Origin of the sequence: uncultured Dysosmobacter sp. (assembly GCF_947631635.1) — a bacterium.
Classification (GTDB): Bacteria; Bacillota; Clostridia; order Oscillospirales; family Oscillospiraceae; genus Oscillibacter.
Genome location: NZ_CANRMB010000003.1, coordinates 56,709 through 114,010, shown reverse-complemented (window position 1 = coordinate 114,010; position 57,302 = coordinate 56,709). Strand labels below are relative to the sequence as shown.

Here is a 57,302-nt window from a genome sequence, read left to right as displayed (position 1 = left end):
ATGATGGAGTAGCAGACGCCTTCGTTATAGGAGCCGAAGTAACGGATGAACACGGTGAACAGGCCGCAGCCGATGCCGAAGATCAGCTGGCCCTTCTTGGTGACGGGAGAGGTGGCGTAGTCCGTGGCCATGAAAAAGGCGCCCAGCATCAGGCCGCCGCCGAACAGGCTGTACAGCATCCACTCCACGCTGGAGCCGGCCTTGGGGAACAGGAAGGTCAGGACAGCCACGGTGCCGATGTAGGCCACGGGGGTCTGCCAGTTGATGACCTTGCGCCAGATCAGATACACGCCGCCGACGATCAGCAGCAGGGCGGAAACCTCGCCCAGGGAGCCGCCGGTCTTGCCCAGGAACATGTCGGCCACGCTGTAGAGGCCCTTCAGGCCCTCCATGTCGCCGGTCTTCATATAGGCCAGCGGGGTGGCGGCAGTGACGACATCCGCGGCGCCGCCCAGCAGGGGCGCCTTATTGACGGCGGGATCCACCCAGGTGGTCATGATGCCGGCATAGCTGCCCAGCAGGAACGCACGGCCGGCCAGGGCGGGGTTGACAAAGTTCTTGCCGATGCCGCCGAAGAGCTGCTTGACCACCACGATGGCGAAGAAGTCGCCGATGAGGATCGTCCAGTAGGGGGTGGTAACGGGGCTGACGAACGCCAGCAGCATACCGGTGACCACGGCGCTGAGGTCGCCCACGGACTGGGGCTTCTTCATGAGCTTGCGGTACAGCCACTCAAAGAACATGCAGCCCACCACAGACACCACGGTCAGGGTCAGGGCCTTCACGCCAAAGCAGAACACGGCCCACACCAGGGCGGGCACCATGGCGATGACTACGTCCAGCATGATGGAGCGGGTGGTCTCGCTGCTGCGGATATGAGGATTGGAAGTGGCAATGAGCTTCAAATTCTTGTAATCCGTCATTTGTTCACAGCCTCCTTCTTCTCTTCCGCGGCCTTCTTGGCCTCGGCCGCGGCCTTATCGGCAGCCATCTTGTTCTTCACCAGCTGCTTACCGTATTTGAACATATGGGTCAGATGCATCCGGGCGGGGCAGGCGTAAGCGCAGGCGCCGCACTCCATGCAGTCCATAATGTGGGCGTCGTTCAGCTCATCCACCATGCCCTTGGCGGCATACTGATACATAAACAGGGGCTCCAGGTGCACGGGGCAGGCGGCGACGCACTTGCCGCAGCGGATACACTGGGGATTCTCCACGGTCTGCTCCTCGTTCTCGCAGAAGGCCAGCATCGCGCCGGTGCCCTTGCCCACGGGAACATCTGCGGTGTACTGCGCCATGCCCATCATGGGGCCGCCGGCGATGATCTTGTATGTACCGTCCTTCAGGCCGCCGCAGGCGTCGAACAGAAGGGACACCGGGGTGCCGATGGGGCACTCAATGTTCTTCGGCTCAATGACGCCGGAGCCGGAGACCGTGACGATCTTGTTCACCACGGGCATGCCCTGGGTGATGGCGCGGTAGATGGCGCAGGTGGTGTTGATATTGAACACGGCGCAGCCGATGTTGCTGGGCAGTCCTCCGGGAGGCACCTGCTTGCCGGTGATGGCCTGGCAGAGCTGTTTCTCACCGCCCTGGGGGTAACGGCAGTGCAGGGGCTCCACCACCACGGGGGCCTTCTGCTCGGCAATGACCTTGTTCATGGCGTCGATGCCGTTCTGCTTGTTGTCCTCCACGCCGATGATGACCTTGTCCACGCCGAACATCTTGGCCAGATACTTGCAGCCGCCGATGATCTCCTCGGGGCGCTCCAGCATGGTGCGATGGTCGCCGGTGATGTAGGGCTCGCACTCCGCGCCGTTGATGATGACGGTATCGACCTTGCCGATGCCGCCGGAGATCTTGACGTGGGTGGGGAAGGTCGCGCCGCCCATGCCGACGATGCCGGCGTTCTTGACGGCCTCCACCATCTCGTCCACCGTCAGGGCGTCGGGATCGGCGGGTGCCTGGACCTCTTCAGACAGCTCGTCCTGGAAATCATTCTCGATGATCACGGACATCATGTTGCCGCCCATGGAATAGGGGCGGGGCTCCACAGCCTTGACCGTGCCGGAAACACTGGCGTGGATGGGCGCGCCCAGGCCGCGGAATTCGCCGATCTTCTGGCCCACTTTTACATGGTCCCCCGCTTTTACCAGGGGAGTGCAAGGTGCGCCAAAGTGCATCGACATGGGGATGACCACCTCTGCCGGCGGTGCCAGCTGTTCGATGGCCTTTTCATTGGTCGCGGCTTTCATGTCATTTGGATGAACGCCGCCAAAGAAAGCGTGTGCCATTGTCTTCACCTCATTTTTACTCCTGATAGCGTCAGGGCGCTGGCAGAGCCTGATCCATGGGCTGGGAGCAGGCAGATACGCCCTGGTGATACTACCACATACTGCGCTTCATTCTACACCTAAATTTTAAAAATGTCCAGACTGTGAACGACAATTTTTGCGGAAAATGTTCTTTTTTTCACAATTCCCTGGTAATTTTGGATATCTTTGCCCGCTGTGAAGGAAATACCGCCGGATTCCGGCAGCCTCGCTTGTCAATTCCGCCGAAACATGATAGACTGTTTTTATCCTATCTGCCGGAGCGCCGGCTATTCTGAACATATGGAGGACCCTTCCATGATGGCTGAGTTGATCGACCGAAAACAGCTGAAAGCTGATACCAAAGACCTGCTGGCGGACGCCCAGGTATCCCCCAAGGCCATGACGGCGCTGTATCTGGTGCTTTTGATGGTCATCGATCTGGTGGACGAGTGGGCGGGCAACGGCCAGGCCTTAATGGACCGAAATCTGCTGGGCATCTTCGTCTATGTACTGGCGGCGCTGCTGAACTCCATCCTCGGTGTCGGCTTCGTGCTGTACTGCATGGCCATCCGCCGGGGCGAGCGGGCCGAATACCTGACCCTGTTCGACGGCTTCTCCTTCGTCGGCAAGATCATCGGCCTGGAGATCATAACGGCTGTCTTCGTCTCCCTGTGGTCCATGCTCTTTGTGATCCCCGGCATCATCGCATCTTACCGCTACCGCTTCGCGCTGTACAACCTGTGTGAAAACCCGGGCATCGGCGTGATGGAGGCGCTGGACATGAGCAAGCGGCAGACCGCAGGCTACAAGGGCCAGCTCTTCACCCTGGACCTGAGCTATCTGGGCTGGGGCCTTCTGGAGAGCCTCCCCGTCATCATTCTGACAGTCCTGCTGTATCAGTTCATGTTCCAAGCCCTTTTATCCGGCGGTTATCCGGACCCCGCTGTCCTGATCCAGCAGTTTGAAAGCTCCATGCCTCTTCCCCTCTGGGCCTGGGGGCTGGTGGGGGGACTGTGGTCCCTGGCGGTATCCCTGTTCTACCGGCCCAACTACCAGTGCGTGGACTTGGGCTACTTTGAGACCGCCAAGCGCACCTCCGGCGTGGGAGAGGACGCCGCGCCCCAGCAGGACCGGGACGCCTGGAACAACGGCATGGGCCCCGACGGCTTGGGCGGCCTGTAAACAGCGTACAAAGCCCCCGCGGATTTTAGAACCCGCGGGGGCTTTGTTTTTGCATTTACAGGCTGGAAAATTCACGCCGGACATAGCTGTTCCTCCGCAGGGCCAGCGCCAGCAGCGTGGAGACCGCGATGCCAAAGGCCGCCTGCGCCAAATTGCTGGGGATCCCCGCGGCGCTGCCCGCCAGACTCCCCACAATGAACAGGCCGTCATACAGCCAGTAGCCCACGACCATGATCGCCTCCGCTGCCGCGCCGCACACCACCAGCGCCCAGGGCTTTTTCCCCAGTCCGCGGTACAGCACGGCCGCTGTCAGGCCCATAAGCGCCTTGATGACCAGCGTTCCGGGCACCCAGGCCGGATAGCCCGACAGCAGGTCCGCCAGCGCGGGGCCGGTGCCTCCGGCAATGGCGCCATAGACCGGGCCCAGCAGAAACGCGCCCAGCAGCACCACCGCGTCGCCCAGGTTCATATAGCCGCCGGTGGGGGAGGGGACCATCAGCACCCTGGTCGCCACATAGCCCAGCGCCGCAAACAGCGCCGTCATGACCCACAGCCTTGTCTGATTCGCCTTCATCTTTCACTCTCCTTCCGCTCTTGAAGCTGTTGCCATCATACGGCAATTGTGATATGATTCAAATAGTCAATTTTATTCTTTTTTATAAGATCAGAAAGGAGACGGCATATGCTGACCTATCCGCTGGAAGAACGGGGAGGACTCCCCCTGTATGAATACCTGTACCGCCGCATCCGGGCGGACATCCTGAACGGCACCCTGACAGCGGGGGAGCGCCTGCCCTCCAAGCGCGCCCTGGCGGAGCATCTGCACGTCTCCGTCATCACCGTGGAGGGCGCCTACCAGCAGCTGGAGGCGGAGGGCTATGTCTACACCCAGCCCAAGCGGGGGTTTTTCGTCTCCGCCCTGGACCGGGCGCCGGAGGCCGCCGCCCCGGTGTCCATCCCGCCGGAAGCGCCGCCCGCCGCCTGGAAGCTGGACCTGCGGAGCAACCGGGTGGACGGCTCCCGCTTTCCGGTGTCCACCTGGGCGCGGCTGACCCGGCAGGTCCTGTCCGAGGGCGGCGCGGCCCTTCTCGCCCCGGTGCCCCACCAGGGGCTTTTCGCCCTGCGGCAGGCCATTGCCGACGACCTGCGGGACCTCAAGGGCATGGCGGTGTCCCCGGAGCAGATCGTGGTGGGGGCGGGCGCGGAGTACCTGTACCTGCTGCTGGCTCAGCTCCTGGGCCGGGACGCGGTGTTTGCGGTGGAGGACCCGGGCTATCCCAAGATCCGGCAGATCTATCACAAATGCGGGTCCGCCTGTGTGCCGGTGCCCCTGGACCAGTGGGGCATGGATCTGGACGCCCTGAAGGCGTCCAAAGCCAATGTGGTCCACATCTCCCCCTCCCACCACTATCCCACCGGCATCGTCACACCCATCGGCCGCCGGCAGGCCCTGCTCCGGTGGGCGGAGGAGACCGGCGGCGTTATCATCGAGGACGACTATGACAGCGAGTTCCGCTTTGCCGGACGGCCCATCCCCACCCTGCAGAGCATCGACGGCGGCGGGCGGGTCATCTACATGAACACCTTCTCCCAGACCATCTCGCCCTCCATGCGCGTGGGCTTCATGGTCCTGCCGCCCAGCCTGCTGGAGCGCTACCGCTGGGAGCTGGACTTCTACGCCTGCACCGTCCCGGCGCTGGAGCAGCATGTTCTGGCCCGGTTCCTCAGCCGGGGCCACTATGAGCAGCACCTCTCCCGGATGCGGAAGGAATACCGGGACCGCCGCGCCGCCGTGCTGGAAGCCTTTCACGCCAGCGCCTTCTCCCGGCGCATCACCATCTCCGAGCAGGGAGCCGGTCTCCATTTCCTGCTGCATCTGGATACAGAGCAGGACGACGATTCCCTCCGGCGGCGGGCGGAGGCGCTGGGCATCCGGCTGGGCTTTTTGTCCGAGTACGCCGCCATTCCCCGCCCCGGATATGCCCATACGCTGGTGGTGAATTACGCCGGCCTGGGTCCCGGCCAGCTGCCGGAGGCCATGGCCCTGCTGTCACAGGTATTTGCATAACAGAGCGCCCCGCTTCTGCGGGGCGCTCTGTCAAAAATGCTTTACAGATTTTCGTCCAAAACGGAGGTGAATGCCTCGGCGGGCATCACGCCCACCTTCCGGTCAAACTCCCGGCCATCTTTCAGAAACACCACCGTGGGGATGCTCATCACGCCGAAGCGTGCCGCCAGCTCCGGCTCCTCGTCCACATTGACCTTGCCCACCAGGGCCTTGCCCGCATACTGTTCCGCGATGGCCTCCACCACCGGGGAGAGCATCTTGCAGGGGCCGCACCAGGAGGCCCAGAAGTCCACCATCGCCAGAGGCGCCGCGTCCACAGCCGCGTCGAATTCCGCAGTTTTCAAATGATTGATCGCCATAATCGTTTCTCCTTTGTTTTATTTCAAATTTGTTTTTCTTGATAATTCCGCCGCATATCCGGCGGCGCTCTGTCCCGCCACCAGGCCCTCTCCTGCGGCCTTGGACACCTGGAGGGGACCGCCGGTGCAGTCTCCCGCCGCGAACAGGCCCGGCAGGTTGGTAGCCATCCTCCGGTCCACCGTCACATAGCCGTTTTCCACAGCCAGCCCCGGAAAGAGGTCCGTGGGCGCCATGGTGGGCCGCAGCAGGAACACCCCCGCCGCCGGGACCGTCTCCCCGTCGCAGGTGACGGCCTCCACCTGGGTCCCTCCGGTGATGGCGCAGTGCTTCGGCCTGTCGAAGTAGGTAACGGAGCAGCCGATGCTTTGCAGGAACTCAGCCTCCCGGCGGGCGGCATCGCCGTATCCCAGCACCGCCACCGGCTTGCCCCGGTACAGCATCCCGTCGCAGGTGGCGCAGTAGCTGACGCCCCGCCCCAGGAATTCCGCCTCGCCGGGGAATTTCTTCCCCCGGGCCACGCCCGCCGCCAGGACGAGTGCCTTCGCGTTCTCCATGTCGCTCCCGATGCTCACGTACCAGGTGTCTCCCATGCGGACGGCGTTCAGCACCTTTCCGGCGCAAAACTCCGCTCCGGCCTCCTCCGCGTGGCGGCGCAGGGCGGTCAGCAGCTGGGGGCCCGACATGCCGGGCAGACCCAGGTAGTTGTCCACCTTCTCCGCCCGCCACAGGGGATTTTCCTCCAGCGGATTGGAGACCACCAGCACGCTGCGGCCTCTGGCCCGGACATTCAGCGCCGCAGACAGCCCCGCCGGGCCGCCGCCGATCACCAGCACATCATAGGACATAGGTCTCAGCCTCCTCTCCCATCAGCGCCGCCACCAGGGCGGCCACCTCGCTGGACGCGGCACGGTAGTAGACCTCGTTTCCAGCCCGCTCCGCCGCTACCACGCCCGCCGCCCGCAGCTTCTGCAAATGCTGGGAAATACAGGATTGGGACATGCCCGTCTCGACCTCCATGCAGCTGACGTTGCGGCATCCAGTGTTCAGCAGGCCATGGACGATCTGCAGCCGGACCGGATTGGAGAGCGCCTTCAGCAGCGCGGCCCGCTCCTCATAGTCTATGCGGTTTTCCATTGCTTTACCGCCTTTCCTCTGCCTTTTATAATATTAGAATATCTTAATATTCTAAATTGTGAAGTCGTTTTTGCAACAGAGCAAAAATTTAGGTCCTCGGTTGCTTTTACGGCGGGAGTTTGATAAACTGGTGCCAACGCAAAAGGGGGAGCCGGCGGCTGGTCCCACCGGCTCCCTATTCAAAAAAGCGGCGGCGCCAAACCCAGGGGCGGACGCTGCGCGGAGTTGTTGACTGGGGGCGTCCCGGCCGCTTGCACCATCCTATGCGGCGCCGTTTTTTCCCGCCACCGGGTCCATTGGGCCTGTCCCGGCTCCGCCGCCGCCAAACTGACAGAAAAGAGGGCTTTCACATGATCAAAATCGCACCTTCCATCCTCTCCGCTGATTTTGCAAATCTGGAGCGGGATATCCGCCGCATCTCCACCGCCGATTACGTCCACGTAGACGTGATGGACGGCGTGTTCGTGCCCAACATCTCCATCGGCATCCCGGTGGTGCAGTCCATCCGCAAGGTGACGGACATGTTTCTGGACGTCCACCTGATGATCGTGGAGCCGGTGCGGTACGTGGAGCAGTTCTGCGACGCCGGGGCCGACCTGGTGACGGTCCATGTGGAGGCGGACTCCGAGCATAAGATCATGGCGGCCATTGACAAGATCCACGCCAAGGGCAAGAAGGCGGGCATCGTCCTGAAGCCCAAGACGCCCGCGGAAGCAGCCCTGCCCTTCCTGGAGCATGTGGACCTGATTTTGGTAATGACCGTGGAGCCGGGCTTCGGCGGCCAGAAATTCATGGCGGACATGATGCCCAAGGTCTCCGCCCTGCGGAAGCTCATCGACGAAAAGAACCCCGCCTGCGAGCTGGAGGTGGACGGCGGCGTGGCCCCCGACACCTGCAAAACCTGCATCGAGGCGGGCGCCAACGTGCTGGTGGCCGGCAGTGCCGTGTATAAGGCACCGGATATCCCCGCCCGCATCGCTGAGCTGAGAGGCTGAACCCATGAGAAACATCAATGATCTTCCCAGGATCCCGCTGGGCCTGTTCCCCACGCCCTTCTACAAGCTGGAGGTCATCAGCGCCAGGTACGGCAAAAACATCTGGATCAAGCGGGACGACCTGTGCGGCGTGGCTCTGGGCGGCAACAAGGTCCGCAAGCTGGAATTTTTGCTGGCGGACGCCAAAAACCAGGGCTGCGACACGGTGTTCACCACCGGAGGCGCCCAGTCCAACCACGCCATGCTCACCGCCGCCTGCGCGGCGCGGGCCGGGATGAAATGCATCCTGCTGCTGAAAAAGCGGGGCGTCACCGAGCACCGGGGCAATCTGGTGCTGAACGACATCTACGGCGCGGACGTCCGGTTTGTGGACACCGACAGCTACGACGACATCTATGCCGAGATGCACCGCATCGGGGGCGAGCTGGCCGGCCGGGGGCATAAGGCCTATGAGATCCCGGTGGGCGGCTCCAATCCTCTGGGGGCCGTCGGCTATGTCAGCTGTGTCCGGGAGTTCACCATCCAGGCCCTGGCAGCGGGCATCCGCGTGGGCCACATCGTCTCCGCCACCGGCTCCGGCGGCACCAGCGCCGGGCTTCTGCTGGGGGCCAAGCTGTTCCAGCCCGGCGTCAAGGTCACGGGCATCGGCGTGGATGACGACCCCTTTGACCGGATCGTCCCCGATTTGGCCGCCGGAGCGGCGGAGATCCTGAACTGCGCCTTCACCCGGGAGGCGGATGACTTCCGGTCCGTCTGCCGCATGGGAGACGGCTATGCCATCCCCAACCCGGCGGACACCCCCTATATCCACGAACTGGCCCGGACCGAGGGCATCCTGCTGGACCCCGTCTACACCGGAAAGGCCTGGGCGGGTATGCTGGAGCTGCTGAAGGAGGGGTATTTTGACGGGGAGGACGATCTCGTCTTTGTTCACACCGGCGGCGCTCCGGCCCTGTTCGCCATCGATCTCCCATAAGGGAGCCGCCTCTTTCCCAAGTCCCCCGCCCCGGCAGGCGGCTGCCCTGCCAATCATGATCTCAATCCACCGGCCTGCCTCTGCCAGGCCGTTCAAAGGAGTCACGAACCATGGAATACTTCCCCGCTCCACTGGAAAAACTGGTGGAACAGTTTGCCCGCCTCCCCGGCATCGGCGGCAAGTCCGCCCAGCGCCTCGCCTTTCATGTCCTGGGCCTTCCGGAAGAGGAGGCGGCGGAATTCGCCAACGCCATCCTGGACGCCAAGCGCTCCGTCACCTGCTGCCCGGTGTGTCAGAATTTCACCGCCGGAGGGCTGTGCCCCATCTGCGCCTCGCCCAAGCGGGACAGTTCCACCATCTGCGTGGTGACGGACCCCCGGGATGTGGCCGCCATCGAGCGGAGCCGGGAGTATAGTGGGCACTACCATGTGCTCCACGGCGTCATCTCCCCCATGAACCATGTGGGGCCGGACGACCTGTCCATTAAGCCCCTGGTAGAGCGGGTGGCCAAGGGCGGCATTCAGGAGGTCATCATGGCCACCAACCCGGACACGGAGGGGGAGACCACCGCCATGTACATTGCCCGCCTGCTGAAGCCCTTTGACGTGCGCGTCACCCGGCTGGCCTACGGCATCCCCGTGGGCGGCCATCTGGAATTCGCGGACAACGCCACGCTGACGCGGGCCCTGGCGGGCCGTCAGGATATTTGACGCTATGATCGAACGCCGCCCGGTTCGGGCGGCGTTTTTCTTTCCTAATGGTTAAAAAATTTTGCCTGTTCGTTAACTCCGCCTCCATTGTGGAATCTCCCGGGACATGCTATCCTAAAAACAGACAGGGCGCCTTGGACTTCTTTTGAGGAGGTTCGCAATGGAACCGAATATTGGAAATGTGATCTGTGACCTGCGGAAAAAGCAGGGCATGACCCAGGAACAGCTGGCGGAGGCGGTGGGCGTTTCCACCCCTGCTGTCAGCAAGTGGGAGACCGGCTCCAGCTGTCCGGATGTGGCGCTTTTGGCTCCCATCGCCCGGGCGCTGGATACGGACGTCAACACCCTGCTGTCCTTTACGTCCACGCTCCTCCAGGAGGAACTGCTGGGCGTGGTCAAAGAGGTACAGCAGCTGGCGGAGCAGGACGGCGCCGCCGCCATGGGCCGCATCCTGGCCTTCACCCGCCGCTACCCCACTGACACCCAGCTGCGCTTTCAGCTCGCCAGTATGGCCATGGGCTTTCCCCATTTCTACTGCTGGCCGGAGAAAACCACACAGGCCGCCTGGGATTTTGCGGAGCAGGGATTCGAGTATGTCCGCCAAAACGGGGAGAAGAAGCTGTGGCCCACTGTCACCTGCATGCTGGCGGGCCTGCTGCTGAACCGGGACAAACTGGACCGGGCGGAGTCCCTGTTGGACAGTCTTCCCATTATGCCCATGGCCTCCCAGATGCTGTACGCCCTTCTCTACCAAAAGCGGGGCCAGCCGGAAAAGGCCTGGGAGCAGGCCCGGACGCAGATGCTGTCCGGCGGTCAGACGGTGCTGCAGTCTCTGGCGGTGCTGGCCGCCTCCGATGCTCCGGACGCCCCCAGGGCGCTGGAGGCCTATGGCGCGGTGGCCCAGGCCCTGGGCTATCCCCCCTGTCTCCTGAATATCCAGCTGGCGGCCCATGCCATAGAGGCCGGCGATCCGGAAGGCGCTTTGGAAAAGCTCCAAGCGGCAGTCCGGGAATTGAAGGATGAAGCCGCGCAGGCGCATCCCCTGTGGAGCACCGTCTCTCCGCCCACAGCCTCCTATTACCAGAGTTTGAGCCGGATGCTGGAAAACAGTCTGCGGGCAGACCCCCAATTCCAGGTTCTGCGGGATGACCCCCGGTTTTTGGAGGTCCTCCGGCTTCTGGCCCCGGATGACGCATGATCTAAAAAAAGCGTCCCGATGCAGTGCATCGGGACGCCTTTTTGATTCCTCTCACATGAGGTTATACAGGATCTTGGCCATCTGGCCCCGGGTGATGTTGTTGTTGGGCTTGAAGCTGCCGTCGGTATAGCCGCTGATGATGCCTTGGGCCGCCATGGTCTGGATATAGCCGGCGGCATAGGCGGGGATCTTCTTGGCGTCGCTGAAGGTCAGCTCCACGGCGGCGTAGCCCTTCTCCTGGGTCCGGCCGATCATGGTGGCGGCCTGGGCCCGTGTCAGGGGATTGTTGGGGTTGAAATACATCCTGCCGTCCTTGCCGGTGGAGCCGTTGATGATGCCCTCGGTATACAGCGCCTTGATGGCGGGCACCGCGTAATCCGCGATCTTCCCGCTGTCGGCAAAGGGCAGTTCCACATGGGCGTACTTGCTCTCATCCAGCCCCAGATAGCGGTACAGCATCACGGCGAACTGGGCCCGGGTGATGTTCTGGTCAGGGCGGAACGTGCCGTCCGCATACCCCGTGGTGATGCCGGAGGTGTACAGATGGTCCACATAGGCGGCCGCCCAGTACCCCTTTGTATCCGAGAAGACGGGCACCCAATCCGCGGCCGCGGGGATGTCGCAGGAGGCCCGGCCGATGTTGCCGGAGCCATCCTTCGCCGTGACCGTGACCCGGTGGGCGCTGCCGTCCGCGGCGGGCAGCGCGGCGGAGAGGGTTCCGGTGGAGCTGTTGTACTGGAAAGCCAGCGCCTTGCCGTCATAGGCTGCGCTGACAGCGGACTGGGGCAGTACGCCGTCTACCGCGTCGCTGACAGTGCCGGTCAGGGATGTGCCGTTCACCTGTAAGGTCACTTTGGGCACCGTGTTATCCACGGTCCCGGAAAAAGTGGCCACCATCTGGTCGATATAGACGTACCCGCTGTCCGGCGACACCAGGGTGACCACGGTCTCACCGGTCTCCTCATCAATGGTCTCTGTGGTCAAGCCCTCCACCGCAAAGCCGGTGATGGCGTTGGTACCCTCCGGCAGCGACACGCTGTACTGTTTCCAATCCGTCCCCTCCAGGGTGCAGATGAGGGTCCTGCCGGTGGTGAAACCGTCGCTGGTCAGCAGATACAGGCTGTTCTGAACACCGCTGCCCCGGACCCACAGGTTCACCCCGGTGTAGATCATGGGAACGTCGTAGCTGGCGCCGGCCTCCACAGGTCCGCCGCTCAGGCCGCTGTAATCCAGCCGCAGCGCGCCCCTGCCCATCCGGGCGAGGTCCACGCTGTTGGTCCACTGGGGCGTGATGCCCATCCCGGCGGTCACCGTGCCTGTGCCGCTCTCAAAGTCCTCCACGGTCCTCAGGGCCATCTGGGACACCGTGACCTGCACCGAGGCGGTCCGCCCGCCGGCGGTAGCGGTAATGGTGCCGGTGCCGGGGGTGGTGGCGGTGAAGTTGCCCTGCCGGTCAATGGTGCCGATGTCCCCGGTCACCTCCCAGTCAAACGCCTCGGCGTCCGCTTTCAGGGCGATGTGGTTGTACGCGGCAGAGCCGGTGAGGGCCGTGGTGGTGCCCGGTACGGCGCTCAGCGTGGTGAGGATGGCGCCGCTGCTGCTGCGGATAGCTACATCCGTGGGATCCGCGATGGCATAGACCGTAGCGGTGCCCCTCTTCCTGCCGCTCTCAGCGGTGATGGTGATCTCTCCGCCCCGGCTGGGCGTGGTCAGCACATTGCCGTCCAGGTCCCCGGCGGAGGCATCCAGGTCATAGTCCCGGTCCATGGGGATGTAGTTGGTGTCCACCGCGGAGGCGGAGATGTTCACCCTGCTGCCCGCCAGGACATAGTCGTAGTCCGCGCTGACATAGAAGTGGCTCAGCTTGCCGGAGGGCTCGTTGTCCGCCACCAGGAAGATCTGGTTGGAGACCGACCGCTCGCCGCCGTCAGAGGGGGTGTTGACCCGGGCGGCCTCCAGCTCATCCGGCGCGGTGACGGCAAGCGTGGTAGAGCCGCCGCCATCCAGGCACAGGGCCGTCGTGCAGCCCAGCTCCATCAGGCGCTGGGCCACCTGGGTCATGGTGGCTCCGATGGAATGGCCGGACTTCCGGCCGTCGATGGTGTAAAACAGCAGCGTCCCGTCGGGTCTCTGTCCCACAGCGGTGCGGGGCGCCGCGCCGGCCTGCAGGCCGGCGGCCACACTGCCGTGCTCCACCAGGGAGTACAGTGCGCCCACGGCGTATTCCACGTCGTTCCACTCGTCGCTGGCGGCGGTGACTGTCAGGGTGATCTCCGCTCCCACGGGGATATTCCGCAGAGCGTCCACATGATAGGCGTCGGATTGAAGATTCGCGGACAGGACCATCTGGTCCTCCCGGATCGCTGTGGCGCTGGCGGACTCCAGGACCCGCTCCACCGTCAGCGTCACGGTCTCACCGATGGCCAGCTCCCCGTCCTCGATGGTGCAGACCACGTCCACACCGGCCTCCGTGGTGCCGGTGGTGTGTTTGGCGTTAAAGTCATACGTATAGAGATAGATGCCGCCGGAGGACACCCGCGCTTTGTTCACCGCGGTGATCTGGCGGCTGGCCTCTCCGGCCATCCCGGAGCCGTCATCCTCCTGATAGCCCAAGTCCGCTGTGACCTTCACGCCCGGCTTGCCCAGCACGGCGGAGCCGTCCTCCCGAAAGCCGATGGCGTAATACCCCGCGTCGCTGCTGCGGAGCACGCCCTCCGTGATGACGATGCCGATGGGCAGTCCGGTGTTCACATTGTAGAAGTCGCCGTTGATGCCCGCCACCACCCGGTAGTCCTCCGCCTCCAGCCGTTTCGCCATGGCGGAGATGGTGCTGCGGTCGGTGAGCACATCGCCGTAGGTGACGATGGGCGTCACCCGGTCATTGGGCGTGTAGGTGATCAGGTTTTCCGTGCGGCGGTCCGAATAGGATGTGCTCCAGAACACGTTGGTGGAGAGCTGGGTCTCCTCATGCAGCAGCGTGTCCTTCGCCGTCAGATCGTCGCCCAGGGCCTCCGACGCCGCGGCGGGCAGACTCAGGGCCGCGGTCAGGGTCAGTGCCAAAAACAGAGATAAGGTCTTGCGAAAAAGATGCTTCATAGATTTCCTCCAAAACGTCCGGAAGGTGTGGTCTACATAATGTCTCCTTAGAATATCACAAAGGCGCGGGAAAGTAAATGTCGATTTGGAAACAAAAATCTGCCGGGACCCCCAAAAAGCACTAATATTTCTAAAAAAGACGGCGCCGCCGTCCAAAAAGTTCCATTCCAAGAGAAAAAGCTTGGAGAACCCGCAAAACTGTATTATAATCAAAATAACTTGAAAAGCAGTAAAACGACTTTTCAAATGCCGCAGCGCGTATGCGCTGTGACAGGCCGCGGTACGCGGCCTGTAGTTAGATTTCACAGTCAATAACCGTGTGCTTTGCACACGGCGGGCGCAGCCCACTTGAAAAATCGCAAGCGATTTTTCAAGTTAATTGACTATACAATGGAGACAGCTCATCAAGGAGGACCAGCCCATGACCATCACCATCGACACCACCCGCTGCATCGGCTGCGGCATGTGCGCCTATGCGGTCCCCGGCGTGTTCCGCATCGTCGGAGCATACTCCACCGTCGCCGCCCAGCCGGAAAAGTCCCAGTTCTCCCGCGTTCGGGACGCCGCCAACGGCTGCCCGGTCAACGCCATTGGCCTCCGCCGGGACTGAACCGTCCGCCGTTCCGGCGGCAGCAAAAAAGAGCGCCCCGGCAAAATGCCGGGGCGCTCTCCTGTTTTCATTGGATTGACGGTCCTGGGTCAAAAGCTCAGCACTTCTCCACCACGACAGCGGTACCCATGCCGCCGCCGATGCACAGGGTGGCCAGGCCCTTCTTGGCCTCGGGGCGCTTCAGCATCTCGTGCACCAGGGTGACGATGATACGGGCGCCGGAAGCGCCGACGGGGTGGCCCAGGGAGATGGCGCCGCCGTTGACGTTGACCTTGCTCATATCGAAGTGCAGCTCGCGGGCCACAGCGATGGACTGGGCGGCGAAGGCCTCGTTGGCCTCGACCAGGTCGATGTCCTCGATGGTGACGCCGGCCTTGGCCATAGCGGCGCGGGAGGCGACCACGGGGCCAACGCCCATGATCTTGGGATCAACACCGCCCTGGCCCCAGCCGATCAGCTTGACCATGGGCTTCAGGCCGTACTTCTCAACAGCCTCGCCGGAGGCCAGAACGATGGCGGCAGCGCCGTCGTTGATGCCGGAGGCGTTGGCGGCGGTAACGCGCTGCTGGCCCTTGTCCTCGGCGTCCTGGAAGCCGGTGGGCTCAAAGGTATGGACGACCTCGGGGTTGGGGGACTCGGGACCCACGGGGAAGGCGCCCTTCAGCTTGGAGATACCCTCGGCGGTGACGCCGGCGCGGGGGAACTCGTCGACCTTGAAGTCCACGACCTGCTTCTTGACCTTTACAGGCACGGGCACGATCTCGTCGTCGAATCTGCCGGCTTTCTGGGCGGCCTCGGTCTTCTGCTGGGAGGAGGCGGCAAACTCGTCCTGCTCCTTGCGGGTGATGCCCCAGATGTCGTTGATGTTCTCAGCGGTGGTGCCCATGTGATAGTTGTTGTAAGCGTCCCACAGGCCGTCCTTGATCATCTCGTCCACCAGCTTCTTGTCACCCATGCGGGCGCCCCAGCGGGCGTCGTTGGAGACGAAGGGAGCGGCGCTCATGTTCTCGGTGCCGCCGCAGACCACGATATCGGAATCGCCGGCCAGGATGGAGCGGGCGCCCTCGATGACGGACTTCATGCCGGAGCCGCAGACCATGCCGACGGTGTAGGCGGGAACAGCGTAGGGGATACCGGCCTTGATGGAGACCTGGCGGGCCACGTTCTGGCCCAGACCGGCGGTCAGGATGCAGCCGAACATCAGCTCGTCCACCTGCTCGGGCTTCACGCCGGCGCGGTTCAGGGCTTCCTTGACCACGATGGCGCCCAGCTCAGCGGCGGGCGTGTTCTTCAGGGAACCGCCAAAAGAGCCGATAGCGGTTCTGCAGCAATTCACAATATAGAGATCTTTCATGGTGTTCCTCCGTTTTTTTCATTAGATTTTTTTGATTGGCGGCGATCCATGCCGCCTCGGATCCATAAAAAGTGGAGAAGTCTGTTTGTCAAACTTCTAACAGGATTGCCAAATTTTTGACAAATGGGCATATCCCAACTCCTCACAATTTTGATTATAGAGGCTTTTTCCCTCCACGTCAATGTAAATCTATTGGGTTTTCGAAAATTTGTTAAATCTTTGACATAATCCCTGCTATTTTCGTCAAGGTGACGAAAATAGCAGGGACTTCTTGTCTCAAGGGTCCTTTTCCGCCGTCCGTGCGGTCTCCAGAGCCTTGTAAAATCCGGCAACATCCAGCGTTTCGTATTCCTCCCGGGTCTCCACCGCCGCGTTTTCCGCAGCGGTCTGGAGCTGCTGGTCAAAATAGTCAGCGGATACGGTATCCGGATCGGTGGGCAGCCGCAGCAAAATAGAAAATCCCTCGCCGGACTCCAGGATGCCGGAGCACTGTCCCTCGGCCAATGTCCCGGCGGCCTCCTCCAGCACCGGGTCCAGCACGCCGTCGCCGGGATGCAGCGTCCGGGGGCCTGCCGTGTCGTCTCCCGCTGCTGCCAGCTCTGCAAATTTCGCAGCCTGGTCCGGTGCGCTGTTGAGCTGGGAAAAAAGCTCCGCCGCCTTTTGGCGGGCGGCCTCCCGGTCCGTTCCGGCGCTGACCAGGATGCGGTCGACCGTCAAAACGTTCCTGGCGGCCGCAAACTCCCGCAGCGCCTCCTGGTCCGGCGCCAGACCGCTGCCTGCGGTGCTGCAGAGGGCATAGAGCTTGGCATACATGTGGCCCACCCCGGACAGCTCCTCCGCCCGGTCCCGGTCCAGCCCCAGATTTGCCAACGCGTCCAGGTATGCCTCCTCTCCGCCGCGGTCCGCCGCCGTCTCCGCCCACTCCTCATCCAGCGCGGCCCGGTCCTCGCTGGTCAGGAGGCAGTCATACCGCTCCGCCCAGTTCTCCACCGTGGCGTACAGCGCGGTATCCGCCAGCGCCTGGTCCCGGGCATAGTCCGCCAGTGTCCCGCCGCCAAGGGGCGTATCCCAATCCGGCTTCAATCCGTTTTCCTCATACCGCTCCCGGATGCGGTCGCAGGTATAGGCCAGCCAGTACAGATACCGCCAAGCCGGCACCTCCCGGCCATCCACCGTCAGCAGCACCGCATCCTCCTGCATTCCCGCCGCCTGGCCCAAACACGATGTCTGGCCCTGGCTGTCCTCCCGGCCGCCGCAAGCGGTCAGCGTCAAGCACAGCGCCAGGGCCAGAATGATCACCCGCTTTTTCATAACGCCCACTCCTCCCCCAAGGTTGTCCCTTCATGTATATGCGGGGGAGGGAATTTCTAGAAGCACGGCGTGGGAATTCCCAACGCCTCACTTCTAATTTCCCATTATGACTGGCCTCCGGCCAATTTCAAGTCCTCCACCAGCGTCAGAGCCGTCTCCAGCACGTCGGCGCCGGGCTTCAGCTTCAGGGTCAGGGCAGGGGTGTCGCCTGCCGCCAGGGTCAGGCGGTATTTGTACTTGGCCTGGCCGCACACCGCCACCAGGGCCTCCGGGCGGAACACGCCCAGGACGAATTTCAGCACGTCCTTCTTCTGGGAGATATCCGAGACTCCCGCTTTCGCCGCGGCGGCGCGGAGCAGGGCCACGTCCAGCAGGGCCAGAACAGACTTGGGGGCCTCGCCGTAGCGGTCCAGCATCTCGTCCAGCAGGTCGGAGGCGTCCTCGTTGGCGCGAATGGCGGCGATGCGGCGGTACAGGTCCATCCGCTGTTCCGGTGAGGGCACATAGTGGTCCGGGATATTGGCGTTGACGGTGAGGTCCGCGGAGCACTCCGCCTCGATCTGCTTCTCCTCGCCCCGCTCCTCCAAAACCGCCTCTTCCAGCAGCTTGAGATACAGGTCATAGCCCACGCTCATGAGATAGCCGGACTGCTCCGGCCCCAGCAGGTTGCCCGCGCCCCGGATCTCCAGGTCCCGCATGGCGATCTTGAAGCCGGAGCCGAACTCCACGTACTCCCGGATGGCGGACAGCCGCTTAGCGGCCGTCTCCTGTAATATCTTCCCCCGGCGGTAGGTGAGGTAGGCGTAGGCCCGCCGGGCGCTGCGGCCAATGCGGCCCCGGATCTGATGGAGCTGGGCCAGTCCCATCCGGTCCGCATCCTCAATGATGAGGGTGTTCACATTGGGGATGTCGATGCCGGTCTCGATGATGGTGGTGCAGACCAGGATATCCGCCTCGCCGTCCACCATGGCCTGCATCACGGAGGACAGCTCCTGCTCGCTCATCTTGCCGTGGCCCGTTACGATGCGGACGTCCGGCCCCAGCATCTTCTGGATGCGGGACGCGGTGAGGTCGATGCTCTCCACACGGTTGTGGAGGTAGTAGATCTGCCCGCCCCGGGCCAGCTCCTTCCGCATGGCGTCCTCCAGAATGGCCCAGTCGTGCTCCAGCACATAGGTCTGCACCGGCTGGCGGTCGGCGGGAGGCTCCTCAATGGTGGACATGTCCCGCAGGCCGGAGAGGGCCATATTCAGCGTCCGGGGGATGGGCGTGGCCGACAGGGTCAGCACATCCACCTGGCGGCTCATCTCCTTCAGCCGCTCCTTGTGGGTCACGCCGAAGCGCTGCTCCTCGTCGATGATGAGAAGCCCCAGGTCGTGGAACTCCACGCCCTTCTGCAGCAGCTTGTGGGTGCCGATCAGCAGGTCCAGGCCGCCGCTCCGGGCGGCTCCCAGAATGCGCTTGGACTCCTTGGCGGTGGTGAACCGGGACAGCACCTCGATCTTCACCGGGAAATCCCTGAACCGCCCGCTGGCGGTGGCGTAATGCTGCTGGGCCAGTACGGTGGTGGGCACCAGGATAGCCGCCTGCTTTCCGTCCAGGATGCACTTCATGACAGCCCGGAGGGCCACCTCCGTCTTGCCGTAGCCCACGTCGCCGCAGAGCAGGCGGTCCATGGGCCTGGGCTTTTCCATATCCGCCTTGATGTCCGCGATGGCCCGCAACTGGTCGTCGGTCTCGGCATAGGGGAAGGCCTCCTCAAACTCCTGCTGCCAGGGGGAGTCCGGCGAAAAGGCAAAGCCGGGGCGGCGCTGCCGCTCGGCGTACAGTGCCGTCAGTCCCTTGGCCAGGTCCTTGGCCGCCTTCTTCGCCCGGGTCTTCTGCTTGGCCCACTCAGTGCCGCCCAGCTTGTTCAGCTTGGTCCGCTCCTGGTCCTCTCCGCCGCCGATGTACTTGCTCACCTGGTCCAGCTGGGTGGCCGGGACATACAGGCAGTCGCCTCCGGCGTAATCGATCTTGATGTAATCCTTTTCCACGCCGTCCACCGGCATCCGCTGGATGCCCGCGAACCGGCCCACGCCGTGGTGGACATGGACCACCAGGTCGCCGGGCGTCAGGTCCGTGTAGGACTGGATCTTCTGGCGGTTGGATTCCTTTTTCAGTTTCGCCCGCTTCTGCCCGGCGGCGGTGAGCTGGCCCTCGGTCAGCACCGCCAGTTTCAGCGCGGGCCACTCGCAGCCCGCGGACAGGGCGCCGATGGTGATGCGCACCTCGCCCGCCTTGGGCATCGCGGTATTGTTCAGGTCCAGAACGGCGGGGATCCCACGCTCCTCCAGCAGGCGGTGGAGGTTTTTCGCCCGGCTCTCCCCGGCGCACAGCACCAGCACGGCGCTGCCGCTGTTCCGGTAGTGCTCCAGGTCCGTGACCGCCGTCTCCAAACTGCCGCCGTAGGAGCTGAGCTGTCTGGCATTCATGCTCAAGAGGCCCCGGGGCCGCATGGGGTGCCGGGAGGTGGGCAGGGAATCCGCCATGATGACGGGGAACTCCTCCAGCGCGGCGTACAGTTCCTCGGAGGAGAGCAGCAGCTTCGCGTACTCGCCCGCCATGATGCCCGCCTCCAGCAGCGCCTCCACATCCTGTTTGTTTTGCAGAAGCGTGCTCTTCACCCGCTCGTCCACCCGGCCGCTCTCACTGAAAAACACCACCGCGTCGGCCGGCAGGTAGTGGACGCCCGCCGTCACCTCCGGATAGACGGCGGCCAGGTAGCGGTCCATGCCGCCGGGTTCCGCGCCGTTTTTCAGCCGCTCGGCATCCTCCCGCAGGCGGGCGGCGGTCTGCTGGGTCTTTTCCTTTTTCACCAGCTTGTCGGCCAGGGCGGACAGCTTCCGGCCCAGGCCCTCCAGGCCGTCCTCCGCGCTGCGGGGCAGCACCTCGGCCGCGGGGAGCAGCAGGGCGGTATCCACATTGGCCGTCCGGCGCTGGGTGCCCGGATCAAAGGCGCCCATGGAGTCGATCTCATCGTCGAAGAACTCACACCGCACCGGCTGGTCCATCAGGGGGGAGAACACGTCCAGGATGCCGCCCCGCAGGGCGAACTGGCCCACGCCCTCCACCTGACCGCACCGGGTATATCCGGCTGCCAGCAGGCGGTCCGCCAGCCGGTTCAGGTCCAGCCGTTCCCCCACCTTCAGCCGGATGGAGAGGTCCTTTAAAAGCGCCGGCGGCAGCGTGCGGGCCATCAGCGCGTCGGCGGTGGCCACCACCGTCCGGGCCGTGCCCTGGGACAGGGCGTACAGCGCCGCCAGACGGCTCCGCTCCCACTCCCGGGAGGACACCGCCCCCGGCCGGAACTGCCACTCCCGGGAGAGCAGCCGCACCGGCTCCTGACCGGTGAGCGTTTTCAGATCACCGGCCAGCTGGCGGACCTCCCGGTCGTCGCCGCAGATGAACACCGCCGGGCGGTCCGCCGCCCAGGCCACCGCGGCGCCCACACAGGCCCGCTGTACCGGCTGAAGGCCGTTTACCGCCGCAGGGCATCCGCCCTCCTCCACCCGGTGGACCAGCTCCGCCACCTCGGGGATCGTATGCAGTTGTTGGAGAAACTGTTCCATGTCACATCTATCCTTGTAAAAATTTGGAAGCTTTAAGCAGGGAGAGGGCGCACTCCGCCCTTGGGACGGGGTGTGCCTCGGAGGTCTTTCATAGTTTATTCCCGAACCGCTCACGCCATGCTCAGCAGCCGCTGGATCTCGGTGCAGACGGCATCCATATCGCAGCCGGAGAGCTGATACCGGGCATAGCCCAGGCTCAAATCGCCGATATACAGCGGCGTATAGAGCATGCCGTCGGAGCACAGGTTGAACTGCGCGTCCAACACCCAGTGATTCCCCTCAATGTGGGTCAAGCAGAAGCGGTAAAGCACCTGGCCCTCCGACGGATCTGTCATGATCCACCGGCAGCATCCGTTCAGGCGCATAGACGCCTCTGCCAGCAGGTCCAGCAGCGGGTCGATCTCCTCCCGGTCAGGCCGCGCCTCCCGGAATTCGTGTCCCGCTCCCATATTGATGGGGTACACATCGAAATCCGTGGCCTGTTCCATGTTGAAAAAGTCCGCGAAGCTGCGGGGCCGGAATGCCCATGCCAACGTCAGGAGGACCAATGCCAAAACAAATCCGCCGAAAAGATACTGCGCCCGTTTCTTTTCCATAGCGTTTCTCCTTGGTGAATCGCGCTGTCCGTCCCGGCAGACACGTCTGATCTTTCCGTTCAGTTAAAGTCGTTCATGGCCTTTTGGCAGCCGTTTTCAATGATGCATGCCGCCGCCTGGATGGCCCGCTCAAAGGCCTCCACCAGGATCTTCCGCTCCGCCTGGGAGGGCACACCGATGACCCAGCCGATCATATCGCCCTCCTCGCCCGGAGCGCCGGTGCCGATCTTGATGCGGGGGAAATCCTGGGTCCCCAGGTGGGCGATGATATTTTTGATGCCGTTGTGCCCGCCGGCGGACCCGGTGGGCCGGACCCGCAGCTTGCCAACGGGCAGGGATACATCGTCATAGATCACCAGCACCCGGTCGGGTGGAATCTTGTAGAACTGCGCGGCCTCCCGGACCGCCTCACCGGAGAGGTTCATATAGGTCTGGGGCTTCATCACCAGACATTTACACCCGGCAAAGCTCATGATGTTATAGGCGGACTTGAACTTCACCTTGTTCAGCTTCACGCCCTTCTGCTCCGCCAGCAGGTCCACGGTGAGAAAGCCCATATTGTGGCGGGTGTGCTCATATTTTTGGCCGGGATTGCCCAGTCCCACGATCAGCCAATCCACGGCGGAGGATTTGTTTCCGAACAGCATAGGGAAGCTCCTTTGATCATATGAAAATAGTCAGGCGGACCGCCGGAGAACAGCCCGGAAAGGCGGGAAAGTTTCCTTTCCCGCCTTATCTTTCCATGTATATAAAAGAGGGCGCCTGTATCAGCGGAACAGCTTGGAAATGGAGATCTCCTGATAGATGCGCTCGATGGCCTCGCTGAACATAGGCGCCACAGGCAGATACTTGATCTTGCTGCTGAGGGCGGGGTCAATGGGGGGAATGGTGTCCAGCAGCGCCAGCTCCTGGATGGGGCTGCTGTTCAGCCGGTCAATGGCGGGGCCGGACAGCACGCCGTGAGAGGCGCAGGCATGGACGCTCTTGGCGCCGCCCACCTCGATCAGCGCCTTGGCGGCGTTGCACAGGGAGCCGGCGGTGTCCACCAGATCGTCGAACAGGATGCAGTCCTTGCCGGCCACCTCGCCGATGACGTTCATGACCTCGCACTGGTTGGCCTTCTGGCGGCGCTTGTCCACGATGGCCAGGTTCATGTGCAGCTTCTGGGCAAAGGCGCGGGCGCGGGACACGGAGCCCACGTCGGGGGAGACCACCACCATCTCCTCGCAGCGGTCGCCGAACTTCTTGGCATAGTAATCCACAAAGATGGGATTTCCGGCCAGGTTGTCCACCGGGATGTCAAAGAAGCCCTGGATCTGGGCCGCGTGGAGGTCCATGGACAGCACCCGGTCAGCGCCTGCGGCGGTGATCATGTTGGCCACCAGCTTGGCGGTGATGGGGTCCCGGGCCTTTGCCTTGCGGTCCTGCCGCGCATAGCCGAAATAGGGAACAACGGCTGTGATCCGGCCGGCAGAGGCGCGCTTCAGCGCGTCGATCATGATGAGCAGCTCCATCAGATTGTTGTTGACGGGGGTGCAGGTGGACTGGACCACGAACACGTCACTGCCGCGGACCGTTTCGTACAGGGAGGCGAAAATCTCCCCGTCGGAGAAAGTTCCGACCTCGGATTCACCCAGCTTGGTACCCATCAGCTTGCAGATCTCCTCGGCCAGCTTGGGATTGGCATTGCCGGAAAACACCTTGATATCCTTGCCATGAGAAATCATTCCAAACGCCCTCTTTCCTATGTTCTATATAAATTTAAAAATGATTCTAAATAAAGTTATTTACTTGTCCTGGCCGTGCATCTTCCTCCGGCGGGCCGCCCAGCCCTCCAGATTCTTCTGCCGGGAGCGGGCCACCGCCAGCGCGTCGGCGGGGACCTCCTCGGTGATGGTGCTGCCGGCCGCGATATAGGAGCCCTCGCCCACGGTGACCGGGGCGATCAGATTCGTGTTGCAGCCGATGAACGCCCTGTCGCCGATGGTGCAGCGGTATTTCTTAAATCCATCGTAATTGGTGGTGATGGTGCCGCAGCCGAAGTTGACGCCGGAACCCACGTCGGCGTCGCCCACATAGGTCAGGTGGGACATCTTGGTCCCCTCGCCCAGCACGCAGTTCTTCAGCTGGACGAACGCGCCGATGTGGCACTTGGCGCCCACCATGCAGTTGGGCCGGATGTGGGCGTAGGGTCCCACGTCACAGCCGTCGCCCAGGACGCTGTCGTTGACCTGGGAGGCGTTGATGACCACGCCGTCGCCCACTGTGCAGCCGCTCACCACGGCCTGGGGGCCGATGGTGCAGTATTCGCCGATCTTCGTCCCGCCCTGGAGGATGGTCCCGGGGAGGATGGTGGTCCCCCGGCCGATCTCCACCCGGGGATCGATATAGACGGCGGCGGGGTCCAGGATGCGGACGCCGTTTTGTATATGCTTTTTCACGATGCGGTCCCGGAGCATCAGCTCCAGCTCCGCGATGGTCTCCGGCCCGAAGATGGGCAGCCAGCCGGATACCAGCTCCGCCGCGGTGACGGCGTTGGTCATCCGCTCCTTCCAGCTCTCCTGCAGCTCATAGCCGGGCGCGGCATAGGCAAAGCCGGGGCCTGCCTCCGCCATAGGCAGCGCCGCGCGGGGCAGCACCAGCACGGGGTCCGGGCTGTTCAAAAAGGCCATCAGGTCGCTCTGCTGTTCGGACACGGTCACATCCGCGTCCGCCGGGAAGCACTTCCGCGCCTCCTCCGCGAAGCGGGGACCGCAGACAACAAAAAACCGCTGCACACCATCGGCCAACAGCTGATTGCTCACCCAGTTCAGGATCGGGCAAAATAGCACGGCTTCCAGCATCAGCGGTTTAGAATGCACCGGGACGGAGGAGTCCTCTTCCAAAAAGAAAACAGCGCTCTGCGGGCGAACCATGATACTCTCCTCCTTTATGATCAAGATACGGTCATGGATGTTCGCAGATTCATTATACCAAACTTTTGCGGGAAATCCAGTGTTTCCAATGAATTTGTTCAAAAAAAATCCTCCAAATCTTTTCCTTTTTCCCGCATTTTTTTGTCGGAGCCAACGGAAACGCCTTTCCGGGGCGCAAAACTTCCGCACTTTTTCGGCATTTTGCAGAATTTCTTCCGCATTCCTCGTAATTTTCTATAAAAATCCGAGTTTCTTCACACAATATGGTTGAATTTGCCAGGGCAAAGGATTACAATGGTGTACACTTATCCAAAATGAAGAGGATTCATGGTTTTATGCTCAATGTCGTATTGGTAGAACCGGAGATCCCGCAGAACTGCGGCAACATCGCCCGCACCTGCGCCGCCACCGGCAGCCGCCTCCATCTGGTCCGTCCCCTGGGGTTCGACATCTCGGACCGGGCGGTAAAGCGGGCCGGTCTGGACTACTGGCATCTGGTGAAGGTCTCCGACTACGAGAATCTGGAGGAGCTGTTCCGCCGCCATCCCGAGGCCGCGGCTGAGGCCTGGCTCACCACCACCAAGGCGCCCCGCTCCTATCAGGAGGCCCGTTTCACGCCGGACAGCTGGCTCTTCTTCGGCAAGGAGACCGCCGGACTGCCCATGGATTTCCGGGAAAAGTTCCGGGACCGCTGCATCCGCCTGCCCATGGTGTCTGAAGCGCGGAGCCTGAACCTCAGCAACACCGTGGCCGTCTGCGTCTACGAGGCCCTGCGCCAAACAGGTTTTCCCGGTCTCCAGGGGACCGGCGAGATGGCGCGGGGGTGAGCCGCGCCCAATAGCGCGTCCAAGCATTTTGCCTGCCTAGGCAAAATCTTGCCGCAGGCGGGCTCTGCCTGCCGAGGATCTGAAATTGCCCTGGGGGTCCCACGAAATGCCTGCATTTCGTGGGGGCGGCCCTGCGCCAAACGGGTTTTCCCGGTCTCCAGGGGACCGGCGAGATGGCAAGTGCCTGATTTGGTATATACTATTGTTGACCCCGGCGCTGACGCGCCGCAAACTCATCTCTATGGAGGAACCACATGAACTACAACAAAAAAACCGTCCGGGACGTGGACGTCGCGGGCAAAAAAGTCCTTCTCCGCTGTGACTTCAACGTGCCCCAGGACAAGGAGACCGGCGAGATCACCAGCGACAAGCGCATCGTGGCGGCTCTGCCCACCATCCAGTACCTGCTGGACAACAGCGCCGCCGTCATCGCCTGCTCCCACCTGGGCAAGCCCAAGAACGGCCCCGATCCCAAGCTGAGCCTGGCCCCTGTCGCCAAGCGCCTCAGCGAACTGCTGGGCAGGGAGGTCATCTTTGCCGCCGACGTGGTGGGCGAGGACGCCAAGGCCAAGGCCGCCGCGCTCCGGCCCGGTCAGATCATGCTGCTGGAAAACACCCGCTTTGAAAAGGGCGAGACCAAGAACGACCCGGAGCTGGCCAAGGCCATGGCCGGCATGGCGGACCTGTATGTGTCCGACGCCTTCGGCGCCGTGCACCGCGCCCACGCCTCCACCGCAGGCGTAGCGGACTACCTGCCCGCCGTCTCCGGCTTCCTGATCCAGAAGGAGCTGAACTTCCTGGGCGGCGCCATCGCCAACCCCAAGCGTCCCCTGGTGGCGATCCTGGGCGGCTCCAAGGTCTCCTCCAAGATCGGCGTCATCAACAACCTGCTGGAGATCGCCGACACCATCATCATCGGCGGCGGCATGGCCTATACCTTCGCGGCCGCCCAGGGCGGCAAGGTGGGCGACAGCCTGCTGGAAGCCGACTGGATGGCGTATTCCAAAGAGATGGTCGAAAAGGCCGCTGCCAAGGGCGTAAAGCTGCTGCTGCCCGTGGACACCGTCTGCGCCGACGCCTTTGCCCCCGACGCGAAGAGTCAGGTGGTCCGGTCCGGTGAGATCCCCGACGGCTGGCAGGGCCTGGACATCGGCCCTGAGACTGTGAAGCTGTACTGCGCCGCCGTGGCCGACGCCGGCACCGTGATCTGGAACGGCCCCATGGGCGTGTTTGAGTTCCCCGCTTTCGCCAAGGGCACTGAGGCCGTGGCCGAGGCGCTGAGCAAAACCAACGCCATCACCGTCATCGGCGGCGGCGACAGCGCGGCCGCTGTGGAACAGCTGGGCTACGCCGACAAGATGACCCATATCTCCACCGGAGGCGGCGCCTCCCTGGAATTCCTGGAGGGCAAAGAACTGCCCGGCGTTGCCTGCCTGCTGGACGCCTAAATACCGCTCTCGTATCTTTATTCCCTCTTTTTGACGCAAAATGCTTGACAAATCCACCTGTTTTCGTTATAAAGTATTAGGTTTATACGCAGTGGAGGCCTATGTCCGCGGTATATGCTCCCTGGACGGATATCCTCCGCTGTGTCATCCGACGGAAAATGCGACCGGCCGTGCCAGCGCACGAACCCGGATATAGACATAAAGGAGATTAGAAGAACATGAATCGCAGATATCGCAAGACCGTGATCGCCGGTAACTGGAAAATGAACATGACCGCCACCGAGACCAAGAAATTCGCCGAGGACCTCAAGAAGATCATGCCCCGCGCCAAGTGGTGCGAGACGCTGATCTGCGTCCCCGCCTGCAACATCTCCACCGCTGCCAAGGCCTTTAAGGACCTGCGCATCTCCGTGGGTGCCGAGAATGTGTATTTCGAGGAGAAGGGCGCCTACACCGGCGAGGTCTCCGCCGATATGCTGAAGGACCTGGGCGTGAAGTATGTCATCGTCGGTCACAGCGAGCGCCGCCAGTACTTCTGCGAGACTGACCAGACCGTGAACAAGAAGGTCCACGCCGTTCTGAACGCCGGTATGAACCCCATCATCTGCGTGGGCGAGAGCCTGGAGCAGCGGGAGACCGGCATCACCAACGAGTGGATTGCCCTGCAGGTGAAGAGCGCCCTGTACGGCGTGCCCGCCGACAAGCTGCGCCGCTGCATCATCGCCTATGAGCCCATCTGGGCCATCGGCACCGGCAAGACCGCCACCGCCGAGCAGGCGGGCGAGGTCTGCTCCAACATCCGCGCCACCATCCGCGGCCTGTACGGTGCCCGGGTGGCCCGCTCCGTCACCATCCAGTACGGCGGCTCCATGAATCCCAAGAATGCCGCAGAGCTGCTGGCCCAGCCCGACATCGACGGCGGCCTGATCGGCGGCGCCGCCCTGAAACCCGAGCAGTTTGTGGATATCATCAACGCCGCGAATCAGGAATAAAGCGGGGGACTTTGTCCCCCCTTTTGCTTCCCCCGTCAACGTTACCGGCGGGGTATCCAAGGCGTCTGGGGATCGGTATTTTCGTCCTGTTTTGGTGAAAATGAGCGAATGTTCCTTCTTCGCCGCTGGCGAAGAAGCTGGAAAACACAGGTCTCCCCTTAGCCCCTTTCCGCAGAGCGGCCCGGGCCGCCTGCGGGGCGCTGCGCTTTCTTTTATGATAAGCGAAACGAGGTTTTTATGAATAAAACACCGACTACTCTGATCATTATGGACGGCTTCGGCATGACCGGCAGCACCGCCGGAAACGCCGTCTATGCCGCCAAAACGCCCCGTCTGGACCAGTTCTTCCAGGAATTCGCCCACACGGAGCTGTCCGCCTCCGGCCTGGATGTGGGCCTGCCCGCCGGGCAGATGGGCAACAGTGAGGTGGGGCACACCAACATCGGCGCGGGCCGCGTGGTGTTCCAGGACCTGCCCCGCATCACCAAATCCATTGCCGACGGCGATTTCTTCCGAAATCCCGCCTACAATCACGCCATGGATTCCTGCAAGGAAAAGGGCACGGCCCTGCACCTGATGGGCCTGCTGTCCGACGGCGGCGTGCACTCCCATCTGGAGCACCTCTTTGCCCTGCTGAAGCTGGCAAAGGAAAAGGGCCTGGAAAAGGTCTATATCCACGCCTTCCTGGACGGCCGGGACGTATCCCCCACCTCCGGCGCAGGCTTTGTGGCCCAGACGGTGGAGAAGTGCCGGGAGCTCGGCGTGGGCAAGATCGCCACGGTGATGGGCCGGTACTATGCCATGGACCGCGATAAGCGCTGGGACCGGGTGGAGCAGGCCTATGACGCCATGGTCTACGGCGACAGCGCCGCGTTCAATCCCGTGCCCGTGGCCGCCGTGAAGGATTCCTACGCCGCCGGCGTCACCGACGAGTTTGTGGAGCCCGTGGTCTGCGACCAGGACGGCACCATCTCCGACAACGACAGCGTGATCTTTTTCAACTTCCGCCCGGACCGCGCCCGGGAGATCACCCGGACGCTGGTGGACCCGGATTTTGACGGCTTTACCCGGCAGTTCTTCCCCGTCACCTTTGTGTGCAACACGGAGTATGACGCCACCATGCCCAACGTGGAGGTGGCCTATCCCCGGAACAGCGTCCGCAACGGCTTGGGCGAATACCTCAGCCAGATGGGGATGACCCAGCTGCGCATCGCCGAGACGGAGAAGTACGCCCATGTGACGTTCTTCTTCAACGGCGGCTCCGAGACCGTGTTTCCCGGTGAGGACCGGGTGTTGGTGGCCTCTCCCAAGGTGGCGACCTATGACCTCCAGCCGGAGATGAGCGCCTATGAGGTCTGCGAGCGGTGCGTGGAGCGCGTCGAGTCCGGCGCCTATGACGTGATCATCCTGAACTTCGCCAACTGCGACATGGTGGGCCACACCGGCGTGTTCGACGCCGCCGTGAAGGCCGTGGAGACCGTGGACGAGTGCGTGGGCAGGGTGGTGGACGCCACGCTGAAGATGGGCGGCATCGCCATGATCACCGCCGACCACGGCAACGCCGAGCAGATGGCGGAGGCCGACGGCAGTCCCATGACCGCCCACACCACCAATCTGGTGCCCTTCATCCTCTGCGGCGCCGGCACGGAGCTGCGGAGCGGCGGCCGTCTGGCGGACATCGCCCCCACCATGCTGGATGTGATGGGCCTGGCCTGTCCCCAGGAGATGGACGGCAAAACGCTGATCGTCAAATAAGGAACAACACAAAGGACGGCCTGAGGCCGTCCTTTTTTTATGCTCTTTTCCCTCTGGGACCTCCGAATGCGGAGACCTCTGAAATGCCAAAACAGGCAGTCATTCTCAGCGAATCACTGCCTGTTATAATCAAATAACTTGTGTTTTAAAAGTGAATCGGTCCCGTTTCACGTGATCTGACCATAAGTTGGAATTCATAAACGCTCGAAAGATCTCCCCATTCCCACCCTCACGGCCGCAGTCAATGCCCGGTGATAACGATACTTCATTACAATACCTGTGTACGCGGTCGGAGCATAACGATTCTTGAGGGATCGAACCTCACACCTGCTCTCCGGCGTGACCCAAGATGCGACTTGCGCTGTCGCCGCGCGGCATTCACCCTGCTTCCGCTACCAGCGAATGATCATTCCATCAAGTCCGTGCTCCAGTTACTGGCCTGCAATTGATTGTCCAGCAGGCGCAGTTCCCTGGACATCGCGTCGATCTCCGCCTGCCAGTCCCGCACGACGATCGCCGGTTTTATTTTAATCTCCGTGTTTCTTGCCCGGCAGGCCGTCTGGCTGCCTGTATAGGCGATGTCTTTATAAACATGGATCTTCAGCGACAGCGCATCCTTTTTTGCGATGAGTTCCGTCAATGTCTGTCCGTCGATCCTGGCCGTGCAGTTCGTCAGGTTGATACGGGAGATCAGATAGGCCAGCCGCTGGATGGAAGCATCCAGTTCCCGCTTTAACGTTTCGGGTTCCTCTGCGGTTTTTTCTCCCTCCTGTACCAGCGCGTTATTATTCAGTCGGGTTTTCAGCTGCTCGATATTCCGGTTGATATCCGCCCGCTCCTGGAGCGCCTCGGCAAGTTTCATCGTGTGATCCTCCGATCTTTTTATGGATTTTGATCTGTCGCTCTGATTATACCATGGATCTCTATCCAGTCAAGATACGCCGGGGGAACCGCCAGAGCTGTAAATGAACCGCGTTTATCTGAGAAGAGACTTTTGTATAAACCTCGAAAATCCTGTCCATACTTCCCTCAGACCCAAAATTTGAGGGAGGGACCTATACATGGAAAACAAGTGGAGATCCATTCTTGGCGGCGCCGGTTTTTATGTCACCATGGCGGTATGCCTGCTGGTGGTGGGCGTCAGCGGCTATTTTCTGCTGTTTGACCGAAAGGAACCGGCGCAGGAGCTGCCGCCCCAGCAGGCGGAGGCCGCCGCGCCTGCGCCGGAGCTGAACGAGCCGGAGGAGCCGCCGGTGGTGGAGACCGCCGCCCCGGACCCCGTGGAGGTTATCGTGCCCCCCATGCCGGAGGAGGAGATCGACGACACCCCCGTTGTCGCGGAAATACCCCGGCAGGTGGTGGCGCCGCTGGACGGAGAGGTGCTGGCGGCGTTCTCCGTGGACGAGCTGGTGTATAACGAGACCCTGGCGGACTGGCGCACCCATGACGGTGTGGACATCTCCGCCGATCCCGGCACACCTGTCCTGGCGGCCTGTGCCGGGACAGTGGACAGTGTGACGGACGATCCCCTGATGGGCACCACCGTGACCATCAGCCATCCCGGCGGATACCAGACCACCTATGCCAACTTACAGTCCGCTCCTCCCGTAGAAGCGGGGGACGCTGTGTCCGCCGGACAGACTGTGGGTGCCGTGGGCGACACAGCCGCTGCGGAATCCGCCCAGGGCGCGCACCTGCATTTTTCCGTCACCAAGGACGGCGATACCGTGGACCCGGATGAATTCCTGCGCAGATGAGCGTGCGCGGCATCTTACGGGGCGGCACGCACAGCGGCAGTTAATTGACGATATCATACAAGCCAGCGGTGCGGCGGGCTGAAACCCACCCCACGCGTACAAAAAATCCCCCGTTCACTCCCAAGGGAGTGAACGGGGGATTTTTCAGCAGCTTTTCCGGGCATATCAGGGCTGTTCCCGGGCGGCCGCCTGTATGTGGCGCTCCGCGGCCCGCATGGTGCGCCGCAGGAAGATGGTGCTGAGCGTCAGGGAGGCCAGTTCGGCGATCAGGAAAGACAGCCACACCAGCTCCAGCCGCCCGGTCTGGGCCAGCAGCCACGCAGCGGGGAGCAGCACCACCAGCTGGCGGCAGACGGAGACGATCAGGCTGTAAAACGGGTTGCCGATGGCCTGGCACACAGAGCCGGCAATGATGCAGAAGCCCGCCAGGGGGAAGGGGAGGCAGATGATCCGCAGGGCCGTGGGGCCGATGGCCAGCATCTCCTCCGACGGGGTGAAGAAGGACAGCAACACCTCCGGCGCCAGCTGAAACACGGAGAAGCCCAGCGTCATAATGCAGACGGCGGTGCAGGCGGTCAGCTTCACCGTCTTTTTCACCCGGTCCAGCCGGGCGGCGCCGTAGTTGTAGGACACGATGGGCACCATGCCGTTGTTCAGGCCGAACACCGGCATGAAGATGAAGCTCTGGAGCTTAAAGTACGCGCCGAACACGGCGGTGGCCGCCTCGGTAAAGGAAATCAAAATCTTGTTCATGCCAAAGGTCATGATGGAGCCGATGGACTGCATGATGATGGAGGGCAGGCCCACCCGGTAGATCTCCCGCGCCACCGTCCCGTTCCAGCGGATCTCCCGCAGGCGGATGTGGATATCGGGGTTGCACTTGATGTTCAGGATCACCGCGAAGATGGCGGCGACGATCTGGCCCATCACCGTGGCCCAGGCGGCGCCGGCCACCTCCAGCCGGGGCGCGCCGAAGAGTCCAAAGATCAGGATGGGGTCCATCACGATGTTGATCAGCGCGCCGGTGAGCTGGGTGCACATGGCCAGGGTGGTCCGGCCGGTGGACTGGAGCAGCCGCTCAAAGCAGAACTGGCTGAAAATGCCGATGGACAGGCCCAGGCAGATTCTGGTGTAGCTGGTGCCGTAGGCCACGATCGCCGGATTTTTTGTCTGGGCCAGGAAGAAGGGCCGCGCCATCGCCAGCCCCAGCACGGCGAACACCGCGAAGCTGCACAGAGCCAGGAAGATGCCGGTATTGGCGGCCTTGTCCGCCATGTCCTGCCGCTTTTCGCCCAGAGAGCGGGACAGCAGCGCGTTGATGCCCACCGCGGTGCCGCCGCCCACGGCGATCATCAGGTTCTGCATGGGGAACGCCAGGGACACGGCGTTCAGCGCGTCCTGGCTGATCTTGGCGACGAACACGCTGTCCACCACATTATACAGGGCCTGGACCAGCATGGAGATCATCATGGGGATCGCCATGCCCGCCAGCAGCTTTCCAATGGGCAGGACGCCCATCTTGTTTTCTTGGGGAGCCGCGCCTGCGGCAGGGGTTCTATCTTTCATGTATCCTGTTCCTTTCTATCTCCCAGAAAAAGGACGCGGCTCCCGCGGCCGCGCCTCTTCCGCAGGGGCACCGCCCCTGCGCCCCGCCGGCTTTTTTCAAAAACCCGGCGCAAAAACGTCACTTCTTCAGCTCGCCGGTGGCCAGCTGGGTCAGATAGGCGTTGAGGAAGCCGTCCAGATCGCCGTCCATCACGCCGTCGATGTTGCTGGTCTCATAGCTGGTGCGGGTGTCCTTCACCATCTGATAGGGCATGAACACATAGGAGCGGATCTGGCTGCCCCACTCGATCTTCATCTGCACGCCCTTGATGTCGGAGATCTTCTCCGCGTGCTGCTGGGCTTTCAGCTCCAGCAGCTTGGCCCGCAGCATCTTCATGCAGTTGTCCTTGTTCTGGAACTGGCTGCGCTCCTGCTGGCTGGCCACCACGATGCCGGTGGGCTTGTGGATCAGGCGGACGGCGGAGGAGGTCTTGTTGACGTGCTGGCCGCCGGCGCCGCTGGCCCGGTAGACCTGCATCTCGATATCCTCGTCCCGGATCTCCACGGAGTTGTCGTCCTCCAGCTCCGGCATGACCTCGATGGCGGCAAAGGAGGTCTGCCGCCGGGCGTTGGCGTCAAAGGGGGAGACCCGGACCAGGCGGTGGACGCCGTTCTCGCTCTTCAAAAGGCCGTAGGCGTTCTCGCCCTCGATGGAGATGGCGGCGGACTTGATGCCCGCCTCGTCGCCCTCCTCATAGTCCAGGATCTTGTACACAAAGCCGTGGCGCTCCGCCCAGCGGGTGTACATGCGGTAGAGCATCTGGGCCCAGTCCTGGGCCTCGGTGCCGCCGGCGCCGGCGTGGAACTGCAAGATGGCGTTGGAGTTGTCGTACTCGCCGGAGAGCAGGGTGGTCATCCGGGTCTCCTCCACCTTCTCCTCCAGTCCGGCGTATTCCGTTTTCAGCTCTGCCAGCAGGTCCGCGTCGTCAGCCTCCTGGCCCATCTCGCACAGGGCGGTCAGGTCCTCCCAGGAGGAGAGCAGCTTCTCCTGCCGGGCGATCTTGTTCTGCAGCTGCTTGAGGCGCTGCTGCACCTTCTGGGAGCGCTCCAAATCGTTCCAGAACCCGTCCTGGGCGGTCTCATCCTCCAGGCGGGCGGCCTCCTGCTTCGCGCTCTCGATATCCAGGGCCGCGGACAGCTTGTCCAGCTCCGGGCGCAGGTCCCGCAGCTTCTGTTTATAAACGTCGTATTCGATCAAAGCCATGGTGTCTCTCCGTTCTCTCGAATTTCATTAGCCATAGTATTATATAGGAGTATAAATTATTTGTAAAGAAAAACCTGGTTTTTCCACGAAAGAACCGTATGTTCACAGTTTGTTCATGACTGCCCGGCCCTTTTGAGATATGTTATAGATACCTGTATTATGTAACCGGGTTTGACATTTCTGCATGGAGGAGTATTTATGAAACGATTTTTAAACAGGCAGTTACCCGCGTTCCTCTTGACCTTGCTGATGATCGTCAGCCTGGTTCCCGCCGCCAGCGCGGCCAGAGCGGACATCTCAGTGGATGTGGACGCCGATGACTATGTCAGCATAGATTTTTTTGACTACTTTGATGATGAGGTCGATGACCAAGACGAATCCCTCTATTCTGTGGAATTCACTAGCTGCGACGACTTTGACGATTACGGTTATTTCTATGCCTATGATGAGGATGGAGACCGCACCGAGGTAGATTATGATGCCCTCCTTGATGGCACCTTCTACGCAGATGAAGATGATGCCACCGACTCTGACGAGTATGAGCTGTCCGGCCTGCGGTTTTATGCGGAGGATGATGCCGACAGCGAGACGCTTTCCTTTGACTTCCGGTGCCGCGGCGATGATAGCAGCAAGGTAACAGGCACGCTGGAGATTAATATCGACGGCGGCTCCGGCAGCAGCAGCAAAGGCGGCACTATCACCTACAAGCTGAAAGCCAAGGGCGAGGCGGTGCTGGACGAAGATGATTTCGAGGATATCTTTACGGACGAATATTCCAGCACCTCCCCGCGGTATGTGGTGTTCGATAACCCCTCCTCTTCCGCCTACTCCGATATCACGCTGTATTATAAATACGGCAAAAGCAGCTCCGAGAGTTTTGCTCGTTCTGAGCTGGACGATTACAAATTCTATTTCGACGGGGAAGATGATTACGGGGATTATGCCCTGTCCGATCTGTCCATTGTGGCCGACAAGTATTTCGATTCCAACACAAGCCTGACCTTTACGGTCTATGCTTCCAGCTCCAAATCTGTCTCCGGCACGTTAAAACTGACCGCCAGCGGCTCTTCTTCCAGCAAGAAGAACGAGATCACCCAGACCATGAAGGCGGACGACACCCTGGAATTCGATTCCGACTGGTTCAACGACCTCTTCGACGACGAGTACGACGAGGACTTTGCCTATCTGGAATTCACCGATTCCGATAATCTGGACGACTGCGGCACGCTGTACTGCCTCAAGCGCAGCACCGACAAGAACGAGTCCTTTGACGAGGACGACGTGGAGGATGTGTATTTCTACCGTTCCACCACCAGCAAGACCAAGTACCGGGTGGATGACATCGTGTATGAGTCCGACCGGAACACCAGCGGCGAGACCGTCACCCTGGACTTTACCCTCTATGGCGACGACGAGGACGATACCCTGGACGGCACCCTGACCATTGAGATCGGCAAGTCCGGCACAACGGTCACCGCCAAGAAGGGCGACATCACCTACACGGCGGACGACGGCGAGGAAGTGGAGTTCGACGAGGACGACTTCAACGACTTCTTCCAGGAGGAGTACCGCAATTACGACATCAAGTATGTCCGCTTCACCGATTCTGAAAACCTGTCCTCCTCCAATGGCTCCATGTACGTCAATTACAGCTCCAAGAGCAAGCGGGTGTCCCTGGACGCCGACGATCTGGAGGACGCCTACTTCTACTATGACGAGGACGACCTGGATGACCTGGACGACGATGACGACTGCTACCTCCTGGAGGACCTGAGCTTCGTTGCCGGCAAGAACTTCTCCAAGCCCGTGGAGCTGGAGTTCACGGCCTATTACAGCAGCTCCAGAAAGGTGAGCGGCACCGTGGTCATCAACCCCGAGGACCTGGGCACCGGCACCACCTCCTCCTACTATCAGGGAAATATCCGCTACGCCACCACCACCGGCAAGGCGGTGCAGATCAACGCCAACGACATTGCCCGCTTCTTTAAAAAATCCTGCCCCGGCTACACCATGCAGTATGTCATGCTGACAGGTGTTCCCTCCACAGGCAGCCTGTACTATAACTACTACAATGCCAGCAAGTACGGCAGCGCCACCCGGCTGTCCATCGGCGCCTATAACGCCAGCAGCCAGGTATACTACCTCAATCCCTCCTCCACCAGCCAGTACGCGCTGTCTGAGCTGACCTATATCCCCAGCGGCACCAACTACTGCGCCGCCATTCCCTTCACCGCTTACGGCACCGGCTCCCGGGCTGTGTCCGGCGCGATCCTGATCAGCGTCAGCGGCACCGCGGTGGCTGAGGTCTACGGCCCCACGCCCAAGAACACCTCCGTCACCTTCCCCTCCAGCTCCATTTACAGCGCAGTGGTCAATGCCACCGGCATCGCCCCCAGCAAGATCCAACTGCTGTCCCTGCCCTCCTACACCGCCGGTACGGTCTATGTGGGCACCGGCACCAGCACTCTGGCCGACACCAAGACCGCCTACGCCATCTTCTCCGGCGGCGGACAGAGCCTGCGGTTCGTGCCCAGCACCAACTACACCGGCTCCGTGGAGATCCCCTATGTGGCGCTGAACAGCAACGGCACCGCCATCGCCTCCGGCACCTTCTCCCTGGGCATGGTGAACAGCGTGAAGAAGTTCTCCGACGTGACCTCCTCCACCTGGTGCTACAAGTACGTGGCGGAGCTGTCCGACGCCAGCGTCATCGCCGGTTACTCTGACGGCAGCTTCAAGCCCAACAGCACCGTGACTTACGGCGCAGCCCTGAAGCTCATCATGCTGGCCGCGGGCTATCCCGAGCAGGCGCCCACGGTGAAAAACAGCCCCTTCAGCGGCTATCTGGCCAAGGCCCGGGCCGACGGTCTGATCACCAACAGCAACGTCAATCTGAGCAAGTCCATCACCCGCCTGCAGGTGGCCCAGCTGGCCGCCGGCGCCATGAAGCTGAACACCAGCAGCGTGTCCAGCACCAGCCCCTTCACGGACACCTCGGACGCCAGCGTCCGCGCTCTGAACGCCGCCGGCATCGTGGAGGGCTACTTCACCAACGGCACCAGCACCTTCAAGCCCAACAACACCTTGACCCGCGGTCAGATTTCTGCCATCGTCTGGCGTATGCGCAACTACAACAAGTGATCTCTTACAAAAAGAGGACTGCCGAAAGGCAGTCCTCTTTTTATATGCGCTTGTCCTGTATGCGGCGGCGCTCCTCCAGCAGCCACGCCCGGTCCCGCTTCGCGGCTTTATCCGCTGGGTCGGTCGCCAAAAGATAACCTGTCCACCCCAAGAGGCGGTCCAGATACGCCTGAGGCGTCTGGGTGCTCCCGATCCGCCGCAGGTGGTCCTCCACGCCGAATCTCCGGCAGTAATAGACGGCCTGCCGCACTGCCCGGCGGTCCTCTGTCGGAACATGCAGGCCATGGTTCACCACCAGTCCCGTCACCTTCTGCCGCCGGCCGTCCCGGCGGAGCCGGGTCTTATCCGGATGCAGGGAAAAGCCCAGGGGCCCCAGGACCTCCTCCACGCGCGCTCGAACACCGTCCAGCGTTTGTCCCGAAAAGGTCAGGTCGTCGCAATAGCGGGAGTAGACGATCCCCCGCGCCCGGCACCAGCCGCCCAGCGCCTCGTCAAAATCCCGCAGAAGGATGTTGAGGATGGCGGGGGAGGTGGGCGCTCCCTGGGGCAGGCCGTCCCGGTAGTAGCACAGCATCGCCAGCAGGACCCGGAGCGGTTCCGAGAACTGCTCCGGCGGAAACACGGTCTCCTTTACCGCCGTATAGCGGACGCTGTCAAAGCAGCGGCGGATATCCAGGCTCAGGACCTCCGGCGCTCCCACATGCCGGGCGGCGTTCCGGACTGCGCCGGAGCCGCAGCGGTAGGCCGTGGCATAGGGTGATACCGGCATGTGGGCCAGCAGCTCCCGGTGGATGCTGCGCTGGACACCCTTGAGGGCCTCGTCCGGCACCGCCAGCTGCCGCCAGCCGCCGTCCCGCTTGGGGATCTGTACAGGGTGGTAGTGGGACGGCAGGCTGTTGCTGAGGGCGTACAGCGTCTTTACGTCGGTCCCCAGGTCTCTGGCCAGGGTGGAGGCCTCCCGGTATACGATCATATGGCAGACCTCCTCTCCCCGGCCTTCGGAACAGAACCAAGCTGTATGGCGAGCCGCGCAGCGGTATCGTGAGCACACAGCCGTGTGCGGTAATACCGTGGAGCGGTCTCGGCTGAGCGAAGCGAATACGTGTGGATGCGGATCCCGGCGGCGACTCGCCGCCGGTGCCAATGAAGCTCATTGGACCATCTCTTCTGTTCCGGGCGCCGGCCGTCATCGGCCGCGTTATGATTACCATACTCCTTTTATGCGGCCGCCGCAAGAGGCGCGGCAGGCCTTTCTGGAAATTTCTTGCCAGGCGCCACGGTCCCGAGGAGGGCGCTCTTGCAAAAGCGCCCCGGAAAGCAAGCCTTCCGGGGCATCTTTTTATCCGTGGATATCTCCTGTGCGGACAGCGGAGCGCCCTCTGCCCTTGGCTGAACCCCCGCCGCCTGTCTGCGGTACCGTCAAATAACTTGAAAAGCAATTTTACTGCTTTTCAAGTTATTTGATTATAGCACCTGATGAAATATACGATCTCCGCCGCCGCGGTGATGATCCAGGAGAAGATATACAGCAGGTACAGGGAGGTGATCGTGCCGAAATAGGCAAAGACCGTGTAGACCCAGATCACCCGGAACACACAGGAGCCGCTGATGACGATGATCATGGGGGCCACTGTCTTTCCAAGGCCCCGGGCGGCGGCAATGGTGCAGTCCATAAACGCCGAGAAAGCGTAGGAGCAGCCCATGATGATCAGCCGCTTCATGCCCGCGCTGACCACTGCCTCCTCTGTGGTGAAGAGCGCCAGGAACTGTCTGCCGAAGAGGATCAGTCCCAGCCCCATGATGGCGCCGGTCCCGAAGGAATAGAGCAGGCTGATCTGATAGCTCTTCATCACCCGGTCCCGCTTTCCGGCGCCGTAGTTCTGGCCGATGAAGCTGGCGCAGGCGGTGTAGAACGCCGTCATCACATCGAAGATCAAGGCATCCGCGTTGGCCGCGGCGGAATTTCCCGCCACCATGGTGGTGTCAAAAGAGTTGACGCTGGCCTGGATAAACAGGTTTGCGAGGGCGAAGATCGCGCTCTGAAGTCCCGCCGGGATGCCCAGCATCAGCAGCTTCCTGCTTCGGCTCCGGTCCATATGAAGGGCGGCCACCCGCAGGGCGTAAACGTTCCGGCACCGAAACAGCGCCCCCACGGTCAGGGCCGCGGAGAGATACTGCGACAGTACGCTGGCGATGGCGACGCCCGCCACATCCAGACCGCACACGATGACGAAAAACAGGTTCAGCAGGACATTTGTGATTCCCGCCGCCGTGAGATAGTACAGCGGCTTTTTGGTGTCTCCCACCGCGCTGAACACCGCGTTGCCGAAGTTGTACAGGGCCAGGGCCGGCATTCCCAGAAAATAGATGCGGAGATAGCGTTCCGCTCCCTCGATCAGCTCCGCCTTGGTATGCAGCAGTTCCAGCATCCCCCGGGCGATCCCGATGCCCCCCGCCGCCAGAAGCAGTCCCACAGCCAGGCAGATCAGAAAGGCGGTATGCACCGTTTTGCGGAGCTCCCCTTCATTTTTGGCGCCGAAAAACTGTGCCGCCAGCGCATTCACGCCGCCGCTCATGCCGATCAGGAAACCTGTGAACAAGGTGACCAGCGTAGTGGTGGAGCCCACGGCCCCCAGCGCGCCGGAACCCGCGAAGCGTCCCACCACCGCGATGTCAGACATATTGAACAGCACCTGCAAGACGTTGGAAGCCATCAGCGGCAGGCTGAACAAAAGGATCTGCGACTTCAGAGAGCCGCAGGTGAGGTCCTGTAATTTTGTATCCATAGTTGATCCTTCGTTTCCACAGATGATCCGATGCTCTTCCGCCCCAGGCCGGATAAAATTCGCAAAAAAAACTCCGGCACCTCTTTCAAGCACCGGGGCAGGGAGGCAGGGCCGGTTTGGAAAGGCGCCTCGGCAGAATAAGCGCACGGTGACTTTTGAAAAAGTCGCCGCAATCGTTATAACGCTTACAGCAACGTGTGATAAGCGGTTAAAATCGATCCCGGCAGATAGGCCGCCCCGCATCCCCTGTCCCCCTCCGCCTGAAGCCCAGCGGAGGGGGTTCGGGCGGAAAGCGAAGAAATTCCGATCACAGCGCAGTTTTCGCCGCAAGGCGGAAACGGAGCGGTAACAAGCATAACGCCAGAGAAAAAGGATGGTTGGACAGAGACCCCCGCATCCCCCGTCCCTCTCCGCCCGAAGCCCAGCGGAGCGGGTTTGGGCGGAAAGCGAAGAAATTCCGATCAGAGCGCAGTTTTCGCCGCAAGGCGGAAACGGAGCGGTGATCGGAATTTCTGAGCTGGAGCGGCTGAGGGGAGTCGAACCCCCCTATGCAGCTTGGGAAGCTGCCGTTCTACCGATGAACTACAGCCGCATGTCTCCTTCGGACAAGAGGTATTATACCAGACCTTTTTTAAATTTGCAACCCGAAAAATGGCGGCATGTCATGAATGTCCTTTTCTTCTCATAGAGTTTACCAATGCTGCAAAGGGGGATCACCATGAAAAAACTGATCACACTGCTGTTCGCCGTGCTGGCGCTTGGGACCAGCGCCCGGGCCGTGGAGGTGGCGGCGCCTTCGGCTCTGCTGATGGAGAAGGAGACCGGCACTATTCTCTTCGCCAAGGACGAGCACAACAAGCTGGAACCTGCCAGCGTCACCAAAGTCATGACCATCCTGCTGACCATGGAGGCCATCGACAGTGGCCAGCTGTCCTATGACACCGTGGTCACCGCCTCCGCCCACGCCTGCTCTATGGGCGGCTCCCAGATCTGGCTGAAGGAAAACGAGCAGATGACGGTGGGCGACATGCTGAAGGCCGTCTGCGTGGTCTCCGCCAACGACTGCGCCGTGGCGCTGGCGGAACAGATCTCCGGCAGCGAGGACGCCTTCGTGGAGCGGATGAACGCGCGGGCCAAAGAGCTGGGCATGAACGACACCACCTTCCGGAATGCCACCGGCCTGCCCGCCGCGGGTCACGTCACCTCCGCCCACGACATCGCTGTGATGAGCCGGGAGCTGATCCTAAATCACCCGGACATCCGGCAGTACACCACCATCTGGATGGACACCCTGCGGGATGGGACCTCCCAGCTGGTGAACACCAATAAGCTGATCCGCTTCTACGAGGGCGCCACCGGCCTGAAGACCGGTTCCACCGACAGCGCCCAATACTGCCTCTCCGGCACCGCGGAGCGGGACGGCATGGAGCTGATCGCCGTCATCATGAAGGACGCCACCTCCGCCCAGCGGTTCGAGGACGCCAAAGCGCTGCTCTCCTACGGTTTTTCCACCTATGCCCTGAAAAAGATCGTGCCGGAGGCCCCGCTGTCTCCGGTCCCCGTGGAGCTGGGGACCCAGGCCACCGTCCAGCCGGTGCTGGGGGACGGCGGTACACTGCTGCTGGAGAAAGCGCTGGCGGGCGACCTGCGGCAGTCCGTAACACTGGCGGAATGCGCGGCGGCTCCGGTGGAGAAGGGCAGTCAGCTGGGTACGCTGACCGTCACCGCCGGGGAAAAGGTCGTGGCTGAGATCCCGCTGCTGGCAGGGGAGGAAGTTCCCCGCATCACCTACGGGCAGATGCTGCTGCGGCTGCTGCGGATCGGATTTTTGTCGGATTGACCCAAAGCGGCTTCCACATTTTGGCGCTGTTCCGACGGTTTTCTCTTGCTGTCTGTCCGCCGCAATGCTATACTTTTCACAAGAGAAGCCCTTTGGGCGGCCTGCCGCCCATCACAAAGGAAAGGACGATACATACATGTTGGATGTCAAGTTGTTTGAAATGCATACCTTCCTGCCCTTGCCCTACGAGGGCGCGCTGGGTCCCCGGCTGAAAAAGGCGCAGGAAAAACTGCAGAACGGTTCCGGCGCCGGCGGCGAGTTCACCGGCTGGGTCCACCTGCCCCGGGATTACGACAAAGAGGAGTTCTCCCGCATCCAGGCCGCGGCAGCCCGCATCCGCGCCAACTCCCAGGCCCTGGTGGTCATCGGCATCGGCGGCTCCTATCTGGGCGCCCGGGGCGTCATCGACTGCCTGTGCTCGCCCAACTACAACCTGAAGAAAAAGGATACGCCCAATGTCTATTTCGTGGGCAACGGCCTCTCCGCCGACTCCATGCAGGAGGTCCTGGACCTGGTGGCGGATGTGGATTTCTCCGTCAACGTCATCTCCAAGTCCGGCACCACCACGGAACCCGCCGTGGCCTTCCGCTTCTTCCGGGAAGCCCTGGAAAAGAAGTATGGCAGGGAAGGGGCCAGAGAGCGCATCTACGCCACCACCGACAAGGCCCGGGGCGCCCTGAAATCCCTGGCGGACGCCGAGGGCTGGGAGACCTTCGTGGTGCCTGACGAGATCGGCGGCCGCTACTCCGTGCTCACCGCCGTGGGCCTGCTGCCCATCGCCGTCACCGGCGCGGATATCGAGGCCCTGATGCGGGGCGCCGCCCAGATGATGGACATCTGCGCCGACGCCTCCTTCGCAAGCCCCGCCTGGAAGTACGCCGCCATCCGCTATGAGCTGTACCGCTCCGGGCGCTCCATCGAGCTGCTGGCCTGCTATGACCCCGCCTTCCGCTTCATGAGCGAGTGGTGGAAGCAGCTGTACGGCGAGAGCGAGGGCAAGGACGGCAAGGGTCTGTTCCCCGCCAGCGTGGAATTCACCGCGGACCTGCACTCCATGGGCCAGTATATCCAGGAGGGCAAGCGGCTGATGTTCGAGACCGTAGTGCGCCTGGGCAAGTCCGGCTGCCAGCTGTACGTCCCCAGGGACGAGGCCGACGGCGACGGGCTGAACTTCCTGGCCGGCGAGTCCATGGACTTCATCCGGGACCGCGCCATGGAGGGCACCCTGCTGGCCCACACCGAGGGCGGCGTGCCCAACATCATCGTGGAGGCCGGCGGCAAGGACCCTGAGTCCCTGGGCCAGCTGATCTACTTCTTTGAGTACGCCTGCGGCCTGTCCGGCTACCTGCTGGATGTGAATCCCTTCGACCAGCCCGGCGTGGAGGCCTATAAGAAGAACATGTTCGCCCTCCTGGGCAAGCCCGGCTATGAGGACCGGAAGGCGGAGCTGGAGGCAAAGCTGCATAAGTGATGCATACGTTTTCCCCGGCAAATTCGGAAGAACATGGGGAAGCAAATCCGGTTATGGGGACCGGAGCACGAAACGGGAAGCAAAACTGCATCCATAACAGGGTCAGCGGCGCCTTCAGACGCCGCTGATCTCCCCCCATATTCCGTCTGTCAATACATCATTATGAACAAATATCAAATTTTCTTTTCTCCATTGTTTTTTGCGTGATCTTATGCTATGCTTAATATAGCAAAGTCCATCCCCCCAAGCGACAACTAAATGACAGGAGTGATTTACTATGGTCAGACTGATTATGGGCGTGAAGGGTTCCGGCAAGACCAAGCAGCTCATTGAACTGATCAACAATGCGGCAAAGGACGAGCCCGGCAACGTGGTTTGCATTGAGGCCAACCGCAACATGACTTATGATATCCACTATCATATCCGTCTCATCGACGCCCAGGAATATAAGCTGAACAACTACGATCTGTTCCGCGGCTTCATCAGCGGCCTGTACGCAGGCAACTATGACATCTCCCATGTGTTTATCGATAATCTGTGCAAGACCGTCGGCCGTGAGATCGACAACGACGCCGAGGAGTTCCTGCACTGGCTGGATGTGTTTGGCGAAAAGAACAACATCAAGTTCACCGTCACCATCAGCGCCGATGCCTCTCTTGCCCCCGAAAGCATGCAGAGGTACCTGTAACTTTGAGATCAAAAGGTCCTCCATCTTTCAGGATGGAGGACCTTTTTTGCCGGACGGCTGGACGCGCCGTAAAAAACCGGGATATGCAGTGCATATCCCGGTTTTCCTCTGATCACCTCACCGCAGTCCCATCAAAAGCTCCGCCGGTGCGCTCTGAAGGTCGGTCAGGCACACCTGGTCCACGCCGAAGCACCGGAGCAGCTGCATCCGCTCCGCGGCGGACTGCATGTTCAAATACCAGACTACCAGGCTTTTGTCGTCCTCGGTCTTTCCGCTGAGATACGCGCAGGCATAGCGGTTGGAGTAGTAATCCTCCGTGTTGGGATCCGCCAGCACGGCCTCTATCTCGGCCCCGGACATGGCGCCGCGCTCCTTTCCATCCGTCCAGGCGGTGCCGGTGGTAGTCAGTAGGAGGGAGAGCTTGCCGGTGTCCACCTTGCCCTGCATCTCACCCAGGGCGTAATAGGCCTCCTCCAGCGGCTCGATGGGAGCGGTGGGGAAGCCCTTGGCCACCTTTTCATAGGACGCCACCCGCAGCACCATGCGGTCCACGTATTTCCCCAGCGTTCCATAGGCGTATCCCTGATAGTTCGTGCCCTGCCAGGAGGGGGCCTCCACCACCAGATACAGCAGCCTGCCCTCCAGCAGCGGCTTCAGCGCCTGGACCAGCTTGGTCAGGGTCAATTCCTTATCGCCCTTCAGCTTCGCGATATCCAGGAAGAGTCCATCGTATCCGCCGTTCTTTACAGCCTCCGCCAGCGCGGCCGCGGCCTCTGCCGGTGCGCCGTTCAGGGCCGTGGGTCCTCCGACAATATGCAGCAGCGCCTTGGCTCCCGCCTGATGGATGCTGTCCCGCACAGCGGCGGCATCCTCCTCCCGCATCGTGGTGTTGATCTTGCTGCCGCCGGTGCCGATGAGCCGCCCGGCAGACACCGCCACGGCCTCAAACCCCGTCAGATCTCCCAGCCCCTCAGGGGAGGCGACGATGCCCACCCTGCCGGGAGCTGCGGCGTGCAGCTTGTCGTACAGCCGCATCAGGATCACAGCCACCTGCTCCCGGGTAGCTGTCTTTTCCGGGGAAAAGGTGGTGGCGGTGGTGCCGCCCACCAGCCCCAGGTCATAGGCCATGGTGATATATCCCACATTGGTCTGCACATCCTGGAAGGGCATGGGCAGATCCTGGGCCAGGCCCGCGATGGTGCCGTACCCCAGGGCACGGACCAGCATCACCGCCAGCTCCTCCCGGGTGATGGGATCGCCGGGGCGGAAGGCGTCGTTCTGATCGGTGATGGCCCCGTGGGCATAGGCCGCCTCGATGGCTCCGGCGTACCAGGCATCCGCCGGAACGTCCGGATAGGTGGCCCGTGTGGGCTTTGCCGTCTCCCATCCGAAGAAGCGGCACAGGACCACCGCAAAGGCGGACCGGGTCATCTGGTGCCCCAGGCCAAAGCGGGAAGCCGTCTCTCCCTGGAAAAATTTCAACTCCACACAGCGCGCAATGGACGCCGCCGCCCAGTGGCCCGCGGGCACATCGGAAAAGCGGGCCGCCGACGCAGGCACCGTCAGGCTCCCCGCCAGGACCGCGCACAGCACCAGGCTGCTGAGGAGGCGTTTCAGTCGTTGTCTCATGATCGGTTTCGCTCCTTTGGGCGTTTTTTCTTTTGCAGATATTGGGTATTCTATCAAAAATTTCCCGTCCCGTCAAACGAGACCCGTCGAACCCCGTCAAAGCTTTGAAGCGTCAAGAGATTTTTACTTTACCTGCACTATCTTTTCTGCTATAATAGGATAGTTATCATGGATTTATCGTCTTTTCATGTCTTTAGAGGAGGTGGCGGCCTGTGAAATTCGAAAAATGGAACATCGGTGATCCGCGGGAGCAGGACGTCGCCCTTCTGCGCAGCGCCGGATATCCCTACCTGCTCTCCATAGTCCTGGCGGCCCGGGGCATTGCCACCGCAGAGGCCGCCGCGGAATTCTTGGAGCAGGAGCGGAAGCTCACCATCTCTCCCACTCTGATGCGGGACATGGACAAGGCCGTGGCCCGCATCCAGCGGGCCATCAGTGAGGGAGAGACCATTGCCATCTTCGGCGACTACGACGTGGACGGCATCACTTCCACGGTGCTGCTGATGGACTATTTAAAAAGCTGCGGCGTAAAATGCCTGCGGTATATCCCCCGCCGGATCGAGGACGGATATGGTCTGTCCAAGGACGCCATCCAGGGTCTCTACGACCAGGGCGCCACGCTGATGATCACCGTGGACTGCGGCATCACCGGCAACGAGGAAGTGGATTTTGCAAACGCCCTGGGCATGGATGTGGTGGTGACGGACCACCACGAATGCAAGGAAGAGCTTCCCCATGCCGTGGCGGTGGTGGACCCCCACCGGCCGGACTGCCCGTATCCCTTCAAGCACCTGGCGGGCTGCGGCGTCGCCTTGAAGCTGGTCCTGGCCCTGGGCGGCGAGAGCCGGGAGGACGCCCTCTTTGCCCGGTACTGCACTCTGGCCGCCATTGGCACAGTGGCCGACGTCATGCGGATGGAGGGGGAGAACCGGACCATCGTCTCCTGCGGCCTGGAGGCCCTTTCCCACACGGATTTTGTGGGCGTTCACGCCCTTTTGAAAGAGGCGGGCCTGCTGGGCAAGCCCATCACCTCCATTCAGATCGGCTTTGTGCTCTCCCCCCGCATCAATGCCGCGGGCCGCATGGGCGCGGCGGATCTGGCCGCCGACCTGCTGGAGACCAGCGACCCCGCCCTGGCGGAAAAACTGGCCAAGGAGCTGTGCGACCTGAACCGGGAGCGCCAGACGGTGGAGCAGGCCATCTGCGCCGACGCCATCTGCCAGATCGAAAAGCTGCGCAGCGAGGACCGCAGCGCGCTGGTGCTGTCCAGCGAGGATTGGCACCAGGGCGTGGTGGGCATCGTGGCCTCCCGCCTGAGTGAGAAATACTCCTGCCCCAGCTTTATGATCCATTTGAAGGACGGCACCGGCAAAGGCTCCTGCCGTTCCTATGGCGGCTTTAACCTGTTCGCGGCCCTGGAATCCTGCGCCGACCTGCTGGACGGCTTCGGCGGCCACGAGCTGGCGGCGGGCTTCACCATCCCGGAGGAGAACATCGACGCTTTCCGCGCCCGGATGAACCGCTATGTCCGCTCCGCCTCCGGCGGAGCGCTGCCGGTGTCCTCCCTGGAGATCGACGCCCCCATCACCTGTCCCAACGATGTGACGCTGGACCAGGTGGAGCACTTGAGCCAGCTGGAGCCCTACGGCGCCGGGAATCCCCGGCCTGCCTTCGCTTTGCTGGGCGCCACGGTGGATGCCGTCCAGTCCGTGGGACAGGGGAAGCATCTGAAGCTGCGGCTCTCCAAGGGCACCTGCCGGTTCGACGCCATCTTCTTCTCCGTGACGGCGGAGGACTGCGGCATTGCCGCCGGGATGCGGGTGGACGCCGCCTTCTATCTCCAGGCCAATACCTTTCGGGGCAATACCACCCTGCAATTGCAGCTCATCGATATCCGGCCCTCCCTGACTCCCAGCCGCCACGAGGCGGAAGCGCTGGACCTGATCCGGCGGCTGACCGGCGGCGCGCCGATCTCTCCCCAGGAGACCGCCCGGCTCCGGGCCTCCCGAGACCAGTTCATCGCCTGCTGGCGGGTGCTGGAGCGGCATCTGCGGCCGGGCAAGACGGAGGCGGACCAGCTCCCCTATCTGCGGCAGCTGGCCGCGGAGGCCGGCGGCAGCGAGAGCTTCCTCCGCACCGCCCTGGCGCTGGAGGTCTTTCACGAGCGGGGCCTGATCACCATGGGCCTGCGGAACGAGCGCCTGACGCTCTGCCTGAATCCCACCCAGGGGAAGGTGGACCTGTTCGCCTGCCCCTATCTCGTCCGTTTGCAGGACGGCGCCCATCAAAACCGAGGTGACTTGTCATGACCATTCAGGAACAATACGAGCTGCTGGAAAAGACCGTCCGCGGGTATAATCCCGCCGCCGATTTCGCCCAGATCCACGCCGCCTTTGCGTTTGCGGACAAAGCCCATGCGGGGCAGAAGCGAAAGAGCGGCGAGCCCTATATCATCCACCCCCTGGCCGTGGCTCAGATCGTGGCGGAGGAATTGAAGCTGGACTCCGAGTCCATTGAGGCGGCCCTGCTCCACGACGTCATCGAGGACACTCCCGCCACCCATGAGGATGTGTCGAAGCTCTTCTCTCCCACCATCGCCGACCTGGTGGAGGGCGTCAGCAAGCTGACCCGGATCCAGTACGCCACCAAGGAAGACGAGCAGATGGAGAACCTGCGGAAGATGCTCATCGCCATGAGCAAGGACATCCGGGTCATCCTCATCAAGATCTCCGACCGGCTCCACAACATGCGGACCATGGAATACCAGTCTCCTGCCAAGCAGAAGCAGAAGTCTCTGGAGACCATGGAGATCTACGCCCCCATCTCCCACCGCCTGGGCATGCAGCGCATTAAGTGGGAACTGGAGGACCTGTCCCTGAAATATCTGGACCCCATCGGCTATGAGGAGATCGTCTCCAAGCTGGGCGTGAAGCAGAAGGAATACGACGCGTTCATGCAGCGCACCCAGATTCAGATCGACGACCGGCTCAACGAGCTGGGCATCCAGCACATTGTCTACGGCCGGATGAAGCACCCCTACTCCATCTACCGGAAGATGTTCAACCAGAACAAAAACCTGGATGAGATCTTCGACCTCTTCGCTTTCCGGGTGGTGGTGGAAAACGTGGGGGACTGCTACAACGTGCTGGGCGTCATCCACGATATCTACAAGCCCATCCTGGGCCGGTTCAAGGACTATATCGGCACGCCCAAGCCCAACGGCTACCAGTCCCTCCACACCACCGTCATGGGCACCGACGGCATCCCCTTTGAGGTGCAGATCCGCACCCGGCAGATGCACGAGATCGCCGAGTACGGCGTGGCCGCCCATTGGAAATACAAGCAGAACGGCCAGGGCGCGGGGACCGAGGGCCGCTATGAGTGGGTCCGGCGCCTGCTGGAAAATCAGGAGGGCGCCGACGCTGAGGACTATATCCACTCCCTGAAGGTGGATATGTTCGCCGACGAGGTGTTCGTATTCACGCCCAACGGCGACGTGCAGAACCTGCCCGCCGGCGCCACGCCCATCGACTTCGCCTATGCCATCCACTCCGCCGTGGGCAACCGGATGGTGGGCGCCAAGGTCAACAACCGCATCGTGACGCTGGACCATATTTTGAAAAACGGCGACATTGTGGAGATCATGACCTCCAAGAGCGCCAAAGGCCCCAGCCGGGACTGGATGAAGATCGCCAAGAGCAGCGAGGCCCGCAGCAAGATCCGCCAGTGGTTCAAGAAGGAGCGGAAAGAGGAAAATATCGCCAACGGCCGGGCCGCCTTTGAGGCAGAGCTGAAGCACTGCGGCATTTCCATGCGGGAAGTCATCTCCCAGGAAAACCTGCCGGGCCTGCTGAAAAAGGTGGCTTACGCCTCCCTGGACGACATGTACGCCGCCATTGGCTACGGCGGCTTCTCCGCGCAAAAGGCCGTCAGCCGGATGCACGGCGAGCTGCAGCGCATCGCCAAGCAGCACCAGCAGGAAAAACAGCTTCTGGAGGCCGCGGAGGCCAAACCTTCGGAGGAGCCCCGCCCCGCCGCGCCGAAAAAGATCAAGAGCGAACAGGGCATCATCGTGGAGGGACTGGACAACTGCCTGGTAAAATTCTCCAAGTGCTGCACCCCGGTGCCGGGGGATGAGATCGTGGGCTTTATCACCCGGGGCTACGGCGTGTCCGTCCACCGGGCGGACTGCCCCAACGCCTCTCCGGAAAAGCGGATGGCGCCGGGGCAGGAGGGCCGCTGGCTCAAGGTCTCCTGGGGCACCGACACCAATGACAGCTATCCCACCTCCCTGGAGGTGGTCTGCAAGGACCGGGCCAACCTGCTGCTGGACATTTCAGCCGCCCTGTCCACCACCAACACCTTTGTGCTGGGCGTCAACACCCGCAGCACCGAGGACGGCTTCGCCCTCTGCCGCCTGGAGATCCGCATTCGGGACGGCCAGCAGCTGCGGGCCGTGATGAACAAGCTCAACCAGATCTCCGGCGTGCTGAAGGTCACACGGCCCGCCGGCTGACGGCGTCAGAAACTGCGCGCCATTTCGTCCGGCTTTGCCGGACATCCATTCCGCTCCATTTCCTCCGCCTCCTTCAGAGGGAGCAGGCTCCCCCTTGAGCAACCCCCACCCCTGTGGGGGACGAAAGACAAAGAGAAGGAGCCGGAGGACGAGTTTGATTTGATATAAGGAGGGACCCTATGCGCGCAGTCGTCACCCGCGTCAAGCACGCCTCCGTCACCATTGAAGGCCGCGTCAGCGGCCGGATCGGCGAGGGCTTCCTCGTCCTGCTGGGCATCGGTCCCGGCGACACGGAGGATTCCGCCGTCAAGCTGGCGGACAAAGTCTGCAATCTCCGCATTTTTGAGGATGAAAACAAGAAGATGAACCTGAATCTGGAACAGGTGGGCGGCAGTCTGCTGGTCATCTCTCAGTTCACCCTGTACGCCGACACCGCCTCCCGCCGTCCCAACTTCGCCAGGGCGGCCAGGCCGGAGCAGGCCATCCCGCTGTATGAGCGGTTCATGGCCCGCTGCCGGGAGCGGGGCTTCACCGTGGAGCACGGCGAGTTCGGCGCCAAGATGGATGTGGAATCCCTGAACCACGGCCCGGTGACGATCCTGCTGGATACAGAGGGAGGTTTGGCGTAAATGGAGTTGAGCACTCTGGTAATCCTGTTTTTGCCGGTCTCCTGCTGGTGATCGCCCTGTACGCCCTGGTCAAAAAAGCCGTCAAGGACGCTCTGCGGGAATATGACGCGGAACAGGAGAAAAACGCTCCGGCCGCTCCTGACGTGGGTCCTGTATCCATTATCTCACTTCTTTTGGAGGTGCCCCATGGACATCAAAGCCTTACAGGTCGGCCCCATCGGGACCAACTGCTATATCCTCTGCGACGAGCTGGCGAAAGTCTGCGCCGTCATCGATCCCGGCGGGGACGCCGCCCAGGTGGCCGCTGCCGTCAAGAACACCGGATGCGCCCTTTGCGCCATTTTGTTGACCCACGGCCACTATGACCACACCGGCGGTGTGGAGGCGCTTCAGGGCCGCTGGCCGGATGTCCCTGTCTATCTGAACCGCCGGGACGTGTACGAGGGGGATGCTTATTTGCAGCAGCTGTTTCCCCCAGTCTCCGGCGCAGAGGATTACGGCGAGGGGGACACGGTGGCTGTGGGCGGACTGACGGTGGAGGTCCTGGCAACCCCCGGCCATTCCGAAGGCTCCGTCACCCTCCGCTGCGGGGATGTGCTGTTCTGCGGGGACACGTTGTTCGCAGGCTCCTGCGGCCGGACGGATTTCCCCGGCGGCAGCATGAAGAAGATCATGGCCTCCCTGAAACGGCTGGGCCGGTTGGAGGGGGATCTCCAGGTCCTCCCCGGCCATATGGAGCCGTCCACCCTGGACCGGGAACGGCGGATGAATCCCTACCTGCTCCAGGCCATACGGGAGCTTTGACAGGCCCTTCGCATGTCTGATGACGATTTTGGATAAGGAACGGATATGAAACTTGTTTTGAACGGACACGACGAGCGGTACGTGGTGGAGCAGAGCCTGATGAACCTGTTCCCCGGCGAGCTGCCGGTCTACGAGCCTGTCCTGCCCGGGGACGACACCTGGGCCGCCGTCTCCCTGGAGGAGACAGGAAATCAGTGCCGCGTCACCGTGGAGCTGTCCTATCAGGGGCGGAACACCGTCCAGGCCGCCCAGGCTCCCCTCTCCGGCACGGACTTTGACCGGGAGGGCCAGCGCCGCCACGCCATCGCCCGCTGTTTCTTTCTGGCCGCCCAGGCGGCCGCCGGCGTCACGCCGCCCTGGGGGATGCTCACCGGCGTCCGGCCCGACAAGCCGGTGACCTGGGCGTTGGCGGATGGAAAAACGCCGGAGCAGGCCCAGGCCATGCTGGAAACCGAATATTTCGTCACCCCGGAGCGGGCCGCCCTGGCTTTGGAGACCGGTTCCACAGCCCTGACAGCCGCCCGCGGCCTGGGGCCGAAGGACATCGCCGTATATGTGGGCATCCCGTTTTGCCCCACCCGGTGCGCCTACTGCTCCTTTGTCAGCCAGTCCGTGGAGCGGAGCTTCTCCCTGGTGCCGCCCTATGTGGACGCGCTGATCGAAGAGATCCGGTCCGGCGGCGCCATGGTCCGGGAGCAGGGTCTGCGGGTCCGGGCTTTCTACATGGGCGGCGGTACCCCCACCACCCTGACGGCGGAACAGATGGACCGGGTGCTGACGGCCTTTGAGGACGCCTTCGACACCGCCTCCTGCGGGGAGGTCACGGTGGAGGCGGGCCGTCCGGACACCATCACGGCGGAAAAGCTGGCGGTGCTGAAAGCCCACGGCGTGAGCCGGGTCTCCGTGAATCCCCAGACCATGGAGGACCACGTCCTGCGGGCCATTGGGCGGCGCCACACCGCCCGGGATATCGAAGCCGCCATGGACCTGGTGGCGAAATACCGGTTCCCCCATGTGAATATGGACCTGATCGCGGGCCTGCCGGAGGACACCCCCACGGGCTTCCGCCGGTCCCTGGACCGCTGTCTGGCCTTCGGCACGGACAATGTGACCGTTCACACCCTGGCTCTGAAAAAGGGGAGCCGTATCCTGCTGGAGGGCCTCTCCATCCCCGGACCGGAGGCGGTGGGGGAGATGCTGGACTACGCCGCCCCCGCTCTGCGGGCCGCCGGATACGGCCCCTATTACCTGTACCGGCAGAAGTACATGTCCGGCAGCTTTGAGAACATCGGCTGGTGCCGCCCCGGCGCGGAGTGCTGGTACAATGTCTATATCATGTCGGAGCTGTGCTCCATCCTGTCCTTCGGCGCAGGCGGCTCCACCAAGATGGTGGAGCCCGGCACCAACCGCATCGAGCGGGTGTTCAACCTGAAATATCCCAAGGAGTACACGGAGCGCCCGGAGAAATGCCTTGCCAATCAGGCGGCTTTCGCCGCGTTCTACGGTCAATTGGGGTCCAAGGATTGACGGCTGCCCGCAGCCATCGCCGCTGTCATCGGATGGGCCGCGATATGGCGATTCCGAAAGGGGCCTGAATAAGCCTGCACGCTTCATCCCGAATTTCTGATCTCCACTGAAAGGAGCCAACCGATATGCCATATTCTCTGACGCAGCTCAATGAGGCCATCCGCAGCGACCCCCAGGCCTTTGTCGAGGAATGCGACGCCGCCTTTGCCAAGAAGGTGGAAAACGCGGCGAAAAAGATTGCCGACCACCGCACGGAGTCCCGTATCATCCTGCTCTCAGGCCCCTCCGGCTCCGGCAAGACCACCACCGCCCTGAAAATCGAGGAGCAGCTGGACCGCATGGGCATCGAGACCCACACGGTCTCCATGGACAACTATTTCAACACCGTGGACCCGGAGACGGCGCCCCGGAACCGGGAGGGTGCCATCGACTTTGAGTCCCCCTTCTGTCTGGATGTGGACCTGCTGAACCGCCACTTTGCCATGCTGGACCGGGGTGAGACCATCCACGTGCCCAAATATGAGTTTGCCCGGCAGATGCGCTCCGACATTCTCTCCCAGCCCATGCGGCTGGGGGCCGACGATCTGGCGATCTTTGAGGGCATCCACGCCCTGAACGACATCATCGTGGGCAAGAACCCCCATGCCTTCAAGCTCTATATCGCCGCCCGGAGCAATCTGGTGGACGACAACGGCTCCATCGTGTTCCAGCACGCCTGGCTGCGGCTGTGCCGCCGCATCGTGCGGGACTTCAAGTTCCGGGGCAGCGACGCCGGCTTCACGCTGAAGATGTGGTCCAATGTCCGCCGGGGCGAGAAGCTGTATATCTCCCCCTATAAGGAAAACGCCCACATCATGTTCGACTCCTCTCTGGCCTTCGAGTTCGCCGTGCTGAAGCCCTTTGTGGTGCCCCTGCTGGAGGCCATCCCCGCGGGCAGATACGCCGTGGTGGGCGAGATGCTGAAGGGCTTTGAGAAAATTGAGCCTCTGGATGAGAAATATGTGGCCCCCAATTCTCTGGCGAGAGAATTTATTGGCGGAAGCACCTACGACAATCATTGAAGGAGGATCTGTTATGAACGAAAAGCTGTATGAACTGCTGGAAACCGTTCAGCGCACCGCTGTCCAGGTCAGAGGCACCGCCGCCGGCGCCGCCTATGGCATGGGAAAAAAGGCGGAGGCGCTGCTGTCCGTGGCCAAGCTGCGCATCCGCCTCGCCAACCTGGAGGGGAGTGTGGACGGCTGTATGATGGAGATCGGTGAGATGCTCTACGCCACCCATACCGGAGACCCCACCGACTCTGAGACGCTTCTGGCAAAGCTCCAGGAGATCGACGGTCTGAAAGCGGAGATCAATGAGGTAAACGCGCAAATCGGGCGGGCCCAGGCAGCCTCCGTCTGCGCCACCTGCGGCGCCGCCGTTCAGGCGGGCGATCTGTTCTGCCGGGAATGCGGAGGAAAATTATAATGGAAGCTTACACCTATAAGCAGTATCAGGAGAGCGCAGAGGCGCTGCGGGCCAAGCTGAATGGGTTCCAGCCCCGCGTCCTTCTGATCCTGGGCTCCGGCCTGGGGGCTCTTGGCGATGAGGTCCGGGACCCCATCGTGATCCCCTATTCGGACGTGCCCCACATGAAGCACTCCACCGCGCCGGACCACAAGGGCCAATTTGTCTTTGGACGTCTGTCCGGCCAGGACGTGGCGGTGATGCAGGGCCGCCTGCACACCTATGAGGGCTGGTCCTTCGCGGATGTCAGCTATCCCGTCCGGGTGCTGCGGCTGCTGGGGGCGGAGACGCTGATCGTCACCAACGCCGCAGGCGCTGTGAACACCGCCTTCTCCGCCGGGGACATCATGCTCATCACCGACCACATCAAGCTCTTCGGTGTCAGCCCCCTGTGCGGCCCCAATATCGATGCGTTCGGCCCCCGGTTCCCGGATATGAGCCATGTGTACACCCCCGCCCTTCAGGACGCGGCCCGTCAGGCCGCCGCCGGACTGGGCATCCCTCTGCGGGAGGGCGTTTACATGTACTTCCCCGGCCCCCAGTATGAGACCCCCGCCGAGGTCTGCCTCGCCCGGACGCTGGGCGCCAGCGCGGTGGGCATGTCCACTGTGCCGGAGGCCATCGTGGCCGCCCACTGCGGCATGCGGGTGCTGGGCTTCACCCTCTGCACCAACATGGCGGCGGGCGTGCTGGACCAGCCCCTGTCCGGCGAGGAGGTCATTGCCGCCGGTGTGGAGGCGGGTCCGAAATTCACCGCGCTGGTGAAAGCGTGTTTGGAGCGGGTATAAAGCGCCGGACCGGGCAATACATTAGATAGGTCCCTTTGCGCATCTTTAGTGTAAATTCGAGGTATCTCTCCATGTCGAATCAAAAAAAGCAATCCTTTTTGGGCGGTGCCGCCATTTTGGCGGCGGCTGTGGCCATCGTCAAGATCATTGGCGCTGTCTACAAGATCCCCTTCGGCAATATCGTGGGCAGCAGGGGCCAGACCTATTTCAACGTGGCCTACAACATCTACAATGTGCTGCTGACCATCTCCACCGCCGGTCTGCCCCTGGCCATCTCCAAGCTCACCAGCCAGGCCAGGACCCAGGGCCGGGAGAATCAAAAGCGCAAGATCTTCCGCACCGCTATCTGGCTGTTTTTCATCCTGGGTCTGGCAGGCTCCGCCCTGATGTATTTCGGCGCGGGCCAGCTGGCGGAGCTCATCCATGAGCCGCTGGGCTACTGGCCGATCCGGGCGCTGGCTCCCGCCGTCTTCTGCGTGTGCCTGCTGGCCTGCATGCGGGGCTATACCCAGGGCCAGGGCAACATGGCGCCCACCGCCATCTCCCAGGTGCTGGAGGCCCTTTGCAAGGTGTGCATCGGTCTGCCGCTGGCCTGGTATCTCCTGAAGCTGGGCTATGGGCTGGACATCGGCGCCGCCGGTGCCATCTTCGGTGTCACCGTGGGCACGACCCTGTCCATGCTGTTCCTGATCGTCTACATGCTGACCCACCGGGACCGGAGCACGGCCCTGGATGTGCCGGACAGCGGCGGGTCCATTATGCGGCAGGTGCTGGCCATCGGCGTCCCCATCACCCTCAGCAATTCCGCCATGAGCATCATCACGCTCGTCGATACCTCGAATGTATTGGGCCGTCTGAAAACGATCCCGGAGCTGGCCGACTCCGCGGCCACGCTGTTCGGTCAATACCAATTCGGCATGAATCTCATCAATCTGCCGCCCTCCTTTGTCTTTCCCGTCACCATGAGCCTGATCCCCTTCGCGGCGGCGGCCATCACCCGCAAGGACGCTGTGGAGGCGGACCGCATCGTCTCCTCGGCCTTCCGCATCATCGCTGTGCTGGCGATCCCCGCCGGCGTGGGGCTCAGTGTGGTGGGCGGCAGCGCCCTGGTCATGCTCTATCCCGCCCGGCAGGCCGACGCGCTGGCCGCCGGACCTCATATGCGCTGGCTGGGCATCGCCTGTATTTTCATCTGCCTGATGAATCTGACCAACGCCATTCTGCAGACCTACGGCAAGGAGCGCATCCCCATCATCACTGTCATCATCGGCGGCATCACAAAGGTCGTCCTGAACTACCTGCTGGTGGGAAACCCCGATATCAACATCCACGGCGCTCCCATCTCCACGCTGTGCTGCTACGTGGTCATCGTGGGCCTGAATCTGTTTTTTGTGTGGAAATACTCCGCCAAAAAGCCCCATTATGTCCAGCTGTTCGCCAAGCCCGTTCTGGCGTCCCTCCTCATGGGCGCCGCGGCCTGGGCCGCGGCGGGTTTCGCGGGCCGGGCCCTTGCCGGCAGCTCCGTCTATCTGTCCAATGCCGCCGCCACCCTGTGCGGCATTCTGGCCGGTGTCATCGTCTACGCTGTGCTGGTCATCGCCCTGCGCATCCTGCGGGCGGAGGACGTCCGGTCCATGCCCCACGGCGAAAAGCTTGTAAGACTTCTGCACTTAAAATAGGGGCGCGGGGCCGTCTTTTGGCCCCCGCTAGTAAAAATCCTTGAGATTCAAGGGTTTTCCAACGAAATTTCTTGCAAAGGCAGGCAATGTATGGTAGATTTTCAATGTAAGCCTCATTACGGCTGGGAGGACTTTTTGGAGATCATGAAGCTCCTCCGCGCTCCCGGCGGCTGTCCCTGGGATGCGGAGCAGACCCATGACTCCATCCGCCGGAACTTTTTGGAGGAGACCTACGAGGTCCTGGACGCGCTGGACCACGACGACCCCCATGCCATGTGCG

At 62.2% G+C, this 57,302-nt stretch carries 46 protein-coding genes and 1 tRNA gene (2 of these 47 cut by a window edge); 26 read left to right on the top strand and 21 right to left on the bottom strand.

Features of this window, described 5'->3' with window-relative positions:
• Together Q0Z71_RS03150 and rsxC are read right to left on the bottom strand one after the other, a co-directional pair.
• Positions 1 to 923: the 5' portion of an RnfABCDGE type electron transport complex subunit D gene (locus tag Q0Z71_RS03150; protein WP_298018105.1), read on the bottom strand. 97 nt of this gene lie to the left of the window's left edge; only the first 923 of its 1,020 coding nucleotides appear in the window; the start codon lies at positions 921 to 923; its stop codon lies beyond the left edge, outside the window.
• A complete protein-coding gene (gene rsxC / locus Q0Z71_RS03145; protein WP_298018196.1) occupies positions 920 to 2,293 on the bottom strand; it encodes an electron transport complex subunit RsxC in 1,374 nt (457 codons plus the stop codon). The genes Q0Z71_RS03150 and rsxC overlap by 4 nt, the downstream gene beginning before the upstream one ends.
• A 336-nt stretch (positions 2,294 to 2,629) precedes the next feature.
• On the opposite strand from rsxC, the gene Q0Z71_RS03140 reads away from it, so the two are divergent.
• On the top strand, positions 2,630 to 3,496 hold the full coding sequence (locus tag Q0Z71_RS03140; protein ID WP_298018103.1) for a DUF975 family protein: 867 nt from the start codon (positions 2,630 to 2,632) through the stop codon (positions 3,494 to 3,496).
• 55 nt (positions 3,497 to 3,551) lie between these two features.
• Here Q0Z71_RS03140 and Q0Z71_RS03135 read toward each other — a convergent pair whose 3' ends face one another.
• The gene (locus Q0Z71_RS03135; RefSeq protein ID WP_298018100.1) at positions 3,552 to 4,070 is read right to left on the bottom strand and encodes an ECF transporter S component; all 519 of its coding nucleotides are present in this window, start codon (positions 4,068 to 4,070) and stop codon (positions 3,552 to 3,554) included.
• A gap of 108 nt (positions 4,071 to 4,178) precedes the next feature.
• Between Q0Z71_RS03135 and Q0Z71_RS03130 the strand changes: the two genes are divergently transcribed.
• On the top strand, positions 4,179 to 5,564 hold the full coding sequence (locus Q0Z71_RS03130; protein WP_298018098.1) for a PLP-dependent aminotransferase family protein: 1,386 nt from the start codon (positions 4,179 to 4,181) through the stop codon (positions 5,562 to 5,564).
• Positions 5,565 to 5,605: 41 nt separating this feature from the next.
• Here Q0Z71_RS03130 and trxA read toward each other — a convergent pair whose 3' ends face one another.
• Genes trxA through Q0Z71_RS03115 form a run of 3 tightly spaced genes read right to left on the bottom strand, consistent with a single transcriptional unit; the run spans position 5,606 to position 7,058 of the window.
• Positions 5,606 to 5,923 (bottom strand): thioredoxin, encoded by a 318-nt coding sequence (gene trxA / locus Q0Z71_RS03125; protein WP_298018095.1) that lies wholly within the window; start codon positions 5,921 to 5,923, stop codon positions 5,606 to 5,608.
• Positions 5,924 to 5,941: 18 nt separating this feature from the next.
• A complete protein-coding gene (locus Q0Z71_RS03120) occupies positions 5,942 to 6,769 on the bottom strand; it encodes an NAD(P)/FAD-dependent oxidoreductase (protein WP_298018092.1) in 828 nt (275 codons plus the stop codon).
• Positions 6,759 to 7,058: a helix-turn-helix transcriptional regulator gene (locus tag Q0Z71_RS03115; protein WP_298018089.1), complete on the bottom strand. Its 300-nt coding sequence runs from the start codon at positions 7,056 to 7,058 to the stop codon at positions 6,759 to 6,761. The genes Q0Z71_RS03120 and Q0Z71_RS03115 overlap by 11 nt, the downstream gene beginning before the upstream one ends.
• A 350-nt stretch (positions 7,059 to 7,408) precedes the next feature.
• On the opposite strand from Q0Z71_RS03115, the gene rpe reads away from it, so the two are divergent.
• From rpe to Q0Z71_RS03095, 4 genes are all read left to right on the top strand, one after another.
• Positions 7,409 to 8,053, top strand: coding sequence for a ribulose-phosphate 3-epimerase (gene rpe / locus Q0Z71_RS03110; RefSeq protein ID WP_298018087.1), 645 nt, complete (start codon positions 7,409 to 7,411; stop codon positions 8,051 to 8,053).
• Positions 8,054 to 8,057: 4 nt separating this feature from the next.
• Entirely contained in the window at positions 8,058 to 9,029 is a 972-nt protein-coding gene (locus Q0Z71_RS03105; protein ID WP_298018084.1) for a 1-aminocyclopropane-1-carboxylate deaminase/D-cysteine desulfhydrase, read from the top strand.
• 110 nt (positions 9,030 to 9,139) lie between these two features.
• Positions 9,140 to 9,739, top strand: a complete 600-nt coding sequence (gene recR / locus Q0Z71_RS03100) for a recombination mediator RecR (protein ID WP_298018081.1) — start codon at positions 9,140 to 9,142, stop codon at positions 9,737 to 9,739.
• A 160-nt stretch (positions 9,740 to 9,899) separates the two neighbouring features.
• Positions 9,900 to 10,937, top strand: coding sequence for a helix-turn-helix domain-containing protein (locus Q0Z71_RS03095; RefSeq protein ID WP_298018078.1), 1,038 nt, complete (start codon positions 9,900 to 9,902; stop codon positions 10,935 to 10,937).
• A gap of 51 nt (positions 10,938 to 10,988) precedes the next feature.
• On the opposite strand, the gene Q0Z71_RS03090 is transcribed toward Q0Z71_RS03095, so the two are convergent.
• A complete protein-coding gene (locus tag Q0Z71_RS03090) occupies positions 10,989 to 14,033 on the bottom strand; it encodes an S-layer homology domain-containing protein (RefSeq protein ID WP_298018075.1) in 3,045 nt (1,014 codons plus the stop codon).
• A gap of 421 nt (positions 14,034 to 14,454) precedes the next feature.
• On the opposite strand from Q0Z71_RS03090, the gene Q0Z71_RS03085 reads away from it, so the two are divergent.
• Complete coding sequence (locus Q0Z71_RS03085) at positions 14,455 to 14,643, top strand: ferredoxin (protein WP_298018072.1); 189 nt, start codon at positions 14,455 to 14,457, stop codon at positions 14,641 to 14,643.
• A 97-nt stretch (positions 14,644 to 14,740) separates the two neighbouring features.
• On the opposite strand, the gene Q0Z71_RS03080 is transcribed toward Q0Z71_RS03085, so the two are convergent.
• From Q0Z71_RS03080 to Q0Z71_RS03050, 7 genes are all read right to left on the bottom strand, one after another.
• Positions 14,741 to 15,997: an acetyl-CoA C-acetyltransferase gene (locus tag Q0Z71_RS03080; protein ID WP_298018068.1), complete on the bottom strand. Its 1,257-nt coding sequence runs from the start codon at positions 15,995 to 15,997 to the stop codon at positions 14,741 to 14,743.
• 276 nt (positions 15,998 to 16,273) lie between these two features.
• A complete protein-coding gene (locus Q0Z71_RS03075; RefSeq protein WP_298018066.1) occupies positions 16,274 to 17,308 on the bottom strand; it encodes a peptidylprolyl isomerase in 1,035 nt (344 codons plus the stop codon).
• Positions 17,309 to 17,412: 104 nt separating this feature from the next.
• Positions 17,413 to 20,919: a transcription-repair coupling factor gene (gene mfd / locus Q0Z71_RS03070; RefSeq protein ID WP_298018063.1), complete on the bottom strand. Its 3,507-nt coding sequence runs from the start codon at positions 20,917 to 20,919 to the stop codon at positions 17,413 to 17,415.
• A 110-nt stretch (positions 20,920 to 21,029) separates the two neighbouring features.
• Positions 21,030 to 21,515: a hypothetical protein gene (locus tag Q0Z71_RS03065; protein WP_298018060.1), complete on the bottom strand. Its 486-nt coding sequence runs from the start codon at positions 21,513 to 21,515 to the stop codon at positions 21,030 to 21,032.
• A 59-nt stretch (positions 21,516 to 21,574) separates the two neighbouring features.
• Positions 21,575 to 22,162 carry an aminoacyl-tRNA hydrolase gene (gene pth, locus Q0Z71_RS03060; RefSeq protein WP_298018058.1) on the bottom strand — a complete coding sequence of 196 codons (588 nt, stop codon included), beginning with the start codon at positions 22,160 to 22,162 and terminating at the stop codon, positions 21,575 to 21,577.
• 120 nt (positions 22,163 to 22,282) lie between these two features.
• Positions 22,283 to 23,242 carry a ribose-phosphate pyrophosphokinase gene (locus tag Q0Z71_RS03055; protein WP_298018055.1) on the bottom strand — a complete coding sequence of 320 codons (960 nt, stop codon included), beginning with the start codon at positions 23,240 to 23,242 and terminating at the stop codon, positions 22,283 to 22,285.
• Positions 23,243 to 23,302: 60 nt separating this feature from the next.
• Positions 23,303 to 24,430: a DapH/DapD/GlmU-related protein gene (locus tag Q0Z71_RS03050; protein WP_298018052.1), complete on the bottom strand. Its 1,128-nt coding sequence runs from the start codon at positions 24,428 to 24,430 to the stop codon at positions 23,303 to 23,305.
• Positions 24,431 to 24,765: 335 nt separating this feature from the next.
• Between Q0Z71_RS03050 and Q0Z71_RS03045 the strand changes: the two genes are divergently transcribed.
• The 4 genes from Q0Z71_RS03045 to gpmI all read left to right on the top strand — a co-directional run bounded on the left by Q0Z71_RS03045 (position 24,766) and on the right by gpmI (position 29,452).
• Positions 24,766 to 25,257: a tRNA (cytidine(34)-2'-O)-methyltransferase gene (locus tag Q0Z71_RS03045; protein WP_298018049.1), complete on the top strand. Its 492-nt coding sequence runs from the start codon at positions 24,766 to 24,768 to the stop codon at positions 25,255 to 25,257.
• A 254-nt stretch (positions 25,258 to 25,511) separates the two neighbouring features.
• The gene (locus Q0Z71_RS03040; RefSeq protein ID WP_298018044.1) at positions 25,512 to 26,705 is read left to right on the top strand and encodes a phosphoglycerate kinase; all 1,194 of its coding nucleotides are present in this window, start codon (positions 25,512 to 25,514) and stop codon (positions 26,703 to 26,705) included.
• Between the two features lie 218 nt (positions 26,706 to 26,923).
• A complete protein-coding gene (gene tpiA, locus Q0Z71_RS03035) occupies positions 26,924 to 27,697 on the top strand; it encodes a triose-phosphate isomerase (RefSeq protein ID WP_298018042.1) in 774 nt (257 codons plus the stop codon).
• A 237-nt stretch (positions 27,698 to 27,934) separates the two neighbouring features.
• Complete coding sequence (gpmI, locus tag Q0Z71_RS03030) at positions 27,935 to 29,452, top strand: 2,3-bisphosphoglycerate-independent phosphoglycerate mutase (protein WP_298018040.1); 1,518 nt, start codon at positions 27,935 to 27,937, stop codon at positions 29,450 to 29,452.
• A 406-nt stretch (positions 29,453 to 29,858) separates the two neighbouring features.
• Here gpmI and Q0Z71_RS03025 read toward each other — a convergent pair whose 3' ends face one another.
• On the bottom strand, positions 29,859 to 30,314 hold the full coding sequence (locus Q0Z71_RS03025; protein ID WP_298018037.1) for a DIP1984 family protein: 456 nt from the start codon (positions 30,312 to 30,314) through the stop codon (positions 29,859 to 29,861).
• 199 nt (positions 30,315 to 30,513) lie between these two features.
• Here Q0Z71_RS03025 and Q0Z71_RS03020 point away from each other — a divergent pair, with 199 nt between their 5' ends.
• On the top strand, positions 30,514 to 31,209 hold the full coding sequence (locus Q0Z71_RS03020; RefSeq protein WP_298018034.1) for a M23 family metallopeptidase: 696 nt from the start codon (positions 30,514 to 30,516) through the stop codon (positions 31,207 to 31,209).
• A gap of 165 nt (positions 31,210 to 31,374) precedes the next feature.
• On the opposite strand, the gene Q0Z71_RS03015 is transcribed toward Q0Z71_RS03020, so the two are convergent.
• Both Q0Z71_RS03015 and prfB read right to left on the bottom strand, forming a co-directional pair.
• Positions 31,375 to 32,775: an MATE family efflux transporter gene (locus Q0Z71_RS03015; protein ID WP_298018031.1), complete on the bottom strand. Its 1,401-nt coding sequence runs from the start codon at positions 32,773 to 32,775 to the stop codon at positions 31,375 to 31,377.
• 118 nt (positions 32,776 to 32,893) lie between these two features.
• Positions 32,894 to 34,018: a peptide chain release factor 2 gene (gene prfB, locus Q0Z71_RS03010; RefSeq protein ID WP_298018028.1), complete on the bottom strand. Its 1,125-nt coding sequence runs from the start codon at positions 34,016 to 34,018 to the stop codon at positions 32,894 to 32,896.
• A 198-nt stretch (positions 34,019 to 34,216) separates the two neighbouring features.
• Here prfB and Q0Z71_RS03005 point away from each other — a divergent pair, with 198 nt between their 5' ends.
• Entirely contained in the window at positions 34,217 to 37,159 is a 2,943-nt protein-coding gene (locus Q0Z71_RS03005) for an S-layer homology domain-containing protein (protein WP_298018025.1), read from the top strand.
• Positions 37,160 to 37,199: 40 nt separating this feature from the next.
• Here Q0Z71_RS03005 and Q0Z71_RS03000 read toward each other — a convergent pair whose 3' ends face one another.
• The 3 genes from Q0Z71_RS03000 to Q0Z71_RS02990 all read right to left on the bottom strand — a co-directional run bounded on the left by Q0Z71_RS03000 (position 37,200) and on the right by Q0Z71_RS02990 (position 40,537).
• Complete coding sequence (locus tag Q0Z71_RS03000) at positions 37,200 to 38,132, bottom strand: reverse transcriptase domain-containing protein (RefSeq protein WP_298018022.1); 933 nt, start codon at positions 38,130 to 38,132, stop codon at positions 37,200 to 37,202.
• A gap of 478 nt (positions 38,133 to 38,610) precedes the next feature.
• Complete coding sequence (locus Q0Z71_RS02995) at positions 38,611 to 39,945, bottom strand: MATE family efflux transporter (RefSeq protein WP_298018019.1); 1,335 nt, start codon at positions 39,943 to 39,945, stop codon at positions 38,611 to 38,613.
• Positions 39,946 to 40,463: 518 nt separating this feature from the next.
• Positions 40,464 to 40,537 (bottom strand) — tRNA-Gly (locus Q0Z71_RS02990).
• Between the two features lie 126 nt (positions 40,538 to 40,663).
• Between Q0Z71_RS02990 and Q0Z71_RS02985 the strand changes: the two genes are divergently transcribed.
• From Q0Z71_RS02985 to Q0Z71_RS02975, 3 genes are all read left to right on the top strand, one after another.
• Positions 40,664 to 41,785 (top strand): D-alanyl-D-alanine carboxypeptidase family protein, encoded by a 1,122-nt coding sequence (locus tag Q0Z71_RS02985; protein WP_298018016.1) that lies wholly within the window; start codon positions 40,664 to 40,666, stop codon positions 41,783 to 41,785.
• A gap of 136 nt (positions 41,786 to 41,921) precedes the next feature.
• Positions 41,922 to 43,256 carry a glucose-6-phosphate isomerase gene (locus tag Q0Z71_RS02980; protein WP_298018013.1) on the top strand — a complete coding sequence of 445 codons (1,335 nt, stop codon included), beginning with the start codon at positions 41,922 to 41,924 and terminating at the stop codon, positions 43,254 to 43,256.
• 277 nt (positions 43,257 to 43,533) lie between these two features.
• Positions 43,534 to 43,944 carry a hypothetical protein gene (locus Q0Z71_RS02975; protein ID WP_298018010.1) on the top strand — a complete coding sequence of 137 codons (411 nt, stop codon included), beginning with the start codon at positions 43,534 to 43,536 and terminating at the stop codon, positions 43,942 to 43,944.
• A gap of 117 nt (positions 43,945 to 44,061) precedes the next feature.
• On the opposite strand, the gene Q0Z71_RS02970 is transcribed toward Q0Z71_RS02975, so the two are convergent.
• A complete protein-coding gene (locus tag Q0Z71_RS02970; protein ID WP_298018007.1) occupies positions 44,062 to 45,573 on the bottom strand; it encodes an S-layer homology domain-containing protein in 1,512 nt (503 codons plus the stop codon).
• A gap of 212 nt (positions 45,574 to 45,785) precedes the next feature.
• Between Q0Z71_RS02970 and recJ the strand changes: the two genes are divergently transcribed.
• The 10 genes from recJ to mazG all read left to right on the top strand — a co-directional run.
• The gene (recJ, locus tag Q0Z71_RS02965) at positions 45,786 to 47,882 is read left to right on the top strand and encodes a single-stranded-DNA-specific exonuclease RecJ (RefSeq protein WP_298018004.1); all 2,097 of its coding nucleotides are present in this window, start codon (positions 45,786 to 45,788) and stop codon (positions 47,880 to 47,882) included.
• Entirely contained in the window at positions 47,879 to 50,089 is a 2,211-nt protein-coding gene (locus Q0Z71_RS02960) for a bifunctional (p)ppGpp synthetase/guanosine-3',5'-bis(diphosphate) 3'-pyrophosphohydrolase (RefSeq protein ID WP_298018002.1), read from the top strand. Before recJ ends, Q0Z71_RS02960 begins: the two co-directional genes overlap by 4 nt.
• Before the next feature lie 179 nt (positions 50,090 to 50,268).
• Positions 50,269 to 50,718: a D-aminoacyl-tRNA deacylase gene (gene dtd / locus Q0Z71_RS02955; RefSeq protein WP_298018000.1), complete on the top strand. Its 450-nt coding sequence runs from the start codon at positions 50,269 to 50,271 to the stop codon at positions 50,716 to 50,718.
• 186 nt (positions 50,719 to 50,904) lie between these two features.
• A complete protein-coding gene (locus tag Q0Z71_RS02950; protein WP_298017997.1) occupies positions 50,905 to 51,522 on the top strand; it encodes an MBL fold metallo-hydrolase in 618 nt (205 codons plus the stop codon).
• Between the two features lie 45 nt (positions 51,523 to 51,567).
• The gene (hemZ, locus tag Q0Z71_RS02945; protein ID WP_298017993.1) at positions 51,568 to 53,049 is read left to right on the top strand and encodes a coproporphyrinogen dehydrogenase HemZ; all 1,482 of its coding nucleotides are present in this window, start codon (positions 51,568 to 51,570) and stop codon (positions 53,047 to 53,049) included.
• Positions 53,050 to 53,174: 125 nt separating this feature from the next.
• Positions 53,175 to 54,110: a uridine kinase gene (locus Q0Z71_RS02940; RefSeq protein WP_298017990.1), complete on the top strand. Its 936-nt coding sequence runs from the start codon at positions 53,175 to 53,177 to the stop codon at positions 54,108 to 54,110.
• A gap of 13 nt (positions 54,111 to 54,123) precedes the next feature.
• Complete coding sequence (locus tag Q0Z71_RS02935) at positions 54,124 to 54,516, top strand: hypothetical protein (protein ID WP_298017987.1); 393 nt, start codon at positions 54,124 to 54,126, stop codon at positions 54,514 to 54,516.
• Positions 54,516 to 55,343 (top strand): purine-nucleoside phosphorylase, encoded by an 828-nt coding sequence (locus Q0Z71_RS02930; RefSeq protein ID WP_298017984.1) that lies wholly within the window; start codon positions 54,516 to 54,518, stop codon positions 55,341 to 55,343. The genes Q0Z71_RS02935 and Q0Z71_RS02930 overlap by 1 nt, the downstream gene beginning before the upstream one ends.
• Before the next feature lie 71 nt (positions 55,344 to 55,414).
• Positions 55,415 to 57,022, top strand: a complete 1,608-nt coding sequence (locus Q0Z71_RS02925; protein WP_298017981.1) for a polysaccharide biosynthesis protein — start codon at positions 55,415 to 55,417, stop codon at positions 57,020 to 57,022.
• Positions 57,023 to 57,112: 90 nt separating this feature from the next.
• Positions 57,113 to 57,302, top strand: partial view of a nucleoside triphosphate pyrophosphohydrolase gene (mazG, locus tag Q0Z71_RS02920; RefSeq protein ID WP_298017978.1) — the 5' end (the start) only. The gene runs 611 nt beyond the window's last position; 190 of the gene's 801 nt are visible here — the first part of the coding sequence; it begins with the start codon at positions 57,113 to 57,115; the stop codon falls past the right edge of the window.

What these genes read in the sequence shown, in the direction of transcription:
- rsxC (WP_298018196.1), bottom strand. Translation starts at nt 2,293, where the DNA reads ATGGCACACGCTTTCTTTGGCGGCGTTCATCCAAATGACATGAAAGCC.
- dtd (WP_298018000.1), top strand. Translation starts at nt 50,269, where the DNA reads ATGCGCGCAGTCGTCACCCGCGTCAAGCACGCCTCCGTCACCATTGAA.
- Q0Z71_RS02970 (WP_298018007.1), bottom strand. Translation starts at nt 45,573, where the DNA reads ATGAGACAACGACTGAAACGCCTCCTCAGCAGCCTGGTGCTGTGCGCG.
- Q0Z71_RS03040 (WP_298018044.1), top strand. Translation starts at nt 25,512, where the DNA reads ATGAACTACAACAAAAAAACCGTCCGGGACGTGGACGTCGCGGGCAAA.
- Q0Z71_RS03115 (WP_298018089.1), bottom strand. Translation starts at nt 7,058, where the DNA reads ATGGAAAACCGCATAGACTATGAGGAGCGGGCCGCGCTGCTGAAGGCG.
- Q0Z71_RS02935 (WP_298017987.1), top strand. Translation starts at nt 54,124, where the DNA reads ATGAACGAAAAGCTGTATGAACTGCTGGAAACCGTTCAGCGCACCGCT.
- pth (WP_298018058.1), bottom strand. Translation starts at nt 22,162, where the DNA reads ATGCTGTTCGGAAACAAATCCTCCGCCGTGGATTGGCTGATCGTGGGA.
- Q0Z71_RS03045 (WP_298018049.1), top strand. Translation starts at nt 24,766, where the DNA reads ATGCTCAATGTCGTATTGGTAGAACCGGAGATCCCGCAGAACTGCGGC.
- tpiA (WP_298018042.1), top strand. Translation starts at nt 26,924, where the DNA reads ATGAATCGCAGATATCGCAAGACCGTGATCGCCGGTAACTGGAAAATG.
- Q0Z71_RS03080 (WP_298018068.1), bottom strand. Translation starts at nt 15,997, where the DNA reads ATGAAAGATCTCTATATTGTGAATTGCTGCAGAACCGCTATCGGCTCT.
- Q0Z71_RS03135 (WP_298018100.1), bottom strand. Translation starts at nt 4,070, where the DNA reads ATGAAGGCGAATCAGACAAGGCTGTGGGTCATGACGGCGCTGTTTGCG.
- Q0Z71_RS03025 (WP_298018037.1), bottom strand. Translation starts at nt 30,314, where the DNA reads ATGAAACTTGCCGAGGCGCTCCAGGAGCGGGCGGATATCAACCGGAAT.
- Q0Z71_RS03050 (WP_298018052.1), bottom strand. Translation starts at nt 24,430, where the DNA reads ATGGTTCGCCCGCAGAGCGCTGTTTTCTTTTTGGAAGAGGACTCCTCC.
- Q0Z71_RS03075 (WP_298018066.1), bottom strand. Translation starts at nt 17,308, where the DNA reads ATGAAAAAGCGGGTGATCATTCTGGCCCTGGCGCTGTGCTTGACGCTG.
- Q0Z71_RS02925 (WP_298017981.1), top strand. Translation starts at nt 55,415, where the DNA reads ATGTCGAATCAAAAAAAGCAATCCTTTTTGGGCGGTGCCGCCATTTTG.
- Q0Z71_RS03095 (WP_298018078.1), top strand. Translation starts at nt 9,900, where the DNA reads ATGGAACCGAATATTGGAAATGTGATCTGTGACCTGCGGAAAAAGCAG.
- Q0Z71_RS03065 (WP_298018060.1), bottom strand. Translation starts at nt 21,515, where the DNA reads ATGGAAAAGAAACGGGCGCAGTATCTTTTCGGCGGATTTGTTTTGGCA.
- Q0Z71_RS02975 (WP_298018010.1), top strand. Translation starts at nt 43,534, where the DNA reads ATGGTCAGACTGATTATGGGCGTGAAGGGTTCCGGCAAGACCAAGCAG.
- prfB (WP_298018028.1), bottom strand. Translation starts at nt 34,018, where the DNA reads ATGGCTTTGATCGAATACGACGTTTATAAACAGAAGCTGCGGGACCTG.
- Q0Z71_RS03120 (WP_298018092.1), bottom strand. Translation starts at nt 6,769, where the DNA reads ATGTCCTATGATGTGCTGGTGATCGGCGGCGGCCCGGCGGGGCTGTCT.
- Q0Z71_RS02940 (WP_298017990.1), top strand. Translation starts at nt 53,175, where the DNA reads ATGCCATATTCTCTGACGCAGCTCAATGAGGCCATCCGCAGCGACCCC.
- Q0Z71_RS03020 (WP_298018034.1), top strand. Translation starts at nt 30,514, where the DNA reads ATGGAAAACAAGTGGAGATCCATTCTTGGCGGCGCCGGTTTTTATGTC.
- hemZ (WP_298017993.1), top strand. Translation starts at nt 51,568, where the DNA reads ATGAAACTTGTTTTGAACGGACACGACGAGCGGTACGTGGTGGAGCAG.
- Q0Z71_RS03130 (WP_298018098.1), top strand. Translation starts at nt 4,179, where the DNA reads ATGCTGACCTATCCGCTGGAAGAACGGGGAGGACTCCCCCTGTATGAA.
- Q0Z71_RS03015 (WP_298018031.1), bottom strand. Translation starts at nt 32,775, where the DNA reads ATGAAAGATAGAACCCCTGCCGCAGGCGCGGCTCCCCAAGAAAACAAG.
- Q0Z71_RS02950 (WP_298017997.1), top strand. Translation starts at nt 50,905, where the DNA reads ATGGACATCAAAGCCTTACAGGTCGGCCCCATCGGGACCAACTGCTAT.
- rpe (WP_298018087.1), top strand. Translation starts at nt 7,409, where the DNA reads ATGATCAAAATCGCACCTTCCATCCTCTCCGCTGATTTTGCAAATCTG.
- Q0Z71_RS02995 (WP_298018019.1), bottom strand. Translation starts at nt 39,945, where the DNA reads ATGGATACAAAATTACAGGACCTCACCTGCGGCTCTCTGAAGTCGCAG.
- Q0Z71_RS03000 (WP_298018022.1), bottom strand. Translation starts at nt 38,132, where the DNA reads ATGATCGTATACCGGGAGGCCTCCACCCTGGCCAGAGACCTGGGGACC.
- Q0Z71_RS02980 (WP_298018013.1), top strand. Translation starts at nt 41,922, where the DNA reads ATGTTGGATGTCAAGTTGTTTGAAATGCATACCTTCCTGCCCTTGCCC.
- Q0Z71_RS03005 (WP_298018025.1), top strand. Translation starts at nt 34,217, where the DNA reads ATGAAACGATTTTTAAACAGGCAGTTACCCGCGTTCCTCTTGACCTTG.
- Q0Z71_RS02985 (WP_298018016.1), top strand. Translation starts at nt 40,664, where the DNA reads ATGAAAAAACTGATCACACTGCTGTTCGCCGTGCTGGCGCTTGGGACC.
- trxA (WP_298018095.1), bottom strand. Translation starts at nt 5,923, where the DNA reads ATGGCGATCAATCATTTGAAAACTGCGGAATTCGACGCGGCTGTGGAC.
- Q0Z71_RS03140 (WP_298018103.1), top strand. Translation starts at nt 2,630, where the DNA reads ATGATGGCTGAGTTGATCGACCGAAAACAGCTGAAAGCTGATACCAAA.
- Q0Z71_RS03055 (WP_298018055.1), bottom strand. Translation starts at nt 23,242, where the DNA reads ATGATTTCTCATGGCAAGGATATCAAGGTGTTTTCCGGCAATGCCAAT.
- Q0Z71_RS02960 (WP_298018002.1), top strand. Translation starts at nt 47,879, where the DNA reads ATGACCATTCAGGAACAATACGAGCTGCTGGAAAAGACCGTCCGCGGG.
- Q0Z71_RS03085 (WP_298018072.1), top strand. Translation starts at nt 14,455, where the DNA reads ATGACCATCACCATCGACACCACCCGCTGCATCGGCTGCGGCATGTGC.
- recR (WP_298018081.1), top strand. Translation starts at nt 9,140, where the DNA reads ATGGAATACTTCCCCGCTCCACTGGAAAAACTGGTGGAACAGTTTGCC.
- mfd (WP_298018063.1), bottom strand. Translation starts at nt 20,919, where the DNA reads ATGGAACAGTTTCTCCAACAACTGCATACGATCCCCGAGGTGGCGGAG.
- Q0Z71_RS02930 (WP_298017984.1), top strand. Translation starts at nt 54,516, where the DNA reads ATGGAAGCTTACACCTATAAGCAGTATCAGGAGAGCGCAGAGGCGCTG.
- Q0Z71_RS03090 (WP_298018075.1), bottom strand. Translation starts at nt 14,033, where the DNA reads ATGAAGCATCTTTTTCGCAAGACCTTATCTCTGTTTTTGGCACTGACC.
- gpmI (WP_298018040.1), top strand. Translation starts at nt 27,935, where the DNA reads ATGAATAAAACACCGACTACTCTGATCATTATGGACGGCTTCGGCATG.
- Q0Z71_RS03105 (WP_298018084.1), top strand. Translation starts at nt 8,058, where the DNA reads ATGAGAAACATCAATGATCTTCCCAGGATCCCGCTGGGCCTGTTCCCC.